The following is a 57,373-nucleotide window of genomic DNA, read 5'->3' on the forward strand; positions in this document are numbered from 1 at the left end:
GACCTGGCCGATGCACGCGGCGATCGGGGTGGTCGCGTTCCTCGTCGGCGCCACCGGCGGCCGTCGCCTGCGCGTCGTGTCGCCCGCCGCGTGCGCCGTCGGGGCGGCGCTCGCGGCGCTCGCCCTCGGCGCGGGATCGGCATCGGGCCCGAGCGCCTGGGTGGGCGCCGCGTCCGCGTCCGACCCGACCGTCCTCCTGGTGCTCGCCGCCGTCGGCGCCGTCGTCGTCTGCGGGGCGCTCGGCGCGGGCCTCGGCGCCGCCGTCCGGGTCGGCCGGCTCGGCCGCGTCCTCGTGGAGGCGGAGGACCGCCTCGCGCAGACCGACCTGGAGCTGCGCCTCGGCCTCGAGCGCGCCCGCATCTCCCGCGACGTGCACGACTCCGTCGCCCACGCCCTCACCATCGTCGTGGCGCAATCCGAGGGCGCGACCGCGCTGTCCGACCGCCAGCCGCAGGTGGTGCGCGGAGCGCTCACCGCGATCTCCGGCGTCGCGCGCGACGCGCTGGCCGACGTGCGCGGCCTCGTCGAGCGCATCACCGAGGCGGGCGACGAGCTGCTCTCCCTGGAGGACGCGCCCCTGCTGGTCGAGCGCATGCGCGAGGTCGGCATGGAGGTGACGCTCGACGAGCTCGGGGCACGGCCGGCGCTGCGACCCGCGCAGCAGCTCGCCGTCTACCGCATCGTGCAGGAGAGCCTGACGAACGCCCTCAAGCACGGCGGGCCCCGGAGCCGGGCGAGCGTCGTCCTCGACTGGCGCGGGCCCGGGCTCGCGCTGCTGATCCGCTCCTCGGGCACCGCGCCCCTCGTCGGCCGGGGCTCGCTCCCGGGCGCCGGGGCCGGGATCGCGGGGATGCGCGAGCGGGCCCGGATCGGCGGCGGCTGGCTGACGGCCGAGCCCGACGACGCGGGCGGGTTCGTCGTCACCGCCTACCTCCCCGCGGACGGGGTCGCCGCCGCGCCCGCCGCCGATCCCGCCGCGGTGCCCCGTGGCTGACCGCGTGCGCGTCGCCGTGGTCGACGACCAGCGGCTGTTCGCCGAGGGGCTCCGCATGCAGATCGACGCCGCCGACGACCTCGAGTGCGTCGGCATCGCGGAGGACGGACGCGCCGGGATCGACCTCGTGCGCCGCGAGGAGCCCGACGTCGTGCTGATGGACCTCCGCATGCCCGTCCTCGACGGCCTCGCCGCGACCGCCTCCCTCCGCGACGGCGCCGCCGACGCCCCGCGCGTGGTCGTGCTCACGACGATGCGCGACGACCGCGCCGTGCAGGCGGCCGCCCGGGCCGGCGCCTCCGCCTTCCTCACCAAGGACGCGCGACCCGAGGTGCTGCTCGCCACGGTGCGCGCGGCCGCGGCGGGCGACGTCACGGGCGACGCGGAGGAGCTGCTGCGCGACTTCGGCGCCCCGCCGCCCCGCGCCGACGTCGCCGCGCTCGACGCGCTGACGCCGCGCGAGCGCGAGACCTTCCTGCTCGTCGCGCGCGGGCTCACCAACAGCCAGATCGCCGAGGCGTCGTTCGTCTCGGAGTCGACCGTGAAGACGCACGTGCAGGGGGTGCTCGCGAAGCTCGGCCTCCGGAGCCGCCTGCAGGTCGTCGTCTTCGCCCATGAGAGAGGACTGGTGCGCTCGTGAACGCATCCCCCATCCGCGCGTCCGCCGGGCGCCTGGCCCGCCGCATCCGCACCCCGCGCGGCGTCGTCGCCATCGTGGTCGCCGCGGGCCTCGTCGGCGTCGCCGTCGCGAACGCGCCGGCGCCCCGCACCGAGCCGGTCGCGGATCCGACTGCGCGCGACGCGGCCGCGTGGACCATGCCGCTCGACGCGACCGTGGGCGTCCCGATGGACGCGATCGACGTCGCGGAGGACATCCGCCTGCGTCCGTGCCTCGCCGCGCAGGGCATCGCGGACGAGGCGCCCGCGCTCGACCCGGCGGTGCTCCTCGCCCCGGCGTCGCACGCGGACGGCCGCCTCGTCGCCCCGCCGCTCGACGAGGGGCGCGCCGCCCGGTACGGCCACGGGCCGGTGGTGGATCCGGCGCGCGCCGAGCTGCGGGAGCGGCGGACGGCGCGCAACGGCGACCCCGCCCGGGGGCGCGCGCTCGACGCGTGCCTCCCCGGCGTGCGCGAGGGCATCTGGGCGAGCGCCTCGACGAACCAGGGCATCCAGATGCGCGCGCTCGAGCTGCGTGCCGACGCCCGGGAGCGCGCCCTCCGCGACCCCGCGGTCGGCGCGGCGGCCGACGCCTGGCGCGGCTGCCTGGCCGGGTCCTCCGCCGACGAGCTCCGTGACCGGGGACGCCCGCTGCCCGAGGATCCGATGACCCTGCTCGAGCCCGAGCACGCCGACGCACCCTCCGAGGACATCGCGCTCGCCCGCGCCGACGCCTCCTGCCAGGCGTCGACGGGCTACCGCGCCGCCCTGTACGACGCGCAGTGGCGCGAGGAGTCGCTCGTGACCGAGGCCGACGCGGCCCTGTTCTCCTCGGGGCGCGCCCGGCAGGTCGCGGCGACCACCGCCGCCGTGCGGGAGGTGCTGCTCGCCGACCGCGGCTGAGGACCGGGCCTCCCACTCCGCCTCCGCAGGAGCAGGTCGCCCCGCGCGACGGGGCGGCCCGCGCCGTCGGATACCGTGGACGGGCCCGTCCGCCCGATCCCGTCGGGCCCCGCCTGCCCCGAGGAGCCCCCATGCGCGCCGTCGTCTACGAGCGGTTCGGCGAGACGCCCGTCGTCCGCGAGCTGCCGGATCCCGTCCCCTCCCCCCGCGGCGTCGTCGTCCGCGTCGAGGCCACGGGCGTCTGCCGCAGCGACGCGCACGGCTGGCTCGGGCACGACGACGGGATCGCCCTCCCGCAGGTGCCGGGCCACGAGCTCGTCGGGCGGATCCACGCCGCGGGCCCCGAGGTCACGCGCTTCCGGGTGGGCGACCGCGTCACCGTGCCGTTCGTCTGCGCGTGCGGCCGCTGCGAGGAGTGCCGCGCCGGCAACGGGCAGGTGTGCCGGAACCAGACGCAGCCCGGCTTCACGCACTGGGGGTCCTTCGCCGAGCTGGTCGCGCTGCACGACGCCGACGTGAACCTCATCCCCGTCCCCGAGGACCTCGACGCGGGCGCCGCCGCGCTCCTCGGCTGCCGCTTCGCCACCGCCTTCCGCGGCCTCGTGCACCGCGCCCGGCTCGAGCGCGGCGAGCGCCTCGTCGTCGTCGGCTGCGGCGGGGTCGGGCTCAGCGCCGTGATGATCGGCGTCGCCGTCGGCGCGGAGGTCATCGCGGTCGACATCGACCCGGCCGCCCTCGCGCGCGCCGCCGAGGTGGGCGCGGCCCGCACGATCGACTCGTCCGGGCTGTCCGAGGCGGAGGTGCTCGCCGCGATCCGCGCCGTCGCGCCCGACGGCGCGCAGGTGTCGGTGGAGGCGCTCGGCCGCGAGTCCACGCTGCGGCTGAGCCTGCTCGCGCTCGCGCCGCTGGGACGGCAGGTGCAGATCGGCCTGTTCGCGAGCGAGCCGACGGTGCCCGTGCCGACCATCATCGGCCAGGAGCTGAGCCTGCACGGCAGCCACGGCATGCCCGCCCACGACTACGCGGAGCTGATGGCGCTCGTGGCGTCCGGCGCCCTCCGCCCGGAGCTGCTCATCGAGCACCGGATCCCGCTCGACGACGCCCCGGCCGCGCTCGAGGCGCTCGCGTCGGGCGACCGCTCGGCGGGGATCACGCTGGTCGAGGTGGGCTGAGGGCGCCGCACGGCGCCTCCCCGCTCATCGGCCTGCGATGCTGGCGGGGTGACCCCGTCCCCCGCGCGCCGCTCCCCCGGGACGACGGCCGGGGGCGCGCTCCCCCGTCCGGTGCGCGTGGGCTACGGCGGCGCCCTCGCCGGGCTGGTGCTCCTCGACGCGGCGCTGTCCGGATCCGTCGGGCAGGCCGCGTACCTCCTCGCGGTGGTCGCGCTGGCCGTGCTCATCGCGCGTCGGACCGTCCCCGCGTGGACCGTCGGCGCCCTCTCCGCGGCCGCGACGCTGGCCACGCTCGCCACCGCGGCCCTCGCGCCCGCCGGGATCCGCGCGCCCTTCGCCCTGAGCGAGGGCCTCGTGCTGCTCGTCGCGGTGATCACGACCACGCGCCGGGCCGCCGGCGCACGCGGCGCGGCCGCGGTCGCGCTCGTGGCGCTCGCGACCGTGGCCCTCCCGGTGCGGCTGCTGTCGGCGGACGCCCCCACCTTCGGGATCCTGCTGGTCGCCGTGGTCGCGTGCGCGCTCGCCGTCGGCGTCACGCTGCGGAACGCCGACGCGGAGCGCCGCCTCGCCCTCGCCGTGGCGACGCAGCGCGAGCGCGACGGGCTCGCGCGCGACCTGCACGACGACTTCACGAACCGGGTGACCGGGATGATCCTGCTGGCCCAGGCCGCCCGCCGCCGCGCGGACGCCCCCGGCAGCGCGCTCGACGCGGAGCTCGCGGGCATGGAGGAGGCCGGCGGCCAGGCGCTCGCGAGCATGCGGCGCTGGGTGCGGACGTTGCGCGACACCGGCGTGGAGCGCGATCCCGAGCTCACCGACGACCCCGACGACGGGATCCGCGCGCTCCTCGACCGCTGGGAGTCCGCCGCCCCCGGTCGCCGCGCGGAGCTGGACGACACGACGCGCGCGCCCGTGCCGGCGGAGGTGCGGGCGACGGCGGCGCGGATCGTGCAGGAGTCCGTGACGAACGCGACGCGGCACGCGCCTGGCGCCGACCGGATCCGGGTGGCGCTCGCGGAGGATCCCGACCGGGACGCCGTCGTCGTCACCGTCGTGAGCCCCCTCGACCCGGCGGGCGCGGGCGCCGACCCGGTGCCCGGCTCCCCGGGCCTCGGCCTCGTCGGCATGCGCGAGCGCGCCGCCATCCTCGGCGGGACCCTCGAGGCCGGCGTCGTCGACCGCACCTGGACCGTGCGCGCGACGCTCCCCCGGGACGCCGGCGCATGACGATCCGCGTGCTGCTCGCCGACGACCACCCCTCGGTGCTCCGCGGCCTCGAGGGGATCCTCGCGCCCGAGCCTGACATCGAGGTGGTCGCGTCCTGCGCCGATGGCCTCGAGGCCCTCGAGGCGGCCCAGCGGCTGCGGCCCGACGTCGCCGTCGTCGACATCCGCATGCCGCGCATGGACGGGCTCGAGCTCACGCGGCTGCTCGCCGGATCCCGGGCGCGCGTCCCCGTGAAGGTGGTGGTCGCGACGACCTTCGACCTCGACGAGTACGTCTACGGCGCGCTCCGCGCGGGCGCCTCCGGCTTCCTCCTCAAGGACGCGGGCGCCGGCCTCCTCGTCGAGGCCGTGCGGGCCGCGCACTCCGGTGACCAGCTGATCAGCCCGTCGGTGACCGTGCGCCTGCTGCGGCACCTCGCGCCGCGGTCGGCGACGACGCTGCACCCCGACCTCACCGCGCGCGAGATCGAGGTGGCCGAGCTCGTCGGCCGCGGGCTCACCAACGCGGAGGTCGGGGCGGAGCTCGTCATCTCGCTCGGCACGGTGAAGTCGCACCTCGGATCCCTCCAGGCGAAGCTCGACGCCCGGAACCGCGTGGAGATCGCCGCCTGGGCGTGGAGCTCGGGGCTGCTGCGGCCCTGAGGCGAGGGCGCTGCGGCGAGGGCACTGCGGTAAGGGCGCGACCGCGAGGCGACGCCGTGCTGCGATGCCGCGGTCGCCGCAGACCGGCCGAACGGCCGATGCCGCCCCGCGCGCGCCGCCCGAGCATGGATCACGGCGGTCGGCCCGAGACGCGGACCCCGCCGACGAGAGGCCCGCATGACCACCACGCCACCCCGCCCGCCCGCGACGCGGCCCGCCGCCGACGCCGGCCCCGACGCCGCCCCGGCCTCCCGCGTCACCGGCCGCGTCGCCGCCCTCGACGTGATCCGCGGGGTCGCGCTCTGCGGCATCATGCTCGTGAACATCGGCCCGCAGACGCGCTTCGGCACCGCGGCCGGCTTCTACGAGATGGCCGCGCTCGGATCCACCAGCGGCTGGCTCCAGCTCCTCGTGCAGCAGCGCTTCTTCCCCGTGTTCGCGCTGCTGTTCGGCATCGGCTTCGCGCTCATCGTCGAGTCCGCCGAGCGCCGGTCGGCCCGCCCGCGGGTCGTGCTGCTCCGGCGCCTGCTGATCCTGCTCGCGATCGCCATCCCGTTCGAGTTCCTGCAGCACGGATCGGCGCTCCTGCCGTACGCGCTCGCCGGCCTCGTGGTGCTGCTGCCGAGCACGTGGCTGCCGCGCTCCCTGACGGCCGTGGCCGCGGTCGCGCTCGTCGTGGTCAGCGTGGTCGTGGCCGGCGGCGGGCTGACGCTCGTGCCGGGCATGCTCCTCGCCGGTTCCGCCCTGACGCGCTACGGCGTGGTGGCGGCGATCGGGCGGTCGCGGCGCGGATCCGCCGTGGTGCTCGTCGTCGCGCTCCTGGCCGCCGCGCCACTCCTCGCCTGGCAGGTCACGACCATCGCCGACTCCGGCTTCAGCACGGAGTCGGCAGCTGCCGGTCTCGCCCTCGCCGCCGCGTACGTCGCGCTCCTGTCGCTGCTCATGACGACCCGCGCGGCCCGCGCCCTCGAGGCCGTGTTCGCGCCGCTCGGCCGGATGGCGCTCACCAACTACGTGGCGGGCGCGCCGCTCATGCTCGCGGCGGGGGCCCTGCTCGACCTGCCGCACGCCACGTCGTGGACGCCCATGCTGCTCGCGGTCGTCGTGATCCTCGCGGTGCAGGCCGCTGCGAGCGCGCTGTGGCTCCGCGCCTTCACGCAGGGGCCGCTGGAGTGGCTGTGGCGCTGGGGCACCTGGGGCACGCGGGCGCCGTTCCGCCGGGCGGGCTGACGGGGATCGGCGGACGCGGCGGGCCGGCGGATGCCCACCCCCGCCTCCGCCGGTCGCTCGCGGTCGCGGACTAGAGCGCGCCCTGCAGCTCCGACCCGGCCGGGATGGGCGCCAGCCGCGTGACGACGGCCGGCCCCGTGATGAGGCCCGCGAGCGACGCGCCCATGCGCGCGACCGCCTCGCCCGCGCCGTGCGCGTCGAGGGCCTCCCCCGACGACCACTTCTCGAGCATCACGATGGTGCCGTCGGGGGCGTCGTGGATCGCGTAGACCTCGCAGCCGTCCTCCTCGTGGACCTCGGCGATGCCGCGGGACAGGGCGGCGACCGCCTCGTCGTGCTTGCCCTCGACGGGCGTGAAGACGGCGGTGACGACGACGGGCTGGGACATGGGATCTCCTGTGTTCGGGGTGGGACGGACGACGTGGGCGGGTTCGCTCACGGACGCGGGATGTTGCGCAGGTTCGAGCGGGCGAGCTTCACGGCCTCGCCGACGCCGCCGTTCATCACGATCTTCGACATGGAGAGCGCGAAGCCCTTCACCTGCGCGGCGGTGATCTCGGGCGGGATCGACAGCGCCATCGGGTCGGTCACGAGGTCGACGAGCGCGGGGCCGTCGTGCGCGAACGCGGCCTCGAGGGCGCCGCGGATGTCGGTCGGGTCCTCGACGCGCTGGGAGTGGATCCCGAGCGCCGCCGCGACCGCCGCGTAGTCGACCATGGGCACGTCGACCCCGAAGTCGGGGATCCCGTCGACGAGCATCTCGACCTTCACGAGCCCGAGCGTCGAGTTGTTGAACACGACGACCTTCACCGGCAGCCCGTACGCGGCGACCGTCACGAGCTCGCCCATCAGCATGGACAGCCCGCCGTCGCCCGAGATGGAGACGACCTGGCGCCCGGGGTGCGCGATCTGCGCGCCGATCGCCATCGGGAGCGCGTTCGCCATCGAGCCGTGCACGAGCGAGCCGAGCATCCGCCGCCGGCCGTTCGGGGTGAGGTAGCGCGCGCTCCAGACGTTGCACATGCCGGTGTCGCTGAGGAACACGGCGTCGTCGGCCGCGACCTCGTCGAGGACGCTGGCCGCGTACTCGGGGTGGATCGGCTTCAGCTTCTCGGCCTTCGAGGTGTACGCGCCGACGACCTGGTCCACCTTCTTCTCCTGCTCCTCGAGCAGCTCCTCCAGGAAGCGCCGGTCGGTCTTCCGCTCGACGAGCGGCAGGACCGCGCGGATCGTGGAGAGCGCGTCGCCGTGGATCGCGATGTCGACGTCGGTGCGGCGGCCGAGGCGCTCGGGCGCGATGTCGATCTGCGCCGTGCGCACCTCCTTGCCGGGCAGGAACTGGTCGTAGGGGAAGTCGGTGCCGATGAGGATCAGCAGGTCGGCGCCCGAGATGCCGGCGGCCGCCGCGCCGTAGCCGATGAGGCCCGTCATGCCGACGTCGAACGGGTTGTCCTGCTGGATCACGTCCTTGCCGCGCAGCGAGTGGCCGACGGGCGCGGCGATCCTGTCGGCCAGCTCCATGAGCTCGGCGTGCGCGGACCCCGCGCCCCGCCCCGCGAAGATCGCGACGCGCTCCGCCTCGTCGATGGCGGCGGCGAGCGCGCGCACGTCCTCCTCGGCCGGCACGATCGCGGGACGGCGCGGCAGCGAGAACGCGGGCGCCTCGCCCTCCGCCTCGAACTCGGCCACGTCGCCCGGCAGCGTGATGACGCTGACGCCGCCGAGCGCGAGGGAGTGCCGCATGGCCTGGTCGACGACGCGGGGCGCCTGGACGGCGGTCGAGATCATCTCCGTGTAGTGCGAGCACTCGACGAAGAGGCGGTCGGGGTGGGTCTCCTGGAAGTAGCCGGAGCCGATCTGGTTCGTGGTGATGTGGCTGGCGATGGCGAGCACGGGCGCGCCCGAGCGGTGCGCGTCGTAGAGGCCGTTGATGAGGTGGAGGTGGCCGGGTCCGCAGGATCCCGCGCATACGGCGAGCTTGCCGGTGAGCTGCGCCTCGGCGGAGGCGGCGAACGCGCCCGCCTCCTCGTGCCGCACGTGGATCCAGTCGATGCCGCCCTTGCGGCTCCCGCCCGTGCGCCGCACGGCGTCCACGACGGGGTTGAGGCTGTCGCCGACGACCCCGTAGATGCGGCTCACCCCCGCCTCGATGAGCTGGGCGATGAGCTGGTCGGCGACCGTGCGTGCCATGGGGTGTCCTTCCGTCGGTGGATCCAGTCAATACCCGCCGCCTCCGCGCGACCTCCGGGTGCGGGCGCTCCGCGACGCGCGCTCCGGGAATGCGGCCGGACCGGGCGCGTTGACCCTCAGGTGACCGACACGACGACCGATGCCGCCCGCTCCGACGCCACCGACCCCGACGACCTCGCCCGCTACGAGGCCTGGCACCGCGCGCGCCTCGCCGCGGTGACGAGCCCGTTCGGCAGCCTCGCGCTCATCCAGACGACGTGGCTCGCCCCCGGCCAGGAGGTCAGCGACCTCGAGGCGCTCGACGGGCAGCCCGACACCGTGCAGCTCACCCGCATCGAGCGCACGTCGCTCGAGACCGGCGAGCCCGAGCACGGCTACCGGCTGTGGGACGCGGCGAGCCCCCGGAACCGCGCGTTCGAGGACATCGAGGTCTACCCGTACGCGCCCGAGTGGATCCTCGAGGGCCGCTTCGAGCGCGTCGACGACGACCGCGTGATCCCGTTCGAGCACATCGCCGACCAGGGCCGCACGCGCGAGCTGCCCGTGCCGGGCGACATCGTGGTGGAGATCGAGGGCCAGGAGGTGCGCCTCAGCGCCTTCGCCGACGGCGACCGCCTCCAGCTCGTCTTCGCCGACGCGACCACCGGCCACGAGAGCTACGCGCCCAGCCGCTTCCTCTTCCTCCCCCGCCCGGACGGCGACGGACCCGTGACCCTCGACTTCACGCGCGCCGTCGTCCCGCCCTGCGGCTTCTCCGACTGGATGAACTGCCCGCTCCCGCCCGCCGGCAACCGCCTGACCGCGGCCGTCCGCGCCGGCGAGCGCCGCGTGGTCTACCGCGACGAGGCCTGAGCCGCCGGGGCGTCCGCGCCGTCACGGGCGCGAGGAGCCGACGGCGGGGCGCTTCCTCGCCGTGGTCGATCCCGCACCGGCAGCTCGCGCCGTCGGCGGCTCAGGCCGTCGGCAGCTCGACGCCCGCCGCCCACGCTCGGGAGACCGCGAGGTCGGGCGTGAGCGCGACGACGTCGCCTGTGGAGCCCGCGCGCAGCAGCCCCAGTCGGTCGCCGAGGCCGAGCGCCCGGGCCGGCACGGCGGTGAGCGCCGCGACCGCCGCGGGCAGGCCGAGGCCGACCTCGCGCACGGCGATGCGCAGCGCCGCGTCCTGCGTGAGGGTCGACCCGGCGATCGTGTGGGAGCCCGCGAGACGGGCGATGCCGGCGGCGACCACGACCTCGAGCGCGCCGAGGCGGTAGCGCCCGTCCGCGGATCCGGCCGCCGCCATCGCGTCGGTGACGAGCGCGACGCGGCCCGGCGCCTCCCGGAGGAGCAGCCCGGCGACCGCGGGCGCGACGTGCACGCCGTCGAGGATCAGCTCCAGCGTCACCCGCTCGTCGGCGAGCGCCGCCATGATCGGCCCGGGCTCGCGGTGGTGGATCCCCGGCATGGCGTTGAACGCGTGCGTCAGCACGGTCGCCCCCGCGTCGAACGCGGCCCGCGCGAGGTCGCCCGAGCACGTCGTGTGCCCGACGGCCGCGACCACGCCGGCCTCGACGAGCCGCCGGATCGCGTCGAGCGCGCCGTCGAGCTCCGGCGCGATGGTGACCTGCCGGAGCGCGCCCTCCCCCGCCTCCAGCAGGGCCTCGACGCGCGCTGGCGTCGGATCCACGAGGTGCTCGTGCGCGTGGGCCCCCGCCGCGTGCGGCGACAGGAACGGCCCCTCGAGGTGCGCGCCGAGCACGAGCGGGTCGTCGGCCATGACGGCGCGGATGCCCGTGAGCGAGCGCGCGAGGTCGGGCACCGGGTTGGCGACGAGGCTCAGCACCGACCGCGTCGTGCCGTGCCGCCGGTGCAGGGCGACGGCCGCGGGGATGCCGTCGGGCCCGTCGTCGTGGGATCCGCCCGCGCCGCCGTGCACGTGCAGGTCGACGAAGCCGGGGACGAGGGTGGCGTCGCCGAGGTCGACGATGCGGTCGGCGGGCGGCGCCTCGCGTCCGCTCCCGACGGCGACGATCGCACCGCCGTCGAGGAGGATCCACGCGTCGTCGGTCGTGCCGCGCTCGTCGACCGCGTGCGCCGCGCGGAGGAGCGTCGAGCCCGTCACGAGACCCGCTGCCAGGCGGGCTTGCCCGCGTGCGTGTGCCGGTAGTAGTCGGCGAGCGCGAGCCGCGACGCGGCGGCCTCGTCGACCACGACCACCGCGTGCTCGTGCAGCTGCAGCGCGCTGCCGGGCACGAACGCGGTGAGCGGCCCCTCGACGGCGGCGGCGACCGCGGCCGCCTTGCCCTCGCCCTGCGCGACCAGCACGAGCCGCCGCGCCTCGAGGATCGTGCCGAGCCCCTGCGTCATGCAGTGCGTGGGCACGTCGTCGAGCGCGTCGAAGAAGCGCGCGTTGGCCTCCCGGGTGGCGGGGGCGAGCGTCTTGATGCGGGTGCGCGACGCGAGCGACGACGTCGGCTCGTTGAAGCCGATGTGCCCGTTCGCGCCGATCCCGAGGATCTGCACGTCGACGCCGCCGGCGTCGCGGATGGCCCGGTCGTACTCCTCGGCGGCGTCGCCGAGGTCGGCGGCGCGGCCGTCGGGCACTCGCACCCGCGCCGGGTCGAAGCCGAGCGGGCCGACGACGTCGCGGGCGATGACGCTCGCGTACGACTCGGGGTGCTCGAGCGGGATGCCCACGTACTCGTCGAGCGCGAAGCCGCGCGCCCGGGCGAACGAGACCTCGCCCGCCTCGACGCGACGGCGCAGGTCGGCGTAGAGCCCGGAGGGGCTGGATCCGGTGGCGAGCCCGATGACCGCCTCGGGGTCGCGCACCACGGCGGCGGCGACGTGCGCGGCGGCCGCGCGGCCGACCGCCTCCGCCGTGGGCAGGATGATCACCTCCACGCGCGCACCCCCTCGGGCCGGACGACGGACGGACGGACGGGAGCGCCGTCGGGCGCCACGAGCGGGCTCACGAGGCGATGCTCGCGACGATGCCGTCGATGTACGCCTGGCGCTCCTCGCGCGTCGCCGGTCGCCCCACGATCCCGGGCCGCGTCTGCCACGGCATCGGCCCGGATGCGCGCCGGTACTCCACCCCGACGGCGTCGAGCCGCTCGAGGTGCACGGCGAGCCGCGCGTGGAAGTCCGCCACGTCGCGCACGCCGCCCGCGGGCCGCGGCGACCACACCGCCTCGGCGAGCGCCGCCAGCCGCGGGAAGACGAGGTAGTCGACGGTGCGCGGCGAGTCCATGTGCTCGGTCCAGATGTTCGCCTGGCCGCCGAGCACGTGCTCCGCCTCCTCCGGGGTGAGCGCGTCGGGCACGGGCTCGAACGCGAGCACGTCCTCGAGGGTCAGCGGGATGGAGACGGGGATCGGCTCGTCGGGCCCGTCGGACTGCCGGTAGTCGAGGTAGACCTGGTCGTCGGGGCAGGCGACCACGTCGTGGCCGCGGCGCGCGGCGGTGACCGCGCCGGTCATCCCCCGCCACGACGCGACGACCGCGGAGGAGGAGACCTCGCCCTCGAGGATCTCGTCCCAGCCGTACATGGTGCGGCCGGCCGCCGCGATGTGCGCGTCGAGCCCGCCGATGAACCAGCTCTGCAGCTCCAGCTCGTCGGTGAAGCCGCGCTCGCGCATGATCTCCTGCGTGCGCGGGTCCTCCGCCCACTGGTCGCGCGGGCACTCGTCGCCGCCGATGCCGACGTAGCGCGACGGGAACAGCTCCATCACCTCGTCGAGCACGCCCCGGTAGAAGTCCAGCGTCGACTCCTCCATGTTGAGGACGTCGTGGATGATGCCCCAGCGCGTGTGCACGGCCCGCGGCTGGTCCGCGCTCCCGACGCCGAGCTCCGGGTACGCCGCGATGGCCGCGAGCGAGTGGCCGGGCACGTCGATCTCCGGCACCACGTCGATGTGGCGCGCGGCCGCGTAGGCCACGACCTCGCGGATGTCGTCCTGCGTGTACCAGCCGCCGTGCGGGCGGCCGTCGCCGGGCGACCCCTCGGCGGCGCCGACCTGGGTCTCGGCGCGCCATGAGCCCACCTCCGTGAGCCGCGGGTAGCGGCGGATCTCGATCCGCCACCCCTGGTCGTCCGTCAGGTGCCAGTGCAGCGTGCTCAGCTTGTGCATCGCCATGAGGTCGATGAAGCGCAGCACCTCGCGCTTGGGCAGGAAGTGGCGGGCCACGTCGAGCATGGCGCCGCGCCAGCCGAACCTCGGGGCGTCCTGGATCGCGACGGCGGGCACGGTCCACGCGACGCCCGCGACGGGCGCGCGGCGGAACACCTGCGGCGGCAGCAGCTGCAGGAGCGTCTGGCAGGCCGCGAAGACGGCCGCCTCGTCACCGCCGCGGATCCGCACGCCGTCGGCCGTCGCGTCGAGCGTGTGGCCGCCCACCGCGAGGTCGGGGTCGAGCGCGAGGGAGATGGCGCCGGATGCCTCCTCGGTGGTCGAGGCGAACGGGAACCCGGTCGCGGGCCGGAGCGCAAACTGCAGCCAGGCGACGGTGGCGGCGAGCTCGTCGGGCGCCTGGATGCGGGTGCGGACGTCGAGGAGGAGGGAGCCCGACCCCGGCACGAGCGAGACGGGCGCGGGGATCACGGCGAGGGGGGTGGTCATGCGGGTCAGCCCTTCACGGCGCCGGCGGACATGCCGGACACCAGGTTGCGTTGGATGATCATGAAGAAGACCACGACCGGCAGCGAGAACAGCACGGATGCGGCCATCTGGGCACCGAAGTCGGTGCCGGTGGTCTGTGTGGTGAACGACGCCAGCCACACGGGCAGCGTGTAGTGCGACTGGTCCTGCATGAACGTGTTGGCGACGATGTAGTCGTTCCACGCCGCGATGAACGCGAACACGCTCGACGCGATGATGCCGGGCATCACGAGCGGGAACAGGATCCGCGTGAGCACCTGCCAGGTCGAGCACCCGTCGATGCGGGCGGCCTCCTCCAGCTCCACGGGGATCGCGAGGAAGAAGCCGCGCATCACCCAGATGGTGAAGGGCAGCACCGCCCCCACGTAGGCGAGCACGAGGCCGGCGTAGGTGCCGATGAGCCCGATCTGCGTGAAGATCAGGAACTGCGGGATGAGCAGCGCGGTCGCGGGCAGCATCTGCACCACGAGGATCGCCACCATGATCGGCCGGCGCCCGCGGAACGAGAAGCGGGAGAGCGCGGCGGCCGCCAGCAGCCCCAGCACGATGGAGAGCACGACCGCGCCCGCCACCACGACGGTCGAGTTCCGCAGGTAGAGCAGGAAGTCGCCGTTGGTGAACGCGGCCACGAAGTTCGCGAGCGTCGGATCCTCGGGGACGAACCCCGGCGTCCGGCTCATCGACTCGGAGCGCGGCTTGAAGGCGGTGTTCACCATCCAGTAGACGGGGAAGATCCACACGACGCAGAAGACCGCGGCGATGGAGTTCCCGAGCCACGGGCGGCGGCGGCGCCTCCGGGAGGAGCGGGCGGCGCTCCGGCGCTCCCGGCCCCCGCCCGCGACGACGGCCCGGGCCTCCTCCTCGGTCTCGGGCGCCACGGCGCCGGTGCCCGCGGGTGCTGTCGTGGTCACAGGTCTTCTCCCGATCGGATGAGGTTGCGGATGTAGAACGCCGTGAGCACCAGCAGGAGCAGCGTGGTGACGACCGAGATCGCCGCGCCCTGCCCGAGCTCGAAGCCGACGAACGCGGTCGTGTAGGTGAAGACGCCGAGCGTCGAGGTCGCGTCGTCGGGACCGCCCTGCGAGACGAGCCAGATCTGGTTGAAGACGTTGTAGTCCCAGATCACCGAGAGGATCGTCACGAGCAGCAGCGTGGGCTTGAGGAACGGCAGCGTGATGGTGCGGTACACCGCGAGCTCCGAGGCGCCGTCGAGGCGCACGGCCTCCTTCAGCTCCGGCGGGATCTGCGTCTCCGCGGCGTAGAGCGTCAGCGCGATGAACGGCACGGCCTGCCAGACGATGAGCATCCAGATGGACGTGTAGGCGAGGAACGCGTCGTTCGACCAGTCGACGTCGGTCATGTCGCCGAAGACCCCGAGCTGCGTGAGCATCCAGTTGACGACGCCGTAGCCCGGCTGGAACAGCCACTTCCACACGAGCGAGGAGGCGACGTTCGGCATGGCCCACGCGAAGATGAGCACGATGGTGACGGCGTAGCGGAACGGCGTGCTGATCCGGGTCATGAGGTGCGAGACGCCCGTGCCGATGACCACGCTGCCGATCACCATGGCGGCCGTGAAGAGGATCGTGCGCACGAGCGCCGCCCAGAACGCCGGCTCCTGCACGAGCTCGACGTAGTTGCCGAGCCCCACGCTCTCGTACGCGCCCGTGTAGAGGGTGCGCTGGTCGGAGTCGGTCGTCGAGGTGATGACGAGGTAGACGATGGGCGCGACGAGCACGACCAGCAGCACGAGGCCGGCCGGCGAGAGGAGCCAGGCGGGGGCGGAGCTGCCGCGTCGCGGGGACGGGCGGCCCGGGGATCCGACGGATCCGCGGGGCTTCGGCGGGCGCGTGCCGGTGAGGGCCACGGTGCCTCCTTCGGGTGGTGGTGCGGGTGTCGCGGACGGCGGGCGCGCGGGGCGCCGGACGGGTGCGGGGCGGGGCGCCGGTCGTCGGACCGGCGCCCCGCCGCGCGTCACTTGGAGTTGAGCTTCTCGTCGGCGGCGGAGTCGAAGTCCGCGGCCGCGGCCTCGGGGGTCTTCGTGCCGGAGGCGATGGAGGCGAACAGCTGGTTGATGCTCTTGTCGCCCTCGAGGTCGGCCCAGGCCCCGCTCGCGGGGGTGGCGTTCGAACGGAGCGCGGCGTCGAAGAAGCCCTTGTCGAGCGGCGACAGCGAGCTCGACGCGGCCTCGACGGCCTCGGTGCTGTTCGGGATCCACGTGTCGTTGCCGAAGACCCACTCCGACTGGATGTCGGGGCTGGCGGCGATCTTCGCCCACTGGAGCGCGAGCTCCGCGTTCTTCGACTTGGCGGCGATGCCCCAGTCGGATCCGCCCAGCATCACCGGCTGCGTCTCACCCGACTTGCCCGGCAGCGGGAAGCTGCCCAGGTCGTCGTCGGTCAGCTCCGGGTTGGCCTTCTTGATCATGTCGATGTAGCCGTTCGACGCGAGGATCGCGCTGGTGGTGCCGTCCGCGAAGACCTGCGTCTGGTCGGGCGCCGTGGTGTCGAGCGTGCGCGACGCCGCCGTGGAGTACGCGTTCTGGAACTCCTGGAAGTCGGCGAGGCCCTGCTGCGCCTTCGCGTCGCCGAAGGCCGGCGTCCACGTGCCGTCGTCCTCGGTGGCGATCTCGCCGCCCGCGTCCCACACGAACTGCATGCCCGCGAACCAGTACTGGCCCGGCATGTAGAAGGGCGAGAAGCCGTCGGTGGAGGAGTTGGCGGCGGCCACCTTCTCGAGCGCCGCCGTGAGCTCCTCGTAGGTGGTCGGCGCCTCGGTGACGCCGGCGTCCGCCCACATGGTCTTGTTGTAGATCACGGCGCGGGCGCCCGCGAAGCCGGGCACGGCGTACAGCTTGCCGTCGACGGTGGCCGGGGCCTCGAGGCCCTCGAGCCACGTCTGGCCCTGCGCGAGGTCGTCGCGGTACGACGTGAGGTCGAGCAGCCCGCCGTTCGCGGCGTAGCTCGCGACCTGCGTGTTGCCGATGTCGAGCACGTCCGGCGGGGTCGAGGTCGACAGCGCGGTGGCGACCTTGGTGGTGATGCCGTCCCACTGCTGGGTCTGCACCTTCACCTCCGCGCCGGTCTGCGCCGTGAACTCGTCGTTGATCGCCTTCATCGTCTCGTCGGTGTAGTCGCCGGTCATGACCCAGACGTTCAGGGTCTTGCCGTCGCCCTTCGTGGCGGCGATCTCCTGGGCGGATCCGTCGCCGGCCGCGGTCGTGCCGCCGCTCGAGCAGGCGGTGAGGGCGAGGACGGCGGCGAGGCCGAGGCCGGCCGTCAGTCTCATGTGTCGCATGGTGGTTCTCCTGGGGTTCGGTGCGGTGCGGTGCGGTGCGGTGCGTGTCGGGATGGTCGGGGAGGTCAGTAGACGCCGAGCTCGGCCTGGAGCATGAGCGAGGCGCCGCCGAGGAGCACGAGGTCGGCGTCGTCGTCGCTCATCCGGAGGGAGAGCGCGTCGCCGACGCTGGCGAGCGTGCGGGCGCGGATGGTGGCGAGGGTCGCGTCGCGGAGGGGCCCCTCGATGAGCTCGCGGGGGCCGGTGACGACGACGTGGTTGAGGTTGAGGGCGCTGATCACGGGCGCGATGACGACGCCGAGCGCGGATCCGGCGTCGCGGAGGGCCGCGTCGCGCGCGTCGTCCGCGAGGCCCTCGATGCGCCGGGCGAGGTAGCGGGCGCCGATCACCGTCTCGAGGCAGCCGGAGCGGCCGCAGGTGCAGGCCTCGCCGGCGTCGGGATCCCCGACCGTGACGTGGCCGATCTCCCCCGCCGCGAACTGCTCGCCCTGCACGAGCGCGCCGCCGATCACGAGGCCGACGCCCACGCCGTCCTCGATGGTGACGACCATGACGCTCTGCCCGGGCACCTCGCTGAACATGTGCATCCCGACGGCGGACAGGTTCGCGTCGTTGGCGATGCGCACGGGCACGCGGAAGTGGTCGGCGAGGCGCGCCCGGAGCGGCACGTCGGACCACTCGAGGTCGAGGGCCGCGCGCACGACGCCCTGGTCGTCGACGATGCCGGGCACCCCGACCGCGATGCCGAGGAGGCGGCGGGGCGTCTGCGCCACGAGGCGCTCGCTGAGGCGCACGACCTTGGCGACGGCCGCGTCGCCGGTGGCGCCGTCGACCTCGAGGGACGACTCGGCGAGCACCTCGCCGCGGAGGTTCATCACCGCCCCGACGAAGCGGCGGCCGTTGGAGAGGTCGAGGGCGACGATGTGGAAGGAGTCGGCGTCGATCTCGACGAGCTGAGCCGGCTTGCCGACGCGGGCGTCCTCGCGCTGCCCGACCTCGGCGACGATCCCGTCGGCCGCGAGCTCGCTGACGAGCACCGAGACGGTGGGGCGCGTCAGGCCGGACTCGCGGGCGAGGTCGGCGCGGCTCATGGCGCCGCGGTGGAACAGCGCCTGCAGCATCATCGAGCGGTTGTGCACCCGGTTGTGCTGCGGCAGCGACTTCGAGACGGCGCGGCGGGTGCGGGTGCCGGCGGGGCCGGAGGCGGCCGGGGCCAGTTCGGTGGGCATGCGCGCCATCTCCTCTCCATGCGGTCGACGTCGACCGCTTGGAGCGTTAGTAAATCCTCCTTACAAACGCGGTGTCAAGCGTTCGGCCGAGATCCGAACGCGAAATCTCCCGGAAACACGGCCCTGTGCGGCAGGATCCGTCGACGAACCCCTTGTGGCCGTCGGGTTTGTAATGTTTACTAACGAACGCGGCGCCGGAGCTGCGGCCGCATCGCGGTCCTCCGGAGGCGCAGGAGGAGTCACGGTGCGCATCGGGCTGGACATCGGCGGCACGAAGATCGAGGCGGTCGCCGTCGACGGCGACGACCTCGTGGTCTCCGCCCTCCGCCGCCCCGCCGGCCACGGCGGCGTCGAGGTCCTCGACAACGCCGTGCGCGCGGTCGAGGAGCTGGTCGCGCGCCTCGGCGAGCCCGTCGTCGCGTCCGTCGGCGTCGGCATCCCCGGCATGGTGGATCCCGCGACCGGCACCGTGCAGCACGCCGTCAACCTCGGCATCGACGGCTTCCCGTTCGGACCCGGCCTCGAGACGCGCCTCGGCGTCCCCGTCGCCCTCGAGAACGACGTGAACGCCGCGGCCGTCGGCGTCTCCCAGCTGCTCGGCCTGCGTGGATCCCTCGCCTACCTCAACGTCGGCACCGGCCTCGCGGCCGGCCTCGTCACCGACGGGGTCCTCCTCCGCGGGGCGCGCGGCGGCGCGGGCGAGATCGGGCACGTGCCCGTGGATCCCGCCGGCCTCCCCTGCCCCTGCGGCCAGCGCGGCTGCCTCGAGACGACGGCGTCCGGCGCGGGCGTCGCCCGGCAGTGGAGCGGCACCGGCGCGCACGCGGCGGTCGAGGTCTTCCGCGCGGCCGAGCGGGGCGACCCGCTGGCCCGGGACATCCGGCTGCGGCTCGCGGAGGGCATCGCCGCGGCGGTCCGGATCCTCGTGCTCACCAACGACGTCGACGCCGTGGTCGTCGGCGGCGGCGTCAGCCGGCTCGGCGCGCCCCTGCTCGACGACGTGCTCGGCGTGCTCGCCCGGCAGGCCGCGACCTCCCCGTTCCTCGCGAGCCTCGGCATCCCCGACCGCGTCCGCCTCCTCCCGCCCGAGCTGCCCGCGGCCTCCGTGGGCGCCGCGCTCCTGCGTCCCGCCCACGAGCTGGACCGCCCGCTGCCCCGCTGACCCGTCCCCGCACGACCCGCACGACCCGCACGACCCGGCATCCCCGATCGATGAAGATGGAGAGACGACATGACCGACCCCCGCCCCGCCGGCGACCACCCGCTCGGCGCCCGCCCCCTCAGCCGCCGGGCCCTGCTCGGCGGATCCGCGGCCGCCGTGGGCACCGCGCTCCTCGCGGCCCCGCAGGCCGCCTCCGCCTCCGGCCCGCTCCTCGGCGCCCCCGACCTCGGCTCCCCGACCGCGTCCCGCGCGCTCATGCGCAGCGCGAAGGGCGCGTACGAGTTCCTCGACGGCCGCGTCGACGAGTACGCGACCGGCAGCCAGCTCCGCCTCCCTCGCAGCTACCAGGGCGGCTTCTTCACCACGCCGACCTTCGACTTCGTGTCGTCGTTCGCGTACGACGACGCGCTCGTGATCCTCGCCTACCTCGGCCGCGGATCCCGCGCCGACGTCCGCCGCGCCACGGTCCTCGGCGACGCGCTCCTGTTCGTGCAGGCGAACGACCCGATCGGCGACGGCCGCACCCGCGCGTCGTACCAGCCGGACACGTTCCCGGCCACGGGAGCGCCGTCGGGGAACCTCGACATCGGCTCCCCCGCCGCGTACACCGGCAACCAGAGCTGGGTCGGCATGGCGTTCGCGCGGCTCTTCGTCGTGACGGGCCAGCGCCGGTTCCTCGACGGCGCCGTGCGGCTCGGGCGGTGGATCCGCGCCAACGCGACGGACACGACCCGCGCGCCGTACGGCTTCACGGGCGGACGGAACGCCGACGACCAGCCCATCACGTTCAAGTCGACCGAGCACAACATCGACGTCACGGGGTTCTTCACGCAGCTCGCCGAGCTCACGCGCGACGCGTCGTGGGCCGCGGACGCCGCGATCGCCCGGTCCTTCGTCGAGGCGATGCAGGATCCGGCCGACGGCCACCTCTGGACCGGCACCGACCCCGACGGCGTCACGGTCAACCGCACGGTCGTCCCCGAGGACGTGCACACGTGGGCCTACCTCGCGACCCTCGACCCGCGGTACTCCCGCGCGCTCGACTGGGTGGTGGCGAACCTGTCCGCGGTCGACGGCCCCTACACGGGCCCCTCCTACAGCGACACCGACACGAGCAAGGTGTGGTTCGAGGGCTCCGGGCACCTCGCCCTCTGCTTCCGCATCCGCCGCGCCCCCGGCGACAGGGCCCGCGCGATCGAGCTGTTCCGCAGCATCGAGGTCGCGCAGGTCGAGCAGCCGAACGGCGACGGGAAGGGCGTGGTCTCCGCCTCGAGCGACGGCCTCGACACGGGCTTCGGCGACATCTACTACGCGAGCCTGCACACGGGCGCGACCGCGTGGTTCCTCCTCGCCGCCACGCTCACCAACCCGTTCCGCCTCGGCGGACCGCGGTCGCGATGAGCGCCGCGCACGACGGCCGCGGGACGATCTCCCGCCGCGCCGCCCTCCTGGGGGTGGCGGGCCTCGGCGTCGCCGGGCTCGCCGCGACCGCTCCGCTCCCGTCCGGCGTGCCGGCGGCCCGGGCGGCGGCCGCCGTCGTCCCGTCCGCCGCCTCCGTCACGAGCGCCTTCGGGTTCCTCGCCGCGAAGCTCGACCAGCGGGCGACCGGATCCACCCTCCGCGTCCCGCAGAGCTACACGGGCGGCAGGCAGGGCGCCGCGGGCTTCGTGTCGAGCTTCGCCTACGACGACGCCATCATGATCCTCGCCTGGGTCGCCCGCGGCACCGCGGACGATCTGCAGCGCGCGACCGTCCTCGGCGACGCCCTGCTGTACGCGCAGGCGCACGACCCCATCGGCGACGGCCGCACGCGCGCGTCGTACCAGCCGGATCCGTTCATCACCGCGAGCGGGGCGCCGTACATCGGCTCCCCCGCGGCGAACACGGGCAACCAGGCGTGGGTGGGCATGGCCCTCGCGCGGCTCAGCCGCGCCACCGGGCAGAGCCGCTTCCTCGCGGGGGCGGTGCGGCTCGGCGACTGGATCCGCACGAGGACGCTCGACACGACCCGCGCCCCGTACGGCTACACGGGCGGGCGCGACGGATCCGACGTGCCGTACGCGTTCAAGTCGACGGAGCACGCCATCGACGTCCTCGCGTTCTTCACCATGCTCGCGACCCTCACCGGCGACGCCGCGTGGACCGGCCGCGCGGCGACGGCGTCGTCGTTCCTGGCGGCGATGCGGGACGCGTCCGACGGCCACCTGTGGACGGGCACCGACGTCGACGGCACGACGATCAACCGCACGCCCATCCCGGGCGACGTCCAGAACTGGGCGTACCTCGCCACCGGCAGCAGCGCGTACTCGCCCGCGGTCACGTGGGTCATCGGCCAGCTGGCCGCGACCGACGGCGGCTTCACCGGGTCGTCCTACAGCTCGGCCGACCGGTCGAAGGTGTGGTTCGAGGGCACGGCGCACCTGGCGCTGGCGGTGCGGGCGCGCGGCGCCACCGGGGATCCGGCGCGCTACGCCGACCTCATGGCCACGCTCGAGCGCGCGCAGTCCGCAGCTCCGATCGCGGACGGACGCGGCATCGTCGCGGCGTCGAGCGACGGCCTGGTCACGGGCTTCGGCGACACCTACGACGCGAGCCTGCACACCGGCGCCACGGCCTGGTACCTGCTCGCGGCGCTCGGGGCGAACCCCTTCCGCCTCTGACGCGCGTGCGGCCGACGGGTCCGGGCGCTCGGCGGAGCGCCCGGACCCGTCGCGGCTAGCCGAGCGCCTCGGGCCGCACCCAGTCCTTCCCGTGCACGTGCTGGTCGAGGAACGCGAGCACCGTGCGGTACCAGACCACCGACTGCTGCGGCTTCAGGATCCAGTGGTTCTCGTCCGGGAAGACGAGGAACCGGTGCGGCGTCGTGCCGTCGTCGGCGGCGTGGTGCTCGGCCAGCTCCGACCAGAGGCGCAGGCTCTCGCCGATCGGCACGCGGTAGTCGCGGTCGCCGTGGATCACGAGCATGGGCGTCACGATGTCGCGCACGGAGTGGTGCGGCGAGTTCCGGTCGAGCCCCTCGGCGGAGAAGATGCTCTGCCAGTACTGCGAGGAGTCGGTCGTCGGCCCGAACTGGTCGAGCGCCCACAGGCTCGCGTGGCTGACGATCGCGCGGAACCGGTCGGTGTGGCCGGCGACCCAGTTGGCCATGTAGCCGCCGAACGAGCCGCCCATCGCTGCGGTGCGCGACGCGTCGACGTCCTCGCGCGCCTCGACGGCGTCGGTGATCGACATGAGGTCGGTGTAGGGCGCCTCGCCCCACGCGTCCCAGCCGCGCGCGATGAAGTCGAGGCCGTAGCCGGTGCTGAGCGCGGGATCCGGCAGCAGCACCGCGTAGCCGCGGGCCACCATCACCTGCGGCGTCCAGCGCCAGCTCCAGGCGTTCCAGCTGTTGAGCGGGCCGCCGTGGATCCACAGCAGCAGCGGCGCGGGCGCCTCCGCCGACGCGCCGTCGGGCAGCACGAGCCAGCCGCGCACGCGGGCGCCGTCGGCGGCGGTCGTCTCGACCTCGGTCATGGTGCCGGTCGTCGGCGGGATGGGCGCGGGCGTCGCGAGCTCGGTGACGGATCCGTCGGCCGCCGACACGCGCACGGGGTGCGCGGGGGCCATCCACGAGGAGCGGAGGGCGAGCACGTCGCCCGACTCCCGGTCGACGCGCACGTCGGTGTACGAGTGGTCGTCGGTCGTGAGCTGCGTGACGGCGCCGTCGAGGCCGATGCGGAAGACAGGCCCGCGGCCGTCCTGGTCGGCCGTGACCACGAGCGCCTGCGAGTCGACGTCGAACTGCAGCGACGTCGGCCAGCGGTCCCAGTCGGCGGCGACGCGGCGGGCGTCGGATCCGTCGAGCGCCGACACCCAGATCTCCTGCTGCGTCGGCGCGGCGGGCGTCGCGCGGTCGGTGCGCACGTAGGCGAGGAGGGCGCCGTCGGGGCTGACGACGGGCGACTCGAGGTCGACGCCGGGCACGTCGAGGAGCGTCGTGCGCTCCCCCGTGGCGACGTCGATGGACACGAGCGCCTGGCGGGAGCCGCGGCGCTCCTTCACGCCGAGGGCGACGACGAGCGTGCGGCCGTCGGGGCTGATCGCGGCGGTGGCGTGCTCGAGCGTGCGCCCGGGACGCGGCGTGAGGTCGTGCGGGCGCGGGAGCGACGCGGGGTACGGCTGCGCGGTCGCGCCGGGCGCCGACGCCGCGGATCCGCCGTCCTCCCCCTCGGCCTCGGCGGCGAGCGCGGCGGCCGCGTCCGTGGCGGTGGGCCGGGCGGGCTCCTCCGCGAACGCGTCGCGGAGGTCGAGCGCGAGCAGGTGCGGCTCGTCGGGGCCGAGGTCGTGGTCCCAGTAGCGGACCGGGTAGCTCTCGTGCAGGATCGCGTTCACCTTGAGGTCGGCGCGGGCCTTCCTGGCCACGGCGTCGGCCTCGAGCGAGGCGGATCCGGGGAGCAGCGGCGCCTGCAGCACCACCGTCGCGGCGTCGCGCGCCACGGCCGCGATGCCGTCCACGCCGCCGACCAGCCGGGTGAGGGCGCGGGCCTCGCCGCCCGCGGCCGGCAGGATCCAGAGCTGGGCCGCGTCCTTCGCCTCCGCGTCGTCCGCGTCGGGGCGGGAGGAGACGAAGAGGAGGTCGCCGGTGGCGGTGAAGGCCGCGCCCGCCTCGCTCTTCGCGGAGCGGGTGAGGCGCTGCGGCACGCCGCCGCCCGCCGCGGGCACCACCCAGAGGGCGTGCCGGTAGCCGGTCCGGGCGGCGTCGAGGGTGGTGACGGTGAGCACCGCGCGGCGTCCGTCGGGCGAGAGCACGAGGCCGCCGAGGCGCGGGACGGCGATGAGGTCGTCGAGGTCGGAGAAGGGGCTGCGGGTGTCGGGCATGCCCCCACGCTAGCCGCGGCGACGGGCGCGGGGCTCCGTGGCGGCGCGCGCCGTCCGGGTCGCGCGTCCCGCCGCGCCCCGCCCCCCGCGCGGCGCGACCCCCGTCCGCGGGCCGGGAGGATCGCCCGCTCCCCGCTAGGATCGGTGCCATGGAGCGGCGAGCCGGTCGGGTCGGGAGGCCTGCGCGGGTGTCACGGAGGCTCATCGCGGAGGCCGCCCTCGAGGTCGGCCTCAGCACCCTCACCCTCACCTCCCTCGCGCATCGCCTCGGCGTCGACCACTCGACGCTGTACCGGCACGTCGCCAGCCGCGAGGACATCGTGCTGCTCGCCTGCGACACCGCGATCGCCCGCATGGACTGGCCCCGGGTGCCCGACCTCACCGCCGACGAGCTCGTCGCGCCGGACGGGCTCGCGTGGCGCCGCTACCTGGAGCAGGCCGTCGAGCGCGTCTGGGACATGTACGACCGGCACCCCGGCCTCGCGAGCGCCATCCACCACCTCGACACCGCGCCCGACCAGGCCATCCTCCGCTTCACCGGCGCGATCCGCGACCTCACCCGCATGGGCTTCCCCGAGGCGGAGGCCGTCCTGGTGCTCGACGTCGTGCTCGACATCGCGGTGGAGTCGTACGTCGGCTGGGAGCGCGTCCTCGCCCTCGGCCCCGCGGACGTCGTGCGCCCCGCGTCCTCCGCGCCCCTCGACGACGCGGCGATGCCCGCCGCCGTGGGTCGCGGGCTGCTCGCCATCGCCGCCGACGAGCGCGCCGTCGACGCGGACGCCGCCGCTGCGGTGGCCGCCACGCACGCCGCGCGCCGCAGCGCCCCCGCGCACTCGTCCGGCACGCCCGACCCCCTGCACGCCCGCGAGGAGGAGGCGCAGCGCGCCGCGCTCCGCTCCGTGGACCGCGTGACCGCGCGCTTCGCGGGCGAGGTGTCGACGGGATCCGCCGCGACGCCGCGCGACTGGTGGCGCCGCAAGCTCGGCGTGGTGCTCGACGGCGTGGGCCGGCTGCGCGTGCCGGCGTCGCCCCGCGACGAGCGCTAGGAGCCGGCCGGATCCTCGGCGCCGGCCGCGTGCGCCGCGAGCACGGGCGCCAGCACGGCGCGGACGGCGGCCGCCCCGTCGTCGTTGAGGTGCAGCCGGTCGTCGGTGAGGGTCGGGTCGAGCTCGCCGTCGCCGAAGCCGAGGGCGGGCCAGAGGTCCACGTACTCCGCCCGGACGACGGGCGCGAACTGGCGCAGGTGCACGTTCACGACGCGGATCCGCTCGGCGTGCTCCCGCCCGCGCGGCGGCACCGAGAGCAGGACGATGCGCGCGGTCGGCAGGTCGCGACGCAGGTGCGCGAGGACGGTCTCGAGCGTGCGGACCGTCTGCTCGGGCCCGCGGCGGGCGGCCCCGAGGTCGTGGGTGCCGCAGGAGAGGACGACCGTCGACGGATCCGCGGCCACCGCCTCCGGCAGGAGGGCGAGCACGTCGTCGGCGGTCTGGCCGGCACGGCCGAGGTCGAGGACGCCGGCGGTCGCGCCCTCCTCCGCGTCCGGGCCGGGGACGAGCCGATCCCAGCCGCCGTCCCCCGTGAGGCTGTCGCCCAGGAGGGCGATCGTGCGGATGCGCGGAGCCATGGATCCACCTCTCGTCGTGCCCATCATGGTCCCCGCCCCCGGGGATGTCACGGGTCCGCCGCGGCCGTCAGCCGGGCCGGCGGCGGGTGACCCGGCGCCACCACCGACGCGGGCGGGGCGCCGCGACGAGCACGGCGACGGCGATCACGAGCGGAAGGGAGAGGATCACCGCGACGACCGCACCGGCCTGGCCGGGGCTGACCGCCATCCCGAGCACGTCGACCGTGACGCGGGACGCGGCGCCGTCCGTGAGGTCGGTGGTGCTGCGCGCCCGCCCGTCGTCCACGGGCATGGGCTTCCACGCCTCCGAGGCGGCCGGATCCGGATCCGCGGCGTCGGGGGCGCCCGCGCCCGTGGGGGTGCGGGCGGTCTGCGCCGGGTCCTCCCCCGCGAGGATCGCGAGGTCCGCCCGCGCCTGCACGGGCGCGGAGACGCTCATGGTGACCGCCGTCGCCAGCCCGGCCGACGCGAGGGCGATGCCCACGAGCGTCAGGACGATGAGGCCGATGCGCGGCGCCCCCATCCGCCGCCTCACCGGGCGGCCTCCTCGAGCGGCCGCTCCGTCGCGCGACGCCGGGAGGCGGCGAGCGCCTTCCCGGTGATGCGCGTCGCCATCGACGTGAAGATCACGCCGTGGAACGGGAGGATCGAGAACCAGTACAGCCGGCCGGCGAGGCCGGACGGGAAGAAGATGGCGCGCTGGCGGTAGTCGCTGCCGCCGCCCTCGCGCGGCGTCGCGCTGAGCTCCAGCCAGGCCTCGCCGGGCAGCTTCATCTCAGCGCGCAGGCGGAGCGACGATCCGCGCTCGATGTGCTCGACGCGCCAGAAGTCGAGCGCGTCCCCGGTCTGCAGCGTGGTCGCGCTGCGACGGCCGCGGCGGAGGCCCACGCCCCCCACGAGCTTGTCCATCCAGCCGCGGGCGGCCCAGGCGACGGGCAGCGAGTACCAGCCGTTGTCGCCGCCGATCGACTCGATCACGGCCCAGAGGTCCTCGGGCGCGGCGTCGGTCGAGCGCTCCTTGAGGTCGAGGTAGACGGTGTGGCCCGACCACTCGGGGTCGCTCGGCAGCAGGTCGCTGGGCGCGCCGACCACGGCCGAGTCCTTCCAGCTGGTCTCGACCACGCCGTCGCGCATCCGCCCGAGCGCGAGGCGCACGGCCCGGCGGTAGCCGGTGAGCCCGCCCTCGGGGTCGGGGATGTACGTGGAGATGTCGTGCTCCCCCATCACGCAGTCGTACTGCAGCGACTCGATGATCGGCACCGCGAGCGTGCGCGGGATCGGCGTGACGACGTTGACCCAGTGCGCGGCGAGCCGCGGCGCGAAGATCGGGATGGACGCGATGGGCCGCTGCGGCAGGCCCGCCTCGACCGCGTAGCCGTTCATCATCTGGCCGTAACGGAGAACGTCGGGCCCGCCGATGTCGAAGGTGCGGTTGAGGTCGTCGGGCAGGTCGGCCGCGGCGACGAGGTAGTAGAGCACGTCGCGGATCGCGATGGGCTGGATGAAGTTGCGCACCCAGCCGGGCGCGGGCATGAAGGGGAGCACCTCGGTGAGGTGGCGGATCATCTCGAACGAGGTGGAGCCGGATCCGATGACCACGCCCGCCTGCAGCGCGATGGTCGGCACGCCGCTCGCGAGGAGCACGTCGCCGACGGCCTTGCGGCTCGCCAGGTGCTTCGAGAGCTGGTCGGCGTCGGGGTGCAGACCGCCGAGGTAGACGATGCGGCCGACGCCCGCGGCCTCCGCGGCCTCGGCGACGTGCTCGGCGGAGGCGCGCTCGGAGGAGGCGAAGTCGCCCTTCGCGCCCATGCCGTGCACGAGGTAGTAGAGGACGTCGACGTCCTGCACGGCGGGGCCGAGCGTCGAGGCGTCGGAGAGGTCGCCGCGGACCACCTCCACGTCGTCCCGCCACGGCACGTCGGTGAGACGGCGGGGGTCGCGGACGAGCACGCGCACCCGGAAGCCCGCCTCGAGGAGGCGGGGCACGAGCCGACCGCCGATGTATCCCGTCGCTCCGGTCACGAGGGCGAGACGGGAGGCGGAGCTCGGCGAAGTCATTCCCTCACGCTAGGCAATCAGCCTGGCAAGCGGCTCCCAGGAGCCGGGACGGGAGGTGGGCAGGACCCGGATCAGCCCTCGGCGGACTCCAGCTCGGCGAGGTACCGGCGCCAGATGGCGCCGTGCTCCGCCTCGCACGTGGACCAGTCGACGGGACGGCCGTGGACCAGGTCCTCCAGCAGGTCGAGGTGCAGGCGCCAGCTGGCCTTGAGCACGTTCGCGATGCCGGCCGGCAGGACCCCGGAGACCGTGACGACGAGGTCCGTCTGCCGATCGCGCGGACCGCCGGGCACCTCCTCCAGGCTGAGGTGGAAGCGCGCGGTGACCTCGCCCTCGTGCACGAACGTGTACTCGATGCAGCGGCCCTCGTCGAAGCGCGTGATGATGCCGCCGGACGCGGTGGCGAGGCTCAGGTCGGGGGCGCTCATCCACTCGAACCAGAACTCGCCGCCCTCCTCGGGCTCGATGGAGGCCTCGGCGAGCCAGCCGGAGACCATGTCGGCGTCGGAGACCGCGTCCCACACGATGAGGGCGGGGAGGTCGATGAGACGACGGAAGACGAAGCGGTAGGGCAGGAAGACGGTCGACGCCCGGGCCTCCGACAGCACGGCGCCGGGCAGCGAGGGGAACCGCTCGCGCATCTCGCGCAGCACGCGGGCGTCGTCGTCGAGGCCGTGCGAGGGGGGCATGCCCTCGTCGAGCTCGCGGGAGGCGAGGCGCGCCTCGGTGGCGTCGGCGTAGTCGAGGGCGGGTGCTCCTCCGCGGCGGCGGGCGGGCGCGGCGTGCTCGGCGCGCGGGTCGGACGGCTCGCTGGCCTGTCCGGGGGTGTGATCGGGATCCACGTCCTGAGCCTAGGCGGGTCGCGCCGTCCGCCGCCGTCGGATTCCACACATGCCGCAGACGCGACGCCGAGCGGACGTCGACCGCGCGTCGCCGGGCGCGCGCGGGGCCGCCCGTATCCTGGACGCCGGCGCACGGGCGGGTCCGGCGCCGGGACAGGGACGAAGATGCCTCGTACGCTCGCGCTCGCCGTCGACTTCGGCGGCACCAAGGTGGAGTCCGCGCTCGTGGACGACGCGGGCCGCGTGCTCGAGGGCAGTCGCTCCCGCCGGCCCACCGGATCCGGGCGATCCGCCGACGAGCTGCTCGACGCCGTCGCCGTCGTCGCGCGCCGGGCCGTCGCCGCCCTCCCCGCGGGCGCCGAGCTGGTCGGCGTCGGCGTCGCCGCCGCGGGTCCGGTGGACGTGGGGCGCGGCCTGGTCTCGCCGCTCAACGTGCCGGCCTGGCGCGGCTTCCCGCTGCGCGACCGCGTCGCCGAGCTCGTGCCCGACGTGCCGGTGACGCTGCAGATGGACGGCCTCGCCATCACCCTCGCCGAGCACTGGGTCGGCGCCGGCCGTGGCCACGACCACGTGATGGGCATGATCGTCTCCACGGGCATCGGCGGCGGGCTCGTGCTCGGCGGCCGGACCGCCGCGGGATCCACGGGCAACGCGGGCCATGTCGGGCACATCGAGGTCGCCGGCTTCGACGACCCGTGCGCGTGCGGCGGCAGCGGCTGCGTGGAGGCCGTCGCCTCGGGCCCCCGGAGCGTCGCGTGGGCGCGCGCGCAGGGCTGGACGGGATCCACCGGCGAGGACCTCGCGGCCGGGTACCGCGCGGGCGACGAGCTCGCGGTCGCGGCCGTGCGACGCGCCGGCCTCGCGATCGGCCGGGCCATCGCGTCGGCCGCCTCGCTCGTGGACCTCGACGTCGTGGCCGTCGGCGGCGGCTTCAGCCGGGTGACGCCGGACCTCCTCGACATGATCCGCGAGCCGATCGCGCTCCGCGAGCGGTTCGGCTTCGTGACCAAGACGCGCGTGGTGCCGTCCGGGCTCTCCGAGGACGGCCCCCTCGTGGGCGCCGGCGCGCTCGTGCACCGCCGGGAGATGGTCCCGAGCTTCTGACGGCGATCGCCGGGCGGGTCCCCCGGACCCTCCCGGCGATCGCCGCGTCGCGCCTCCCGGCCTAGGAGAGCTCGGCGTAGAGCGGGCTCGTGTAGAACCAGAGGTCCTCCCACGGGTCCGCGTCGCCCAGCACGTCGATGGCGGGGCCGGCCGGGTCGATCGCCGCGCCGAGGAAGCCGGGCTGCTGGCGCTTCCCGTCGGTGCCGCGGAGGCGCACGTAGAAGCGGTCGCCGGGCGGCGTGATCTCGAGCGAGAGGCGGTACCCGCCGGGGATCGCCGTGAGGCGCGACACCGGGAGCTGCGCGACGACGCGCGTGGCGGGCGCCGTCATGGCGTCGCGGTCGGCGGCGGGGCCGTCGATGCGGCCGACGATGACGTCCACGCGCGCGAGCTCGGGCACGAAGCCGGCGCGGTTCGGTCGCGCGGCCGTCGTGATGTCGGCCGTCACGGTCACCTTGCGGTCGCGCTTGCCCGTGAGCGTGCCGCCCAGCGGGATCGTGCGGCCGCGCTCGAGGACGAGGCGCGCGTCGATGGCGTCGATGAGCCCGCCGTGGTCGACCCACACGCGGCCGGCGCGGATCGCGTCGAGCACGGACGTGTGGTCCTGGCGGACCGCGCCCACGTGGGTGCGGCTGTAGTGGCCGGGCCAGAAGTCGTTCTCGTCGGTGTCGACGCCGCCGCGGTAGACGGGATCCACCATGCGGCCGTCGCGGTCGTAGTCGCTGCCGGGGCCGACCTCGGTGGTGTCGAGGTAGACGTTGTGGCTGTCGCTCGTGGCCGTGACGATGAAGTGCCGCCCCTCGGCGAGCATCGAGTCCCAGACGCCGCCGACCGTGGCGGTGACCCAGTCGAAGCCGCCCCAGGTGCGGTACGACTCGGCCGGGTAGCCGGGGAAGGAGTACGTGCCGGGCGCGTTGCCGTAGAGGCCGCGCCCGCCGGCCGTGCTGTGCGGGGACGGCAGGCCGCCCGCCTGGTGGCCGGGCGCGCCCTCCATGCCGAGGACCACGCGCGGGCCGGCGTCCTGCCACGCGCGCAGCTCGTGCGGCGAGTCGATGCCCTGGCGCGAGGGGTGGTTGGGGAGCATCACGGCGTCCTTGACGCGGCGCGAGGCGACGGCCTGGTCGAGGAAGCGGATCCCCTCGATCGCGAGCGCCTCGTTGGCCGGGGTGCCGTCGCGCGTGCCCTTGACGCGGGCGTCCCAGCGCTCCTCGATCTCCTTGAGGACGCCGATCGCGTCGCCCTGCGGGTGCACGAAGACGGTCGCGTGCTCGGCGCCGGGGATGTTCCACTCGAGGCCGTGGAAGATCACGATCTCGGAGCCGAACTCCTTGCGCGCCTCCTCGATGAAGGGGACGATCTGGTCGACGCTGCCCTTCGTGGCGTGCGCGGTGTTGCCGTGGTCGGTGAGCACGATCCACTGCACGCCGTTCGCGACGGCCTGGCGGATGTGGTCGCGGACGCGGTACTTGCCGTCGTTGCTGAAGAGGGTGTGGACGTGATGGTCGCCCTCGAGCCAGAGGTAGCCGCCGACCTTGGCGGGGGCGCCGGCCGCGCGGGCGGCGGGGGCGGATCCGAGCGCGGCGACGGCCGCTCCGGCGCCCACCGCCGCGCCTGTCTGGAGCAGGTGCCTGCGGCTCACCGTCGTGCGGGCGTCGTTCGTCATGCGTGTCCTCCGTGTCGCTGTGCGGGTGCATTCCGCACCCTGCCGAATCGACGCGACGGGAGGTGGATCCCGGGTGGACGACGGGAGGTCGGGAGGTGAACGGAGCGGACGCGCGGCGCGGGCGCGGCGGGTCGGCGTCAGCGACCGGTCGCGGCCTCGCGCGGCGTGCGGTCCCAGGTGTCCTCGAGCAGGCGCGGCTTCGCGAGGTAGAAGCCCGACGCGGACGCGACGGCGACCATGACGAAGAGCATGAGCAGCGGCGCGGTCCATCCGCCGGTCGCCTCGTGCAGCACGCCGAACAGCAGCGGCCCGACGGCGCCGATCGAGTAGCCGATCCCCTGCACGAAGCCGCTGAGCGCGACCACTCCCCCGTGCGTGCGGGTGCGCAGGTTGATGAGCACGAACACCAGCGGGAAGAGCAGCGGCCCGAGGCCGGCGGAGGCCACCCAGAGCAGCGGCGCGGCGGCCGGCGCGACCAGGAGGCCCACGTAGCCGACGACGAAGAAGAGGACGCCGAGCTGGATCAGGATGCCGACGTTCCGCATGCGCGCGGCCAGCAGCGGCATGATGATCGCGGTCGGCAGGCCCATGAAGCCGAACACCGCGAGGAGCACGCCGGACTCCACGGGCGTCTGCCCGGCGGTCTCCTGCAGGAGCGCGGGCAGCCACGCGAACATCGCGTAGGCGTTGAAGGACGACGCGGCCTGGATCCCCACGAGCGCCCACGCCACCGGCGAGCGGAACACGCGGCCGGTGACGGCGGCGGGCGCCTCCTCGACCTGGTCGAGCGCCGCGGCGGCCTCGCGCTCGCGGCGCGTGTCGCGGCGGTGCTGCACGAGCAGGGCGATCCACGGCACGAGCGCCACGACGGCGACCGCGGCCCACGTGCCGATCGCGACCCGCCAGCCGGCGCCGTCCGCCAGCGGCGCGGCGACGAGCGAGGGCACGCCCGTGCTGATCGACATCATCACGGTGGTGAGCGAGGTGAGCGGCCCGATCCGGCCGGGGAAGTACTTCTTCACGAGCGGCGGCAGGAGCACGTTGCCGAGCCCCATGCCGGCGAGCGCGAGCACCGTGCCCACGCCGAACACGACGACGTGGTCGGACGCCGCCCGCACGAGGTGCCCGACGACCATGGCGACGAGGCCCACCACCACGGTGAGCTCGAGGCCGAGTCGGCGGGAGATGGCGGGCGCGAGCAGGCCGAAGAGCGCGAAGCACACGGGCGGGAGCGCGCCGAGCACGCCGATGGAGACGCTGTCGAGCGGGACGTCGCGGCCGATCTCGTCCACGATCGGCGAGAACACGGCCACGGCGGTGCGGAGGTTCAGGGCCACCAGCACGATGCCGACCAGGGCGAGGAGCGCGCCCGCACGGGGAGCTGCGGGGGTCGTCGTCACCACCAGATTCTACGGCGGCCGGAATAGGCTGCGGGCCATGAGCGAGATCTCCCGGCACCTGCCCCTCAGCCAGCGCGCGCCCGAACCCGAGGCGAAGGTCACGGGGGTGTGGAGCGAGGAGATCGCCGACGTCCTCGACCGGACCGCCGACCTCCTCGCGTCGCTCGACGCCGACGGCTGGGAGGCCGCGAGCATGTGCGACGGCTGGACCGTGCGCGACGTGGCCGGCCACATCGTGTGGCGCGTCGGCGCGAGCAACGCCGCCATGGTGCGCACCGCGGTCGGGTCGATGCGCCGACGCCCGCACCTCAACCCCATGCGCGTGATGGACGACCTCAGCGCCGACGAGGCCGCCCGCTCCCCCGAGGAGCTCGTCGCCCGGATCCGCGCCATCGCCGCGGGGAAGCGCGCCGGGAAGGGCCGCAAGCGCCTCCCGGAGCTGCTCGAGGTGGTCGTCCACGCGTACGACATCGCGCACGCGCTGACGGCGGACCTCGAGCTCGACCACCGCTCGACGGGCGCCGTGGCCGTGGCACGCGCCGCCATCGCCCCGGCGCAGGTCCGCGGGGTGCTCCGGGCGCGCACGCTCCGCGCCTCCGACGCCGGCTGGAGCGTCGGCCACGGGCCCGTGATCGAGGCGACCGCCTCGACGCTGATCATGTACCTCTTCGGCCGCACGCCCCGACCCGAGGGCGACGCGGCGCCCGCGCCGGCGGAGCCCGCCGGCGGCGACGCCTAGATCCCGAGCACCCCGCGCGTGCGCACCACGTCGTCCGTCATCTGGGCGATGAGCGGGTCGCGCCCCTCGTAGGCGACCATGCCGCGGATCCGGGCGACGAACACGACCTCGACCTCGTGGTCGTACAGGTCGAGCGTCTCGTCGAGCACGAAGGCCTCGACGACGCGCGGCCGGACGCCCGCGAAGGTCGGGTTGGTGCCGACCGAGATCGCGGAGGGGTACGTGCGGTCGCCGTCGCGCAGCCAGCCGGCGTAGACGCCGTCGGCGGGGATGAGGCCCTCGGCCTCGGGCGACAGGTTCGCGGTCGGGAAGCCGAGCTCGCGGCCGCGCTTCTCGCCGTGCACGACGAGGCCGCGGACGGCGGGCGCGCGGCCGAGGAGCTCGGCGGCGGCCTCGACGTCGCCGCGGTCCATGAGGTCGCGGATCCACGTGGACGAGACCTTGCGGCTCCCGTCGGGCATGACGTCGCCGACGACGACCGTGCGGAAGCCGTGCGCCTCGCCGAGGCGCGTGAGCGTGGCGGCGTCGCCCGCGCCCTGCGCGCCGAAGCGGAAGTCCTCGCCCACCAGCACGACGCGGGCGCGGAGGGCGTCGACCAGCACCCGCCGCACGAACTCCTCCGGGCTCAGCCGCTGGAGGTGCTCGTCGAACGGGAGCATGAGGGTCGCGCCGACGCCGAGCTCGGCGAGCAGCTCGATCTTCTGCCGGTTGCTCACGAGGCTCTGCGGGCGCGCGGCCGGTGCGAGGAGCGCCGCCGGGTGCCGGTCGAACGTGACGACGGCCGACGACAGCGACTCCTCGGCGGCGATGCCCAGCAGGCGGCGGATGACCGCGCGGTGCCCCGCGTGCACGCCGTCGAACTTGCCGATGGTGACGGCGCTCGGCCCGAAGCCCTCCGGCACCTCCGCCGGGTCGTGGACGACGAGCACGGTCAGCGGTCCCCGCGCACGGGGCGCTCGTCCACGGCGCTCACCCGCGAGCGGCCGCCGCGGCGCAGCCACAGGAGGCCGAGCACGGGCAGCACCAGCGGGATGAACACGTAGCCGTAGCCGTAGACCGACCAGACGCTGTCGTGCGGGAAGAGCTGGGAGTCGACGAGGCTCAGCGTGCCGACCACCAGCACGCCGACGAGCTCGAACGCGATGGTGGCGAAGGCGATGCGGTACCAGCGACGCGCGGCCTCGGGCGTGCGGGCCGGCGCGACCAGCGCGATCGTCGCGACGATGTAGACGACGGCCGCGAGCGCCGAGAGCGCGTACGCGACGGGTGCCTCGTCGTACTTGGTGAGGATCTGCGTGACCGACCGGCCCGTCGCGGCGAGGGCCAGCAGCCCGTAGAAGAAGACCAGGACCCGTCCGAGGCCGGTCATGCGCGAGGTGCGGGAGTCAGTCATGGCACCTGCGATTATCCCCTACCCGCGGGAAGCGGCGGTCACGCGGACTGGACGTTCCAGATGACGTCCATCCGGTAGACCATGATCGCGATCGCCAGGCACGAGGCGCCCAGGATCACGGTGCTCCAGCGGGTGCGCTCCACGAGCGCCCAGAAGACCGCGAGCGGCGGGATCAGCAGCCCGCTCAGCAGGTACGCGTAGTACTCCACGAGGTTGCCGGTCGGCGGGTTGCCGACGGCCGGCGCCACGATCGCGACCACGAGCTGCACCACGAGGAGCACCTCCACGAGCGCGGTCGGCACCATGGTGATGTCGCTCGGCTTCCGCCCCACCGCGCCGAGCACGAGGCACAGGACCCCGGCGACCACGGCGACGGCGATCTGCGCGACCGTGAACCAGCCGATCACGAGTCGCCCCGGTCGTCCGCCGGGAAGTTGACGATGGACGTGCCGGTGCGGCCGCGGAAGCCGACCAGGCCCACGAGCCGGCCGTCGGGCGCGACCGCGGCGAGCGGATCCTCCGTGGGCGCCTCGTCCGGCGTCGTCAGCTTCTTGCCGTGGCCGAGGTCGACGGCCTCTTGCGCGGTGAGGTGCAGCACGTCGAACAGGCGCGCGGCGGCGTCGGCCGGCGGGATGAGCCGGTCGGCGACGACCATGTCGTCGATCGCGACGGCGTCGTCCACGTGGAAGGGGCCGACGCGCGTGCGGCGGAGGGCGGTGAGGTGGCCGCCGACGCCGAGCGCGCGGCCGAGGTCGCGCGCGAGGGCGCGCACGTAGGTGCCGGAGGAGCAGGTGATGCGGACGTCGAGGTCGAGCTGCGCGCCGTCCTCCTCGCCCTCCTCGGGCTCCACCGCGTCGAAGCGCAGCACGTCGAAGGCGGCGACGGTGACCTCGCGCGCGGCGAGCTCCACGTCCTCCCCCGCGCGGACGCGGGCGTAGGCGCGCTTGCCGTCGACCTTGATGGCGCTGACGGCGCTCGGCACCTGCCAGATGGTGCCGCGGAGGTCGGCGATGGCGCGCTCCACGTCGGCGACGGCGAGGTCGCGGATCCGGCCCGGCTCGGCGCGCGAGACGACCTCGCCCTCGCGGTCGTCCGTCGTGGTCGCGCGGCCGAGGCGGATGGTGGCGAGGTACTCCTTGTCGAGGCCGACGAGGTAGGTGAGCAGGCGCGTGGAGCTGTTGACGCCGAGGATCATGAGGCCGGTCGCCATCGGGTCGAGCGTGCCCGCGTGGCCGACCTTGCGGGTGCCGGCGAGGCGGCGGGTGCGGGCGACGAGGTCGTGGCTCGTCCACTCCCCGCGCTTGTCGATGAGGAGGAGGCCGCTCGCGGTGGAGGGCGCGGCGCGGGGGGTCGGGGTTTCCATGGCCTGACCATCATGCCGTGCCCGGACCGCCGCCCGGCTCGCCTCGGGTCGCCCGGCCTAGGATCGGGATGGTCGGAGGAGGGCGCGTGCGCATCGGTGTCTTGGGAGCGGGCGCGGTCGGGGGGACCCTCGCGGCGCTGCTGGAGCGCGCCGGGCACGAGGTCGACGTCACGGCCCGCGGTCCGCATCTGCGCGCGATCCAGGACGGCGGGCTCCGCCTGGCCGGCGGCTGGGGCGACCACGTCGCGCGCGTCGCGGCGGCCGAGCGCCTGGGCCGCCCGCCCGAGCTCGCGATCGTCGCGACCAAGATCGCCGACGCCCGCGACGCCATGACGGAGAACGCCGGCTGGCTCCGCGGGATCCCCGTGCTCGTGGTGCAGAACGGCCTCTCGGCGCTGACCATGGGCGCCGAGTCCCTGCCCCGCTCCGAGGTCGTGGGCGGGCTCGCGCTCGTCGCGGCGTCACTCACCGAGCCGGGGCTCGTCACCGTCACCGCGCCGGCGGGCATGCACGTCGGCAGCGCCGACGGCCCGGACGGCCCGGGTGTCGCGCTCGTGCGCACGGTGCTGGATCCCGTCATGCCGGTCACCGTCGCCGCCGACTTCCGCGGCGCGCAGTGGACGAAGCTCGTCGTCAACGGGATCAACGCGGTGCCCGCCATCACCGGCCTCAGCGTGCAGGCGGTCATCGCGGATCCGATCCTGCGGCGCATCGTCACCCGCGCCATGCAGGAGACCGTGCGGACGGGCCTGGCCCGCGGCGTCGTCTTCGGGCCGCTCGGCGGGCTCACCCACCGGCGCCTCCGCCTCTTCGCGTCGCTCCCGCCCGGCCTCGCCGACCGCCTGCCCGCGTCGCTCGCGCGCGGCATGGGCCAGGTGCCGAACCCGGGGTCGACCCTGCAGAGCATCCGCCGCGACCGCCCCACCGAGGTGGACCACCTCAACGGCGCCGTCGCGGCCCTCGCCCCGGGGGCCGGGGAGGACGCGCGGGTCAACGCCGCGCTCGTCCAGCTGGTGCACGGCGTCGAGGCGAGCGGACGGCACATCTCGCCCGCGGAGCTCGTGCGGCTCATCCCGCGCTGACCGTCGAGGTGCGCCCGGTCGTCCGGTCCCGATCCCGTCCGGTCGGCGGCGCTCAGCAGCTGTCGGCGAAGACGCGGCGCGGCAGCTCGGGGTCGGTGACGTCGACGATCATGGTCGCCGCCCGGCGCGGGTTGACCTGGCGGATGTAGCGCGCGTGCGCCTCCTGCGCGGCGGATCCGGCGTCACCGCCCGAGGTCGCGAGCGGCTCGTCGGGCAGCAGCAGGTAGACCACGGCGTTCCAGAGGCCGCGCAGCTCGGGCGCCTGGAGGGCGTCGCCCGCCACGAGGAGCACGGCGTCGGCGGGGGCGTCCACGACGGGATCCGCGTCCGGGCGGAGGGCGAAGCCGCCGCCGGCCTTCCGGAAGGGCCGGACCAGCGCGTCGCGGAGGGCGTCAGCGTCCACGTCCCCGCCGTCGGGCGCCGCGAAGTCGGCCGCCGCGGCGACGTACGCGCCGCGGCCCTCGGTGCGCAGGACGTCGGCGAGGTCGTGCGCGAACGCGACCGGGTCGGCGAGCGGTCCGCCGTCGACCGCGAGGAAGGCGCGTCCTCGGCCGTAGTTGTGCAGGAACTCGTCGGCGAGCGAGGACAGGACCTCGGCGCGGGAGGCGCGGTACAGGGGCATGGATCCGAGCCTAGGCTCCCGTCTCGTACGCTGGCCGGATGCCGCAGACGCCCCTGGCCCCGCTCGTCACCGGCTGGTTCCGGGAGAACGCGCGCGACCTGCCGTGGCGGCGCGAGGGGTTCGGCTCGTGGGGCATCCTCGTCAGCGAGTTCATGCTGCAGCAGACCCCCGTGGTGCGGGTGATCCCGCGGCTCGAGGAGTGGCTCGCCCGCTGGCCCGTGCCCGCCGCCCTCGCCTCCACGCCCGCGAGCGAGGCCGTCCGCGCCTGGGGTCGCCTCGGCTACCCCAGGCGCGCGCTCAACCTGCACGCGTGCGCCGTCGAGATCGTCGAGCGGCACGGCGGCGAGGTGCCCGAGGACGTCGACGCCCTGCTCGACCTCCCGGGCGTCGGCCCGTACACGGCCCGCGCGGTCGCCGCGTTCGCCTTCGGGCACCGGCACCCGGTCGTCGACGTCAACGTGCGCCGCGTGCTCGCCCGAGCGGTCGCCGGCCAGGGCGATCCCGGCCCCGCGCGCACGGCGGCCGACCTCGCGGCGATGGCGGCGCAGCTGCCCGACGACGTGGCCGAGGCGCGCGTCTTCAACGCGGGCGCGATGGAGCTGGGCGCCGTGGTCTGCACGGCCCGCGCGCCGCGCTGCGACGACTGCCCCGTCCGCGACCTGTGCGCGTGGCGCGCGGCCGGCTACCCGGCCTACGACGGGCCGGCGCGCGTCGTGCAGAAGCGCTACGAGGGATCCGACCGGCAGGTCCGCGGGCTCCTGCTGGCGGAGCTGCGGTCGAGCCACTCCCCCGTGTCCGCGGCCGACCTCGCGACGGCCTGGCCGGAGCCGGTGCAGCGGGGGCGCGCGCTCGACGGGCTCCTCGCCGACGGGCTCGCCGTGCGGCAGCCGGACGGCACCTACTCCCTGCCGGGCTGACCCGGGCCGGGACGGCCGGAGGGGACCCGCGTCGCTCGACGCGGGTCCCCTCGTGCGCCCGGCGCGGACGCGTCAGTGCGCGGGTGCGTACCCCGGCGCCGTCGGGTCGCCGAGGTCTTCGTCGTCGTCCTCGTCCTCGTCCTCGTCGTCCTCGTCCGCGATCACGCGCGGCTTGACGTACGGGTCCTCGTCGCCCGCGTACACGCCGGCCTTCGCCTGCGTGTGCACGTCGGCGTCGCGACGGCGCGCCTCCTCGAGGAGGGCGTCGATCGCGGCTGCGTTCTCGGGCACGCCGTCGAGGATGAACTCGAGCGACGGCGTGAGGCGCGCGGTGATGTTCTTGCCCACCTCGCTGCGCAGCATGCCGGTGGCGGACTTGAGGGCGGCGGCCGTGTCGGCGCGCTCCTCGTCGGTGCCGTAGACCGTGTAGAAGATGCTGGCGTGCTGCAGGTCGCCCGTGACGCGCACGTCGGTGACGGTCACGAAGCCGAGGCGCGGGTCCTTGATCCCCCGGTCGAGCTTGCGCGCGACGATCTCCTTGATGCGGTCGGCCATCTTCCGGGCCCTCGCGTGATCGACCATGGTCGACGTCCTTCCGTGACGGATGCGGCCGGGCGAGCCCCGGCGTCGTGCTGGTGTCCCGCACAGGGCGGGACGGGGAGGGCCCCGCTCCCCTGGTGGGGAGCGGGGCCCGGATCGGCCGGGGTCAGACCCGCGGCTTCTCCTTCATCTCGATCGTCTCGATCTCGTCGCCGATCTGGATGTCGTTGAACTTGCCGAGGCCGATGCCCGCCTCGAAGTCCGTGCGGACCTCGGAGACGTCGTCCTTGAACCGTCGCAGCGACTCGATGGCGAGGTTGTCGCCCACCACCACGCCGTCGCGGATGACCCGCGCCTTGGCGTTCCTGGTGATGGTGCCGGAGCGCACGATGACACCCGCGATGTTGCCGAACTTGGAGGAGCGGAACACCTCGCGGATCTCGGCGACGCCGGACTGCACCTCCTCGAACTCGGGCTTGAGCATGCCCGTGAGGCTCGACTCGATCTCCTCGAGCGCCGAGTAGATGACGCTGTAGAAGCGGATGTCGACACCCTCGCGAGCCGCGCGGGCGCGGGCCTTCGGGTCGGGGCGGACGTTGAACCCGATGATGATCGCGTTGTCGATCGTCGCCAGGTTGACGTCGCTCTCGGTGACCGCTCCGACGCCGCGGTGGATGATCCGCAGCTGCACGGAGTCGTCCACCTCGATCTTCATGAGCGACTCCTCCAGCGCCTCGACGGCACCGGACACGTCGCCCTTGATGATGAGGTTGAGCGACTCGACCTTGCCCTCCTCCAGCGCACGCGTGAAGTCCTCGAGGCTGATCCGCTTGCGGGCCTTGGCCAGCTGGGCGTTGCGCTCGACGGCCTCGCGCTTCTCGGCGATCTGACGGGCGGTGCGGTCCTCCTCGGTGACGAGGAAGGTGTCGCCCGCGCCGGGGACCGACGAGAGGCCCTGGACCTGGACGGGACGCGACGGGTAGGCCTCGTGGACCGGGTCGCCGTTCTCGTCCATCATCGCCCGGACGCGGCCGTAGGCCGTGCCCGCCACGATGGCGTCGCCCACGCGGAGCGTGCCCGACTGGATGAGCACGGTCGCGACCGCACCGCGGCCCTTGTCGAGGCGGGCCTCGATGGCCACGCCGCGCGCGTCCTTGTTCGGGTTGCTGCGCAGGTCGAGCCCGGCGTCGGCGGTGAGCAGGACGGCCTCGAGGAGGTCGTTCACGCCCTTGCCGGTGAGCGCCGAGACGTCGACGAACATGACGTCTCCGCCGTACTCCTCGGCGACCAGTCCGTACTCGGTGAGCTGCTGGCGGACCTTGGCGGGGTTGGCCCCCTCCTTGTCGACCTTGTTGACCGCGACCACGATCGGCACGTTCGCCGCCTGGGCGTGGTTCAGGGCCTCCACCGTCTGCGGCATGATGCCGTCGTCGGCCGCGACCACGAGGATCGCGATGTCGGTGACCTGGGCACCGCGGGCGCGCATGGCGGTGAACGCCTCGTGGCCCGGGGTGTCGATGAAGGTGATGGCGCGCTCGTAGCCCTCGTGCGGCGCCCAGACCTGGTACGCGCCGATGTGCTGCGTGATGCCGCCCGCTTCGCCCTCGATGACGTTGGCGTTGCGGATGGCGTCGAGCAAGCGCGTCTTGCCGTGGTCGACGTGGCCCATGACGGTGACGACGGGCGGCCGGATCTCCAGCACGTCGTCGTCCTCGTCCTCGAGCTCCTGGTCGAGGTCGATGTCGAAGCCCTCGAGCAGCTCGCGGTCCTCGTCCTCGGGGGAGACGACCTGGATCTTGTAGCCGAGCTCCGTGCCGAGCACCTCGAAGGTGGCCTCGTCGAGCGACTCGGTCGCCGTGGCCATCTCACCGAGGTGGAACAGCACGGTCACCAGGTTGCCGGGGCTCGCGTCGATCTTGTCGGCGAAGTCCGAGATGGACGCGCCGCGACGCAGGCGGACGACCGTGTTGCCGTCGCCGCGGGGGACGCTGACGCCACCCAGCGACGGGGCCTCGCGCAGCTCGAACTCGGCCCTCTTCGTCCGCTTCGACTTGCGCGACTTGCTCTTGCCGCCGCCGCGCCCGAAGGCACCCGCGGTGCCGCCGCCGGGGCCGCGACCACGGCCGCCGCCGCCGGGACGACCGGCGAAGCCGCCGGCCGGACGCTGGAAGCCGCCGGCTGCGGGGGCGCCGGGGCGACCCGCTCCGCCGGGGGCTCCGCCGGGACGACCCGCACCCGCGGGACGCTGGCCGAAGCCGGCCGGGCGAGCACCCTGGCCGACGCCGCCGGGACGCGGGGCGCCGGGGCGGGGGGAACCGGGACGGGGAGCGGCCGGACGGGGGCCTGCGGCTCCCGCGGCGGGGCGCTGGCCCATGCCCTGGTTGCTCGCAAACGGGTTGTTCCCGGGGCGGGGCTTGGTGCCCATGCCCTGGTTGCTCGCGAAGGGGTTGTTGCCGGGACGCGGGGCCGCGGGACGCGGGATCCCGGGACGCGGGATGCTGCTCGCGGGCGTCGGCGCGCTGCCGGCATCCGGGCGCGGGGCGCTCGGGGCCTCGGCGGCGGGAGCCTCGGGGGCGGCCGACGGGGCCGACCTCTCGGCCTGCGCCTTCTCGTCCGCGGCGGCCTTGCGGTTCGCCTCGGCCTGGGCCTGGCGCTCCGCGACGGTCAGCGGTGCAGCGGGGGCGGGCACGTCGGACGCCTCGGGGGCGTCGGCGACGGGGGCCGTGGGCTGCGGGCCGGGGGTGGGACGGCCGCCGGGCTTCGGGGCCGACGAGCGGGCGCCGGGCCGCGGGGCGGACGACGGCGTCGCGGCGGGTGCCGCGGCCTGTCCGGTGAGGCCGGCTGCCTCGAGCGCCGCCTTGAGCTTGCGGGCCACGGGGGGCTCGATGCTCGACGACGGTCCCTTGACGAACTCGCCCATCTCCTTGAGCTTGGCGAGTGCGGTCTTGCTGTCGACGCCGATCTCGGCGGCGATCTCGTGTACGCGTGGTTTTGCCACTGTTCTCCTGTCTGGGGGTCCTCTCCCAGGCAGGAGGGGACCGCTAGTGCTGGACGGATCTCATTTCGAGCCGCTCATTAGTTGTCCATGTGCCGTTCAGCCTGTTCTCTCGGATGCTCGCGCGCTCGGCTGGGCCGCGAGCCGCTCTCGTAGTCCCCCAAGAGCTGCGGGGTCGAGCGTCGCCTCGCTCCGCAGGGCCCGCCCGAAGGCGCGCCGTGCGATCGCTCGATCGATGCACTCGATGGTCGGATGGATCCACGCGCCCCTGCCGGCCATCACCGCGCGCTCGTCGAGGACGAGGGATCGGGTGGGGGGATCGGCGACGATCCGCTGGAGAGCGGACCTCGGGGCACGCCGACGACAGCCGACGCACGTTCTTACCGGCTCCATACTACCCCCTCCCTCCGGCGGCGGCGAGGACGGGTCCCGACGGGCGGCGCTCAGTCGTCGCCCTCGAGGATGCTGTCGGGCTGGATGTCGATCTTCGCGCCCGTGAGCTTCGCGGCGAGTCGGGCGTTCTGGCCCTCCTTGCCGATGGCGAGCGACAGCTGGTAGTCCGGCACGAGCGCGCGGACGGCCTTGGTGGCCTGGTCGATGACGAACGAGCTCGTGACCCGGGCGGGCGAGAGCGCGTTGCCGACGAAGACGGGGAGCGACTCGGAGTAGTCGACGATGTCGATCTTCTCGTCGTTCAGCTCGGCCGTGACCGCGCGGACGCGCTGCCCCAGCTCGCCGATGCAGGCGCCCTTGGCGTTGATGCCGGGCTCGGTCGCGCGCACGGCGATCTTGGTGCGGTGGCCGGCCTCGCGGGCGAGCGAGACGATCTCCACCAGGCCCTGCGCGATCTCCGGCACCTCGAGCGCGAACAGCTTGCGGACGAGCGACGGGTGCGTGCGCGAGACCGTGATCTGCGGGCCCTTCGCGCCGCGCGAGACGCTCGTGACGTAGACGCGCAGGCGCGAGCCGTGCACGTACTTCTCGCCCGGCACCTGCTCCTCGGGCGGGAGGATCGCCTCGATGGTGCCGAGGTCGACGTGGATCATGCGGGGGTTCGGGCCCTGCTGCACGATGCCCGCGACGATGTCGCCCTCGCGGCCCTTGAACTCGCCGAGGATGCGGTCGTCGCCGATGTCGCGGAGACGCTGGTTGATGACCTGCTTGGCGGCGAAGGCGGCGATGCGGCCGAAGTCGCTCGGGCTGTCCTCCGACTCGCCGATGACGAGGCCGTCCTCGTCGAGCTCGGGGACGTGCACGGAGACGTGGCCGGACTTCCGGTCGAGGTGCACGCGGGCGGGGGGCACGCCGTCGGCGACCGGCTTGGCGTCGGCCTGGTCGGTGTGCTTGAGGTAGGCGGTGAGGATGGCCTGCTCGATGATCGAGACGAGCTCCTCGAACGGGATCTCGCGCTCGCGCTCCATCATGCGCAAGACGCTCAGGTCGATGTCCATGGGCCACTCCTCTATTCGGTTGGAAGGATACGAGGCTACCCGACCGGGAGGGGTCGGGCAGCCCCGAGGGGTGCTGCGGGCGGGGTCAGCGGTCGGCGGTGAGCGCGCCCACGACGTCCGCGAGCGCCACCGGGGTGCGCTCGTCCGTGCGGCGATCCCAGAGCTCGGCCATTCCGTCGGCGGCGCCGCGGCCGACGATGACGATGGTCGGCACGCCGATGAGCTCGGCGTCGCCGAACTTGACGCCGGGCGACACCTTGGGGCGGTCGTCGAAGAGCACGTCGAGACCCGCGGCGTCGAGCGCGTCGACGAGCTCCTCGCTGGCCGTCCTGACGCCCTCGTCCTTGCCCGTCATCACCACGTGCACGTCGAACGGGCTGATGGACGCGGGCCACAGGAGTCCGCGGCCGTCCTGCGTGGCCTCGGCGACGAGCGCCAGGTTCCGCGTGATGCCGATGCCGTACGAGCCCATGGTGACCGTGACGAGCTTGCCGTTCTCGTCGAGCACCTTGAGGCCGAGCGCCTCCGCGTACTTGCGGCCGAGCTCGAAGACGTGGCCGATCTCGGTGCCGCGGCCCGCGCTGATGGGGCCGGATCCGTCGGGCGCGGGGTCGCCGTCGCGCACGTCGGCGGCCTCGACGGCGCCGTCGTAGGTGAAGTCGCGGCCCGCGACGAGCGAGAGCACGTGCTTCCCGGCGACGTTGGCGCCGGTGATCCACGCGGTGCCGTCGACCACGCGGGGGTCGACCACGTAGCGCACCCCCGTGCTCGACGTGGATCCGAGCACGGGGCCCTCGGCCGACCACGGGCCGATGTAGCCGGTGACGAGGCCGGGGTGCTTCGCGAGGTCCGCGGCGGTGGCGGGCTCGACCTCGGCGGGGAAGAAGGCCACCTCGGCGCGCTTGAGGTCGATGTCGCGGTCGCCGGGGATCCCGACGACGACGAGCTCGCGCGTGCCGTCGAGGTGGGTGAGCGCGAGGACGATGTTCTTCAGCGTGTCCGCCGCCGTCCAGGCGCGGCCGTCCTCGCGGGGCTCCCGCGCGTTCGCGAGGTCGACGAGGGTGGCGATGGTGGGGGTGTCCGGCGAGTCGAAGACGCGTGCCGCGGGCTGGCCCTCGATGGGGATCGACTCCGGCACGAGCGTCGTGAACGCCTCGACGTTGGCCGCGTACCCGCCGGCCGACCGCACGAAGGTGTCCTCGCCGATGGGCGTGGGGTGCAGGAACTCCTCGCTCTTGGAGCCGCCCATCGCGCCCGCGTCGGCGGCGACGATGACGTACTCGAGGCCGAGGCGCTGGAAGATCCGCTCGTAGGCGTCGCGCTGGGCCTGGTAGCTGACGGACAGGGCCTCGTCGGTGACGTCGAAGGAGTAGGCGTCCTTCATCGTGAACTCGCGGCCGCGCAGGATGCCGGCGCGGGGGCGGGCCTCGTCGCGGTACTTGTCCTGGATCTGGTAGATCGACAGGGGCAGGTCCTTGTAGCTCGAGTAGAGGTCCTTCACCAGCAGCGCGAAGAACTCCTCGTGCGTGGGCGCCAGCACCATGGGCGCGCGCTTGCGGTCCTCGAGGCGGAACATCCCGGGGCCGTACTCGTCGTAGCGGCCGGTGGCCTGGTACGGCTCGGCGGGGAGCAGCGCGGGGAAGTGCACCTCCTGGGCGCCGATGCGCTCCATCTCCTCGCGGACGATGGCCTCGACCTTGTTCTTGACCCGGAGGCCGAGCGGCAGCCAGGCGAAGATGCCGGGGGCCTGGCGGCGGATGTAGCCGGCGCGCACGAGGAGGCGGTGGCTGGCCACCTCGGCGTCGACGGGGTCTTCCCGGAGGGTGCGGACGAAGAGCTTGGAGAGGCGTGTGGACACCCGACACAGCCTAGCGATCCGGGCGCGGCGGTCCGGCCCGCGCGGGGGCGGTCAGCGCGCGGCGGATGCGCCCGCGGCGTAGGAGAGACGCAGGCGCTCGAAGCCCTCGTCGAGCGTCACCGCGGGGGTCCAGGCGAGGGCGCGGCGGGTCTCGCGCTGGTCGAACCAGTGCGCGGTGGAGAGCTGCTCGGCGAGGAAGCGGGTCATGGGCGGCTCGTCGGATCCGGGGCGCACGGCCCAGACGCGCTCCACCGCTCCCCCGGCGGCGCGGGCGAGGGCGGCGGGGACGCGGAGGCGGGGCGCGGGGACGCCGGCGGCCCGGCACATCCCGGCGAGCAGCTCGGCGACCGGCCGCGGCTCGCCGTTGGTGACGACGTAGGCGCGGCCGTGCGCGGTGTCGGCGGCGTCGAGCGCGGCGACGATCGCGTCGGCGGCGTTGTCGCGGTACACCGTGTCGATGAGGGCGGCGCCGTGGCCGAGGAGCGGGAGGCGGCCGCGGGCGGCGCGGTCGACGATGCGGGCGACGAGCTGCGTGTCGCCCGGGCCCCAGACGAGGTGCGGGCGGACGGCGAGCACGCGCATCGCCGGGCCGTCCGCGGCCAGGGCGACGAGCTCGCCCTCGGCCTTGGTGCGGGCGTAGTCCCCGCGCGCGCGGACGGGATCCGCGGGTCCGGCGCCGTCGCCCGTGATCGAGAGGCCGGTGTGCGCGACCGAGGGCGAGGAGACGTGGACGAACCGCGTCGCGCCGGCCGCGCGTGCGGCGTCGAGGAGCGAGCGCGTCCCCTCCACGTTCACGGCGCGGAAGTCGGCCGGGTCGCCCGCGAGCGAGACCTTGGCGGCGAGGTGCACGACGGCGTCGACGCCGGCGACCGCGCGGGCGACGGCCGCCGGATCCGCGATGCTGCCGCGGAGGTCGACGACGACGCCGGGGACGGGCTCGGCGCCGCTCGACGCGAGGCCGGACGGCTGGCGCTGGAAGGTGCGGACGGCGTGGCCCGCGGCGGACAGGCGCTCGGCGACCGCGCGCCCGAGCATGCCGCTCGCGCCCGTGACGAGGACGATCACGGCGCGGTCATCCGGCCGCCCGAGAGGATCCCGGCGGCCCAGCGGCCGAGGCGCGCGCGGTCGACCTTGGAGTTGTGGCGGACGTCGGTCGGCAGGACGGGGACGACGATCACCGCGGCGACCGGGACGCCGACCGCGGCGCGCACGGCGGCTGCGAGGTCCGGGGCCGCGAGCCCGACGCGACGGGCGGCGGGCGTCGTCTCGACCACGAGGACGAGCTGCTGCACGCCCGCGGGCCCGACGCCCACGGCCGCGGCGCGGGACACGCCCGGGGCGGACTCGGCGCGCTGCTCGGGGCCGACGGGCGTGAGCACGCCGTCGGCCGTGGTGATCACGTGCGGCATCCGGCCCTCGACCCAGAGGGCACCGGTCGCGTCGAGGTGGCCGACGTCGCCCGTGCGGTGGCGGCGGATCCCGTCGGCGGAGTCGCGGCGCGCGGCCCGGTCGGTGACGTGCAGGCGGTCGTAGCGCTCGTGGACGTGCGGCGCCGCGGCGACGATCTCGCCCGTGACGCCCGGCTCGGACGTGAGCGCGCCGGTCGCGGCGCCGTCGGCGTCGAGCGGGCTGATGCGGATGTCCACGGGGTCGACGGGGGCGCCGACGCAGACGCCGGCGTCGCCGCGGCGGGCGGCGTCGCGGATCCCCCCGAGCGTCACGTCGGTGAGCAGCAGGCCCTCGGTCATGCCGTACGGCGTGTGCACCTCGGCGGCGGGCACGAGCGCGGCGGCGCGCGTGAGCAGCGCCTCGGACAGGGGCGCGCCGGCGGAGAGCAGGGAGCGGACGCGGCCGAGCGCGGCGCGGTCGTCGGCCGTCAGCACGTCCGCGGTGGCGACGACGTTGGCGAGGGCGGCGGGCGACGCGAAGACGACCGTGGCGTCCGCGGCACGCGCCGCGGCGGCCAGCGCGGAGGCGGTGAGGTCGCGCGGCCGGGTCACGTCCATGTCGGGCGTGACGCTCGTGGCGCCGAGCGCGGGCCCGAGCAGCGCGAACGGCGCGAAGCCGGCGACGAGGCCCGTGCCGACGCCCACGTCGAAGCGGGAGCCGAGGGTGTCGCGGAGGGCGGCCAGCTGCCGGTGCGTGTAGACGACGCCCTTGGCGGGGCCGGTGGATCCCGAGGTGAAGAGGATCGCGGCGTCATCGTCGGCCGCGGGCTCGGGCGGCAGCACCTGCGCGCGGCCGTCGCGCGCGACCTCCGGGAGGCTCGCGGCGACGCCGAGCGCGCGGGCGACGGGCGGCGCGAGGGTGGTGACGGAGATCCGCTCCCCCGGCCAGCCGAGGGTGCGCGCGAGCGCGAGGCCGGCGGGGATGGCGACGACCATGTCGGGCCGGGATCCGGCGACCGCGCGCCCGAGGCCCTTCGCGCCGAGCCCCGCGTCGGCGACCACGACGATCGCGCCGATGCGCAGGCACGCGTAGAGGAGGGCCGTGAGGTCGGCGCCGGGCGGCACGAGGAGCGAGACGCGGTCGCCTGCCCGCAGGCCGCGGGCGTGGAGGCCGGCGGCGACCTCGCGGACGCGGCGGGAGAGCAGGCGCCAGGAGACGGTGCGCGGACCGCCGCCGCCGCGCGGGGCCATCTCGACGAGCACGGCGGCGTCGCTGTCGCGGAGCTCCTCGAGCAGGGCGCCGAGCGGGCGGACGGGCGCGGCGGCGGCAGCGACCGCGGGCGCGGGCGCGCGCACGGCGGCGCGGGCGGATCCGGGCACCATGCGGTCCGCGAGCCAGTCGAGCGCGGCGGATGCGTAGTCGTGGTCCTCGGCGACGAGGTGGCCGGCGCCCTCGACGCGGTGCACGTCGGCGTGCGGCAGGCGCTCGAGGAGGTCGGAGAGGTAGACGTCGGAGAAGATCGGGTCGCGCGGGCCCCAGACGAACAGGGCCGGCAGGTCGAGCTCGCGGAGGCCATCCGCGATGGAGGTGAGCGTCGCGTGGCTGGGGTGCGCGGGGCCGACCGGGATGTCGGCGACGAAGCCGCGGATCCCGGCGCGGCGGTCGGCGCCCCGGTACGGCGCGGCGAACGCGCGGCGGACGGCCGGGTCGAGCGGCGGGTGCGCGAGGGCGAGCGTCGTGGCGAGGAACCCGGGCGTGCCGCGCGTGGCGGCGTCGTGGATCCCCGTGGCGAGCGCGAGCCGCAGCGGCCACGGGATGGGCACGCCCTCCTCCTGGTGCACGGCCGTGTTGAGCGCCATGACCCCGGCGAGCACGTCGCGGTTGCGGAGCGCCCAGCCGAGGCTGACGACGCCGCCCCAGTCGTGGCCGAGCGTGAGGACGGGACCGGTGGCGCCGGATCCGGAGAGCCCGAGCTCGTCCGTGAGGGCCTGCAGGTCGTCGAGCCGCGTCGGCAGCGTGCGCGCCTCGCCCGTGCGCTCCGAGAAGCCCATGTCGAGCTGGTCGACGGCGACCACGCGCCAGGCCGGTGCAGACGGATCCCGCTCGGCGCGCGCGAGCGACTCCGCCGCGATGCGCCGCCAGAGGTAGGACCACGTCGGGTTGCCGTGCACGCAGAGGATCGTGCCGGCGACGGGCGCGCCCGTGGCAGCCAGCCGTTCCCCCGTGTCGAGCAGGTGCCAGCCGTGGCCCCCGGCCCGCACGATGCGCGACCAGGCGGGGTCGAGGCCGGGCAGCGGGCACCCGTCGGGGCCGGGCACGGGGACGGTCGCCGCGCTGGTGCGGCCCTCGCGCGTCACGGCGCCGCTACCAGAGGATCTCGGTCATGGCCGTGTTGAGGCCGGAGCCCACGCCCATGCAGAGCACGCGGTCGCCGCGGCTGAGGCTGTCGGCCTGGTCGGCGAGCGTGATCGGGATGCTCGCGGGGCCGACGTTGCCGTAGCGCGGGTAGGTCAGCGGCACGCGCGACTTGTCGAGCTTCGCGGCCTTGACGATGGCGTTGGTGTGCACGTCGGAGACCTGGTGGAGGATGTAGCGGTCCATGTCCGACCACTCCCAGTCGTCCTGGGCGGCCTCCTTCCACGCGGCGACGACGAGCTCCATGCCACCGCGGAGGAGCTCCTTCGTGTCGGTGAACATGCCGTCGACGTCGCCGATGCAGAGCTCGTGGTGCTGCGTGGCCGCGCGCGTGACGCCGCCGAGGATCCGGTGCCCCTCGGGGTGGTCGCTCGTGCGCCCGAGGACGGCCGCCGCGGCGCCCGCGCCCAGCGTGAGGCTCGGGAACTCGCTGAGGAAGTCGGCGCGCGTGGTCTCGGGGCGGAGCAGGCGCGCGACCGTGTTGTGGCGGATCTCGCCGGCGTCCTCGCCGTCGACGATCATCGCGTAGTCGATCTGGCCCGAGTCGATGAGGTGGCCCGCGAGCGTCATGGCGTTGACGAAGCCGAGGCACGCGTTGGCGATGTCGAAGTTGAGCGCGGACGACGGCAGGCCGAGCCCGTTGTGGATGCTGACCGCGACGCTCGGCTCCAGGTGCGCCCGCGTGACCGACGTGTTGATGAGCAGGCCGATCTGCGACGCGTCGACGCCCGCCTCGGCCAGCGCCTTCTTCCCCGCCTGCGTCGCGGCGGCGTCGAACGACATCCCGGCGTCCCAGTTGCGGCGCTCGAGCACGCCCGCGACGCGCTGCAGCAGGCCCGTGGGGAGGCGCAGGCGCGCGAGGACGGGCTTCAGCCGGTCGTCGATCTCCGCCGAGGTCACGGTGTGCGGGGCGAGGACGCTGGCGAGACCCAGCAGCGAGGTGTTCCGATGCCGGAAAGTGGCGTTACCGTTCAACAGCATCCTCAGTTCGTGGGGCGATCCGCCGGGCGGACGACTAGCAGAGCCTACGCGCGGACGGCGCGCGCGGACGCACGCCGCCGGTGCGGGCGGGTGGGGAGAAGGGGGTCTAGACGAGGATCTCGGGGCTGCCGATGGATCCGGCGGGCATCTCCGCGGCGAGGCGGTTGGCCTCCTCGATGAGCGTCTGGACGATCTCGGCCTCGGGCACGGTCTTGATGACCTCGCCCTTCACGAAGATCTGCCCGCGGCCGTTGCCGGACGCGACGCCGAGCTCGGCCTCGCGGGCCTCGCCGGGACCGTTGACGACGCAGCCCATGACGGCGACGCGCAGCGGCACGTTGACGTGCTTGAGCCCCTCGGTGACCTGCTCGGCCAGCGAGTAGACGTCGACCTGGGCGCGGCCGCAGCTCGGGCAGGAGACGATCTCGAGCTTGCGCTCGCGGAGGTTGAGCGACTGCAGGATCTGCAGGCCCACCTTCACCTCCTCCGCGGGAGGCGCGGAGAGGGAGACGCGGATGGTGTCGCCGATGCCCTCGGAGAGCAGGATGCCGAACGCCGTGGCGCTCTTGATCGTGCCCTGGAACGCGGGGCCGGCCTCGGTGACGCCGAGGTGGAGGGGCCAGTCGCCGCGCTCGGCGAGCAGGCGGTAGGCCTTGACCATGATGACGGGGTCGTTGTGCTTGACCGAGATCTTGAAGTCGTGGAAGTCGTGCTCCTCGAAGAGGCTCGCCTCCCAGACGGCGGACTCGACGAGCGCCTCGGGCGTGGCCTTGCCGTACTTCTGCAGCAGGCTCGGGTGCAGGGATCCGGCGTTGACGCCGATGCGGATGGAGGTGCCGGCGGCCTTGGCGGCCTTCGCGATGGCGCCGACCTGGTCGTCGAACTTGCGGATGTTGCCCGGGTTCACGCGCACCGCGCCGACGCCGGCGTCGATGGCCGTGAAGACGTAGCGGGGCTGGAAGTGGATGTCCGCGATGATCGGGATCTGGCTCTTCTTCGCCAGGATGTGCAGCACGTCCGCGTCGTCCTGGTGCGGCACCGCGACGCGCACGATGTCGCAGCCGGTGGCCGTGAGCTCGGCGATCTGCTGGAGCGTGGCGTTGATGTTGGTCGTCTGCGTGGTCGTCATCGACTGGACGCTGACCTGGGCGTCGCCGCCCACCTTCACCTTGCCGACGCTGATCTGACGGGTCTTGCGACGGGGCGCGAGGACCTCAGGGACCTTCGGCATTCCGAGATTGACTGCTGGCACGGGTACGAGCCTACGTCCGATTCCTGCGCGCCCGGTGCGTCGGGGGCGCGAGCGGCGCGACGGGCGGTCAGGTGAGGCGGACGGGGTTCACCAGGTCGGCGAAGATCAGCAGCGCGCTCATGGCGCCGAAGAGGATCACGACCACGAACGTCAGGGGCATGAGCTTCGCGACGTCGACGGGCCCGGGATCGCGGCGGCCGAGCACCTTGGCGAGGAAGCGGCGGACGCCCTCCACGACGGCGCCGAGCACGTGCCCGCCGTCGAGCGGCAGGAGCGGCAGGAGGTTGATCATGCCGAGCGCCACGTTGAGCGAGGCGACGAGGCCGATCATCGCGGAGGCGCGGGAGGCGACGGGCGTCTCGTCGAGGCTCGCGATCTCGCCGGCGACGCGGCCGACGCCGACCACGCTCATCGGGCCGTTGGGGTCGCGCTCCCCGCCGCCGAAGGCCGCGCGGCCGACGTCGACGAGCCGCTGCGGGAGGTTCAGGATGAGGTTGCCGACGGCCGCCATGTTCTCGCCCGTGGTGGTGAACGCGGCCGAGAGCGGCTGCCGCTGCACCGCCTGCGTGGGGCTGAAGCCGATGAGCCCGACCTCGCGCGTGACCGGCCGGCCCTGCTCGTCGACCTCGGGCGCGCCGCGCTGGCCGATGACCGCCTGCTCCGTGAGGACGGGCGTGATGGCGAGCGTCTGACGTGCGCCGTCGCGCTCCACGACCACGTCGAGCTCCCGGCCCGCGGACACCTGCACGGTGCCCGTGACCTGGTCCCACGCGGTGATCGGGGTGCCGTCGATGCTCACGATCGTGTCGCCGGGCTCGAGGCCGGCCGCGGCGCCCGGGGCGGCGGGGGCGCCGGCGGGGCAGGTGGCGGGATCGGCGGACGCGGTGGATCCTGCGGGCACGATGCACGCGTTCACCTGGCCGACCGTGGTGGTGGGCGTCGTGACGCCGAAGCCGCAGAGGACCACGGCGAACAGCAGGATCGCGAGGAGGAAGTTCATCGCGGGCCCGCCCAGCATGATGACCATGCGCTTCGGCACGGACAGCTTGTAGAAGGCGCGGTCCTCGTCGTCGCCGATGCTCTCGGCGCTGGCCTGGCGGGCGTCCTGCACGAGGAGGTCGAAGAAGCCGCGGCCGGCGCGGTCGTCGGCGTCGGGGGCGGCCGGGCCCGCGGCGTCGGCGGCGCCGCGGCGGGTGTCGGGCCCGACGAGCTGCGCGATGCCGGTGCTGCTCGTGCCGGCGCGCGAGCTCTGCGGCGGGAACATGCCGATCATGGAGATGTAGCCGCCGAGCGGGATGGCCTTCACGCCGTACTCGGTCTCGCCCCTGCGGCGGCTGAAGATCGTCGGGCCGAAGCCGATCATGTACTGCGTGACGCGGACGCCGAACAGCTTGGCGGGCACGAGGTGCCCGACCTCGTGGAGGCCGATGGACACGGCGACGCCGACCACGATGATGAGCACCCCGAGGATGTAGAGGAAGACGCCGTCCATGGTCGGAGAGGCTACCGCCCGCACCCTGGCAGGACGCCGTCGTGGTGCGGATCGGCGGGCGTCCCCGGACGGCGCCCGGCGCCCCCCGGCTAGGCTGGGGGTCCCGTGACGAGAGGTGCCCCCATGCCCGGAGAACGGACCGACGGCCTCGCCGGCACGCTGCTGGCCGGCCGGTACCGCATCAGCGGCCTGCTCGGCCGCGGCGGGATGGCCACCGTCTACCGCGCCGCCGACGAGACGCTCGGCCGCGAGGTCGCCGTGAAGGTCTTCGCGACCGACTCCGCCGATCCCGGCGAGGTCGAGCGCCAGGAGGGCGAGGTGCGGATGCTCGCGGGGCTCAGCCACCCCGGCCTCGTGACGCTCTTCGACGTGGGCGACGACGTGGTCGCCGACCGCGCGCTCGCCTTCATCGTGATGGAGATCGTCGACGGCACCACCCTCGCCGACCGCATGAAGGAGGGGCCGCTGCCCGGGCCCGAGGTCGCGCGCATCGGCGGGATCCTCGCGGACGCGCTCGGCTACATCCACCGCCGCGGCGTCGTGCACCGCGACGTGAAGCCCGCCAACGTGCTCCTCGCCCACCCGGAGGACGACGAGCCGGCCGCCGCGAAGCTCACCGACTTCGGGATCGCGCGGCTCGTAGACGGCACGCGCCTCACCTCCACCGGATCCATCATCGGGACCGTCAGCTACCTCAGCCCCGAGCAGGCGCTCGGCGAGCAGGTGGGCGCGCCGACCGACGTGTACGCGCTCGGCCTCGTGCTCCTCGAGTGCCTCACCGGCCGCCGCACCTTCCCGGGCACCGCCGCCGAGTCGACCATGGCGCGCGTCGTGCGCGACCCCGAGATCCCGGCCCGCCTCGGCAGCGCCTGGGTCGACCTCCTCTCCCGCATGACGCGGCGCGATCCGAGATCCCGGCCGACCGCGCGCGAGGTCGCCGCGGAGCTGCGGACCGGACGGGCGCCCACCTCGACCGTGGACGAGCCGACCGCCGCGTCGACGCGCGTGATGCCGGCCGCAGCCGCTTCCACCGCCGCCGCGCCCGCCGCCGCAGCTGCCGCGGCGCCCTTCGCCGACCGGGACGCCCGGACCGAGCGCTTCGCTCCCCCGCCGGGCGCGCCCCTCGACGACCCGACGGGCACGTCGGCGACCGCCGAACCGACCGTCGCGGGCCGCGAGCCCGCGCGACGCCGCGGCGCCCGCGCCCTCAGCATCGCCGTCGTCTCCGTGCTCATCGCCGCGGCCGCCGTGGTCGGCGTCGTGACCTTCCAGTCCTTCTCGGACCGCGACACCAACTACCCGTCCGTCCCCGGACCCCTCGGCGCCAGCCTCGAGGAGCTGCAGAAGAGCGTGGAGGACGCCCCGTGATCCGCACATCGACCCACTCCGCCGGCGCACCCGGCCGTCGCTCCCTCCGCGGCCGCGCCGCCGTGGGCCTCGCGACCGCCACCACCGCCCTGCTCCTGCTGGCCGGCTGCGCCGGTCCGTCGACCCCCGCCGACCGCGCGCTCGACGACCTGCAGCAGCGCACGCTCGCGGTCACCGAGTCATCGAAGGACGGCGACTACGCCAAGGCGCTCGCGCAGCTCGAGGAGCTGCGCGGCGCGGTCGAGGCGGACCTCGCCGCCGGGACCGTCGACCAGGCCCGGCACGACGAGGTCATCGCGCGGATCGACGCGGTGAAGGCGCAGCTCGAGGCGGCCCGCGACGCGGCCGGCTCCACGCCGACGCCCACGCCCACCCCGACGCCGACCCCGAGCAGCTCCCCCACGCCCTCGCGCACGCCGGCGCCGTCCCCCACGCCCACGCCCAGCCCGACCCCCACGCCGACGAAGTCGCCCGCGCCGACGCCGAGCCCGGCGCCGACGCCCGGCCAGGGCGGCGGGAACGGCAACGGGAACGGGAACGGCGGATCCGGCAACGGCGGCGGGAACGGGAACGGCGGGTCCGGGAGCAACGGGTCGGGGAACGGATCCGGCAACGGGAACGGGAACGCCGACGGCTGAGCCGGAGCGCGCTCCCGCTCGGCCCGTGCCCGGGTGAGCGGATGCGCGTCCGTGGCGATCGGCGGCTCCGCCAGCGGAGATCCGGATGCCGACTACCGGCTACCCGCTAGCGGCTTCTCCGCCCCGTGCGCGACGGCTCCGACGCGACGGTTCCGGTGCGGAACCCCTCGGTCGGGTCAGGCGCCGAGCACGCGGTCGGCTTCGGCGCGCGCCCAGCGCTCCGCCTCCGCGAGCGACTCGCGCGTGAGCGCCCCCGAGGCGGGCGCGTGGGCGTCGACGACGCGGCGGATGGTGTCGACGATGTCGAGGAAGCCGGCGCGACCCGCGTGGAAGGCCTGCACGGCCTGCTCGTTCGCGGCGTTGTAGACGGCCGGGTAGGTGGATCCGGCCGCGCCGACCTGCTTGGCCAGGAGGACGGCGGGGAACGCCTCGTCGTCGAGCGGCTCGAAGGTCCAGGTGGCCGCCTTCGTCCAGTCGATGGGGACGCCGACGTCGTGCATGCGGTGCGGCCAGTTCAGGCCCAGCGCGATGGGGAGCCGCATGTCCGGCGGCGAGGCCTGCGCGAGGGTGGACCCGTCGATGAACTCGACCATGGAGTGCACGAGCGACTGCGGGTGCACGACCACGTCGATGCGGTCGTACGGCACGTCGAAGAGCAGGTGCGCCTCGATGACCTCGAGGCCCTTGTTGACGAGCGTCGAGGAGTTCGTCGTGATGACGAGGCCCATGTCCCACGTGGGGTGGGCGAGCGCCTCGCGCGGCGTGACGTGCTCGAGCTCCGCGCGGGTGCGGCCGCGGAACGGCCCGCCCGACGCGGTGACCACGAGGCGGCGCACCTCCTCGGCCGTGCCGCCGCGGAGGGCCTGCGCGATGGCCGAGTGCTCGGAGTCGACGGGGACGAGCTGGCCGGGCGCCGCGAGGGACCGCACCAGCTCGCCGCCGACGATGAGCGACTCCTTGTTGGCGAGGGCGAGCGTGCGGCCCTCCTCCAGCGCGGCGAGCGTGGGGCCGAGCCCCACGGATCCGGTGATGCCGTTGAGCACCACGTCCGCGTCGACCGAGCGGATGAGCTGCTCGGCCTCGTCGGCGCCGAGCGCCGTGTGCTCCACGCCGGCGACGCGCGCCTGCTCGGCGAGCGCCTCGCGCTTGCTGCCGGCGCCGAGCCCGACCACCTCGAAGAGCTCCGGGTGGCGCGCGATGACCTCGAGGGCCTGCACGCCGATGGACCCGGTGGATCCGAGGACGATGACGCGGCGCACGGCTGCTCCTACTGGGCCGGGGCGGACTGGGTGCCGAGGATGTCGACGACGAACACGATCGTGTCGGTGCCGCCGATGTCGTCGCCCTGGCCCTTGTCGCCGTAGCCGTCGGCGGGCGGGATGACCGCGATGACCTGCGAGCCGACCTTCTGGCCCACGAGCGCCTTCGAGAAGCCCGGGATGACGCCGCTCGTCGGGAATGAGACGGGCTTGCCGCCCTTCTCCCAGCTCGAGTCGAAGACCTTCTTGGTGTTCCAGTTGATGCCCGTGTACTGCACGGTGACGTTCGCGCCGTCGGTGACCGTCTCGCCGTCGCCGACCTTGAGGTCGGCGATCTTGGTCTCGGTCGGCGGCGCCGCGTCGGGGATCGTGATGGTGGGGGCGCCGTCGTCGCCGAGCGACACCGCGGGGAAGCCCTCGGGCGCGGGCTGGTCGGCGCCGTCGGCGCGCGTGGGCACCTGGCTCAGCACGTCGACCACGATGACGATGGGGTCGTCGGCGCCGAGGCCGAGCTGCGAGGACTGCTCGGCGGCGAAGCCGTCGGCGGCCGGGACGACGGCGACGATGCGCGAGCCGACCGTGGTGCACTCGACGGCGCGGACGACGCCAGGGACGAGCGCGCTGTCGTCGAGGCTCGCGGGCAGCGGGGCGTCCGCGTTGTAGGCGAGCTGCGAGATGGCCTCGCCGGACGTGCCGTTGTAGGCGGCGAGCGCGATGTTGGCGGTGGCGC

Annotated in this window: 51 protein-coding genes (2 of these 51 running past the window's edge); 18 read left to right on the forward strand and 33 right to left on the reverse strand. The window is 74.9% G+C overall.

Translation table 11 applies throughout. The features are described 5' to 3' along the window. From H9X71_RS10700 to H9X71_RS10730, 7 genes are all read left to right on the forward strand, one after another. Window positions 1-994, forward strand: the 3' portion of a protein-coding gene (locus tag H9X71_RS10700) for a sensor histidine kinase (protein WP_191147079.1). It extends 236 nt beyond the left edge of the window; only the last 994 of its 1,230 coding nucleotides appear in the window; its start codon lies beyond the left edge, outside the window; it ends in the stop codon at window positions 992-994. After that, window positions 987-1,634 (forward strand): response regulator, encoded by a 648-nt coding sequence (locus H9X71_RS10705; protein ID WP_191147080.1) that lies wholly within the window; start codon window positions 987-989, stop codon window positions 1,632-1,634. The genes H9X71_RS10700 and H9X71_RS10705 overlap by 8 nt, the downstream gene beginning before the upstream one ends. Then, on the forward strand, window positions 1,631-2,554 hold the full coding sequence (locus H9X71_RS10710) for a hypothetical protein (RefSeq protein ID WP_191147081.1): 924 nt from the start codon (window positions 1,631-1,633) through the stop codon (window positions 2,552-2,554). The genes H9X71_RS10705 and H9X71_RS10710 overlap by 4 nt, the downstream gene beginning before the upstream one ends. A gap of 131 nt (window positions 2,555-2,685) precedes the next feature. Beyond that, window positions 2,686-3,726, forward strand: a complete 1,041-nt coding sequence (locus H9X71_RS10715) for a zinc-dependent alcohol dehydrogenase family protein (protein WP_191147082.1) — start codon at window positions 2,686-2,688, stop codon at window positions 3,724-3,726. A gap of 48 nt (window positions 3,727-3,774) precedes the next feature. After that, complete coding sequence (locus tag H9X71_RS10720) at window positions 3,775-4,953, forward strand: sensor histidine kinase (protein WP_191147083.1); 1,179 nt, start codon at window positions 3,775-3,777, stop codon at window positions 4,951-4,953. Continuing rightward, complete coding sequence (locus tag H9X71_RS10725) at window positions 4,950-5,594, forward strand: response regulator (RefSeq protein WP_191147084.1); 645 nt, start codon at window positions 4,950-4,952, stop codon at window positions 5,592-5,594. Before H9X71_RS10720 ends, H9X71_RS10725 begins: the two co-directional genes overlap by 4 nt. Before the next feature lie 177 nt (window positions 5,595-5,771). Beyond that, a complete protein-coding gene (locus tag H9X71_RS10730; RefSeq protein WP_191147085.1) occupies window positions 5,772-6,824 on the forward strand; it encodes a DUF418 domain-containing protein in 1,053 nt (350 codons plus the stop codon). A gap of 70 nt (window positions 6,825-6,894) precedes the next feature. Here the strand turns inward: H9X71_RS10730 and H9X71_RS10735 are convergent, their stop codons facing one another. Together H9X71_RS10735 and H9X71_RS10740 are read right to left on the reverse strand one after the other, a co-directional pair. Then, the gene (locus H9X71_RS10735) at window positions 6,895-7,212 is read right to left on the reverse strand and encodes a putative quinol monooxygenase (protein WP_191147086.1); all 318 of its coding nucleotides are present in this window, start codon (window positions 7,210-7,212) and stop codon (window positions 6,895-6,897) included. Between the two features lie 47 nt (window positions 7,213-7,259). Next, window positions 7,260-9,014, reverse strand: coding sequence for a pyruvate dehydrogenase (locus H9X71_RS10740; protein WP_191147087.1), 1,755 nt, complete (start codon window positions 9,012-9,014; stop codon window positions 7,260-7,262). Between the two features lie 120 nt (window positions 9,015-9,134). On the opposite strand from H9X71_RS10740, the gene H9X71_RS10745 reads away from it, so the two are divergent. Further along, window positions 9,135-9,866, forward strand: coding sequence for a DUF1684 domain-containing protein (locus tag H9X71_RS10745; protein ID WP_191147088.1), 732 nt, complete (start codon window positions 9,135-9,137; stop codon window positions 9,864-9,866). A 100-nt stretch (window positions 9,867-9,966) separates the two neighbouring features. On the opposite strand, the gene nagA is transcribed toward H9X71_RS10745, so the two are convergent. From nagA to H9X71_RS10780, 7 genes are all read right to left on the reverse strand, one after another. Continuing rightward, entirely contained in the window at window positions 9,967-11,115 is a 1,149-nt protein-coding gene (nagA, locus tag H9X71_RS10750; RefSeq protein ID WP_244961576.1) for an N-acetylglucosamine-6-phosphate deacetylase, read from the reverse strand. Continuing rightward, on the reverse strand, window positions 11,112-11,897 hold the full coding sequence (nagB, locus tag H9X71_RS10755; protein ID WP_191147089.1) for a glucosamine-6-phosphate deaminase: 786 nt from the start codon (window positions 11,895-11,897) through the stop codon (window positions 11,112-11,114). The genes nagA and nagB overlap by 4 nt, the downstream gene beginning before the upstream one ends. A gap of 67 nt (window positions 11,898-11,964) precedes the next feature. After that, entirely contained in the window at window positions 11,965-13,614 is a 1,650-nt protein-coding gene (locus H9X71_RS10760; RefSeq protein WP_191147090.1) for a beta-N-acetylhexosaminidase, read from the reverse strand. A gap of 5 nt (window positions 13,615-13,619) precedes the next feature. Beyond that, window positions 13,620-14,564, reverse strand: a complete 945-nt coding sequence (locus H9X71_RS10765) for a carbohydrate ABC transporter permease (RefSeq protein WP_213003946.1) — start codon at window positions 14,562-14,564, stop codon at window positions 13,620-13,622. Then, the gene (locus H9X71_RS10770; RefSeq protein WP_191147091.1) at window positions 14,561-15,520 is read right to left on the reverse strand and encodes a carbohydrate ABC transporter permease; all 960 of its coding nucleotides are present in this window, start codon (window positions 15,518-15,520) and stop codon (window positions 14,561-14,563) included. Before H9X71_RS10770 ends, H9X71_RS10765 begins: the two co-directional genes overlap by 4 nt. Before the next feature lie 107 nt (window positions 15,521-15,627). Continuing rightward, complete coding sequence (locus tag H9X71_RS10775) at window positions 15,628-16,941, reverse strand: extracellular solute-binding protein (protein WP_213003947.1); 1,314 nt, start codon at window positions 16,939-16,941, stop codon at window positions 15,628-15,630. A gap of 74 nt (window positions 16,942-17,015) precedes the next feature. After that, complete coding sequence (locus H9X71_RS10780) at window positions 17,016-18,179, reverse strand: ROK family transcriptional regulator (RefSeq protein WP_191147093.1); 1,164 nt, start codon at window positions 18,177-18,179, stop codon at window positions 17,016-17,018. 244 nt (window positions 18,180-18,423) lie between these two features. Here H9X71_RS10780 and H9X71_RS10785 point away from each other — a divergent pair, with 244 nt between their 5' ends. The 3 genes from H9X71_RS10785 (at window position 18,424) to H9X71_RS10795 (ending at window position 22,001) form a co-directional block, all read left to right on the forward strand. Further along, window positions 18,424-19,341, forward strand: coding sequence for an ROK family protein (locus H9X71_RS10785; protein ID WP_191147094.1), 918 nt, complete (start codon window positions 18,424-18,426; stop codon window positions 19,339-19,341). Window positions 19,342-19,410: 69 nt separating this feature from the next. Continuing rightward, window positions 19,411-20,742 (forward strand): hypothetical protein, encoded by a 1,332-nt coding sequence (locus tag H9X71_RS10790; RefSeq protein ID WP_191147095.1) that lies wholly within the window; start codon window positions 19,411-19,413, stop codon window positions 20,740-20,742. Continuing rightward, entirely contained in the window at window positions 20,739-22,001 is a 1,263-nt protein-coding gene (locus tag H9X71_RS10795; RefSeq protein WP_191147096.1) for a hypothetical protein, read from the forward strand. Before H9X71_RS10790 ends, H9X71_RS10795 begins: the two co-directional genes overlap by 4 nt. A gap of 55 nt (window positions 22,002-22,056) precedes the next feature. On the opposite strand, the gene H9X71_RS10800 is transcribed toward H9X71_RS10795, so the two are convergent. Beyond that, a complete protein-coding gene (locus H9X71_RS10800) occupies window positions 22,057-24,198 on the reverse strand; it encodes a S9 family peptidase (protein ID WP_191147097.1) in 2,142 nt (713 codons plus the stop codon). A gap of 188 nt (window positions 24,199-24,386) precedes the next feature. Here H9X71_RS10800 and H9X71_RS10805 point away from each other — a divergent pair, with 188 nt between their 5' ends. Continuing rightward, a complete protein-coding gene (locus H9X71_RS10805) occupies window positions 24,387-25,244 on the forward strand; it encodes a TetR/AcrR family transcriptional regulator (RefSeq protein ID WP_244961577.1) in 858 nt (285 codons plus the stop codon). Here the strand turns inward: H9X71_RS10805 and H9X71_RS10810 are convergent. The 4 genes from H9X71_RS10810 to H9X71_RS10825 form a co-directional block, all read right to left on the reverse strand. After that, window positions 25,241-25,822 (reverse strand): GDSL-type esterase/lipase family protein, encoded by a 582-nt coding sequence (locus tag H9X71_RS10810; RefSeq protein WP_244961579.1) that lies wholly within the window; start codon window positions 25,820-25,822, stop codon window positions 25,241-25,243. The genes H9X71_RS10805 and H9X71_RS10810 overlap by 4 nt on opposite strands. Window positions 25,823-25,889: 67 nt before the next feature. Next, the gene (locus tag H9X71_RS10815; RefSeq protein ID WP_191147100.1) at window positions 25,890-26,357 is read right to left on the reverse strand and encodes a hypothetical protein; all 468 of its coding nucleotides are present in this window, start codon (window positions 26,355-26,357) and stop codon (window positions 25,890-25,892) included. Next, window positions 26,354-27,880 carry an SDR family oxidoreductase gene (locus H9X71_RS10820; protein WP_191147101.1) on the reverse strand — a complete coding sequence of 509 codons (1,527 nt, stop codon included), beginning with the start codon at window positions 27,878-27,880 and terminating at the stop codon, window positions 26,354-26,356. Before H9X71_RS10820 ends, H9X71_RS10815 begins: the two co-directional genes overlap by 4 nt. A 71-nt stretch (window positions 27,881-27,951) precedes the next feature. After that, window positions 27,952-28,722 (reverse strand): SRPBCC domain-containing protein, encoded by a 771-nt coding sequence (locus tag H9X71_RS10825; protein ID WP_191147102.1) that lies wholly within the window; start codon window positions 28,720-28,722, stop codon window positions 27,952-27,954. A gap of 165 nt (window positions 28,723-28,887) precedes the next feature. On the opposite strand from H9X71_RS10825, the gene H9X71_RS10830 reads away from it, so the two are divergent. After that, a complete protein-coding gene (locus H9X71_RS10830) occupies window positions 28,888-29,826 on the forward strand; it encodes an ROK family protein (protein ID WP_191147103.1) in 939 nt (312 codons plus the stop codon). A 61-nt stretch (window positions 29,827-29,887) separates the two neighbouring features. Here the strand turns inward: H9X71_RS10830 and H9X71_RS10835 are convergent, their stop codons facing one another. After that, the gene (locus H9X71_RS10835) at window positions 29,888-31,489 is read right to left on the reverse strand and encodes a PHP domain-containing protein (protein WP_191147104.1); all 1,602 of its coding nucleotides are present in this window, start codon (window positions 31,487-31,489) and stop codon (window positions 29,888-29,890) included. Window positions 31,490-31,626: 137 nt separating this feature from the next. Beyond that, window positions 31,627-32,889: an MFS transporter gene (locus H9X71_RS10840; protein WP_244961581.1), complete on the reverse strand. Its 1,263-nt coding sequence runs from the start codon at window positions 32,887-32,889 to the stop codon at window positions 31,627-31,629. A 37-nt stretch (window positions 32,890-32,926) separates the two neighbouring features. On the opposite strand from H9X71_RS10840, the gene H9X71_RS10845 reads away from it, so the two are divergent. Beyond that, entirely contained in the window at window positions 32,927-33,628 is a 702-nt protein-coding gene (locus H9X71_RS10845; RefSeq protein WP_191147106.1) for a maleylpyruvate isomerase family mycothiol-dependent enzyme, read from the forward strand. On the opposite strand, the gene H9X71_RS10850 is transcribed toward H9X71_RS10845, so the two are convergent. From H9X71_RS10850 to truB, 4 genes are read right to left on the reverse strand one after another with little or no spacing between them, the layout of a single operon-like run. Continuing rightward, window positions 33,625-34,557 carry a bifunctional riboflavin kinase/FAD synthetase gene (locus H9X71_RS10850; protein ID WP_191147107.1) on the reverse strand — a complete coding sequence of 311 codons (933 nt, stop codon included), beginning with the start codon at window positions 34,555-34,557 and terminating at the stop codon, window positions 33,625-33,627. The two genes, H9X71_RS10845 and H9X71_RS10850, sit on opposite strands and share 4 nt — an antisense overlap. Window positions 34,558-34,559: 2 nt before the next feature. After that, complete coding sequence (locus H9X71_RS10855; RefSeq protein ID WP_191147108.1) at window positions 34,560-35,021, reverse strand: hypothetical protein; 462 nt, start codon at window positions 35,019-35,021, stop codon at window positions 34,560-34,562. A 38-nt stretch (window positions 35,022-35,059) separates the two neighbouring features. Then, on the reverse strand, window positions 35,060-35,428 hold the full coding sequence (locus H9X71_RS10860; protein WP_191147109.1) for a hypothetical protein: 369 nt from the start codon (window positions 35,426-35,428) through the stop codon (window positions 35,060-35,062). Beyond that, window positions 35,425-36,384, reverse strand: a complete 960-nt coding sequence (truB, locus tag H9X71_RS10865; RefSeq protein ID WP_191147110.1) for a tRNA pseudouridine(55) synthase TruB — start codon at window positions 36,382-36,384, stop codon at window positions 35,425-35,427. Before truB ends, H9X71_RS10860 begins: the two co-directional genes overlap by 4 nt. An 86-nt stretch (window positions 36,385-36,470) precedes the next feature. Between truB and H9X71_RS10870 the strand changes: the two genes are divergently transcribed. Next, the gene (locus H9X71_RS10870) at window positions 36,471-37,466 is read left to right on the forward strand and encodes a ketopantoate reductase family protein (protein ID WP_191147111.1); all 996 of its coding nucleotides are present in this window, start codon (window positions 36,471-36,473) and stop codon (window positions 37,464-37,466) included. A 52-nt stretch (window positions 37,467-37,518) separates the two neighbouring features. Here the strand turns inward: H9X71_RS10870 and H9X71_RS10875 are convergent, their stop codons facing one another. Then, entirely contained in the window at window positions 37,519-38,088 is a 570-nt protein-coding gene (locus H9X71_RS10875) for a nucleoside/nucleotide kinase family protein (RefSeq protein WP_191147112.1), read from the reverse strand. A 38-nt stretch (window positions 38,089-38,126) separates the two neighbouring features. On the opposite strand from H9X71_RS10875, the gene H9X71_RS10880 reads away from it, so the two are divergent. After that, window positions 38,127-39,005: an A/G-specific adenine glycosylase gene (locus H9X71_RS10880; protein ID WP_191147113.1), complete on the forward strand. Its 879-nt coding sequence runs from the start codon at window positions 38,127-38,129 to the stop codon at window positions 39,003-39,005. 72 nt (window positions 39,006-39,077) lie between these two features. Here H9X71_RS10880 and rbfA read toward each other — a convergent pair whose 3' ends face one another. The 10 genes from rbfA to H9X71_RS10930 all read right to left on the reverse strand — a co-directional run bounded on the left by rbfA (window position 39,078) and on the right by H9X71_RS10930 (window position 53,378). Then, entirely contained in the window at window positions 39,078-39,587 is a 510-nt protein-coding gene (gene rbfA, locus H9X71_RS10885; protein WP_191147114.1) for a 30S ribosome-binding factor RbfA, read from the reverse strand. Between the two features lie 124 nt (window positions 39,588-39,711). After that, window positions 39,712-42,543 carry a translation initiation factor IF-2 gene (gene infB / locus H9X71_RS10890; RefSeq protein WP_191147115.1) on the reverse strand — a complete coding sequence of 944 codons (2,832 nt, stop codon included), beginning with the start codon at window positions 42,541-42,543 and terminating at the stop codon, window positions 39,712-39,714. 96 nt (window positions 42,544-42,639) lie between these two features. After that, complete coding sequence (locus tag H9X71_RS10895; protein WP_191147116.1) at window positions 42,640-42,933, reverse strand: YlxR family protein; 294 nt, start codon at window positions 42,931-42,933, stop codon at window positions 42,640-42,642. A 50-nt stretch (window positions 42,934-42,983) separates the two neighbouring features. Next, the gene (gene nusA / locus H9X71_RS10900) at window positions 42,984-43,991 is read right to left on the reverse strand and encodes a transcription termination factor NusA (protein WP_191147117.1); all 1,008 of its coding nucleotides are present in this window, start codon (window positions 43,989-43,991) and stop codon (window positions 42,984-42,986) included. Between the two features lie 85 nt (window positions 43,992-44,076). Continuing rightward, complete coding sequence (locus tag H9X71_RS10905) at window positions 44,077-45,849, reverse strand: proline--tRNA ligase (protein ID WP_191147118.1); 1,773 nt, start codon at window positions 45,847-45,849, stop codon at window positions 44,077-44,079. 51 nt (window positions 45,850-45,900) lie between these two features. Further along, complete coding sequence (locus H9X71_RS10910) at window positions 45,901-46,914, reverse strand: NAD-dependent epimerase/dehydratase family protein (RefSeq protein WP_191147119.1); 1,014 nt, start codon at window positions 46,912-46,914, stop codon at window positions 45,901-45,903. After that, window positions 46,911-49,595 (reverse strand): alpha/beta fold hydrolase, encoded by a 2,685-nt coding sequence (locus tag H9X71_RS10915; protein WP_244961583.1) that lies wholly within the window; start codon window positions 49,593-49,595, stop codon window positions 46,911-46,913. The genes H9X71_RS10910 and H9X71_RS10915 overlap by 4 nt, the downstream gene beginning before the upstream one ends. A 7-nt stretch (window positions 49,596-49,602) precedes the next feature. Further along, on the reverse strand, window positions 49,603-50,634 hold the full coding sequence (locus H9X71_RS10920; RefSeq protein ID WP_191147120.1) for a 3-oxoacyl-ACP synthase III: 1,032 nt from the start codon (window positions 50,632-50,634) through the stop codon (window positions 49,603-49,605). A gap of 106 nt (window positions 50,635-50,740) precedes the next feature. After that, a complete protein-coding gene (ispG, locus tag H9X71_RS10925; RefSeq protein WP_172403766.1) occupies window positions 50,741-51,886 on the reverse strand; it encodes a flavodoxin-dependent (E)-4-hydroxy-3-methylbut-2-enyl-diphosphate synthase in 1,146 nt (381 codons plus the stop codon). Between the two features lie 67 nt (window positions 51,887-51,953). Further along, window positions 51,954-53,378: a M50 family metallopeptidase gene (locus H9X71_RS10930; RefSeq protein ID WP_191147121.1), complete on the reverse strand. Its 1,425-nt coding sequence runs from the start codon at window positions 53,376-53,378 to the stop codon at window positions 51,954-51,956. Window positions 53,379-53,501: 123 nt separating this feature from the next. On the opposite strand from H9X71_RS10930, the gene H9X71_RS10935 reads away from it, so the two are divergent. Both H9X71_RS10935 and H9X71_RS10940 read left to right on the forward strand, forming a co-directional pair. Then, window positions 53,502-54,746, forward strand: coding sequence for a serine/threonine-protein kinase (locus H9X71_RS10935; RefSeq protein WP_191147122.1), 1,245 nt, complete (start codon window positions 53,502-53,504; stop codon window positions 54,744-54,746). Then, window positions 54,743-55,384 carry a hypothetical protein gene (locus H9X71_RS10940; RefSeq protein WP_244961585.1) on the forward strand — a complete coding sequence of 214 codons (642 nt, stop codon included), beginning with the start codon at window positions 54,743-54,745 and terminating at the stop codon, window positions 55,382-55,384. Before H9X71_RS10935 ends, H9X71_RS10940 begins: the two co-directional genes overlap by 4 nt. A gap of 176 nt (window positions 55,385-55,560) precedes the next feature. Here the strand turns inward: H9X71_RS10940 and H9X71_RS10945 are convergent, their stop codons facing one another. Further along, window positions 55,561-56,643, reverse strand: coding sequence for a 1-deoxy-D-xylulose-5-phosphate reductoisomerase (locus H9X71_RS10945; protein ID WP_191147123.1), 1,083 nt, complete (start codon window positions 56,641-56,643; stop codon window positions 55,561-55,563). Window positions 56,644-56,651: 8 nt separating this feature from the next. Beyond that, window positions 56,652-57,373, reverse strand: the 3' portion of a protein-coding gene (locus H9X71_RS10950; protein ID WP_244961587.1) for an FKBP-type peptidyl-prolyl cis-trans isomerase. It continues 286 nt past the right edge of the window; 722 of the gene's 1,008 nt are visible here — the last part of the coding sequence; its start codon lies off the right edge, out of view; its stop codon occupies window positions 56,652-56,654.

The sequence above is a fragment of the Clavibacter zhangzhiyongii genome (assembly GCF_014775655.1).
Lineage (GTDB): Bacteria > Actinomycetota > Actinomycetes > Actinomycetales > Microbacteriaceae > Clavibacter > Clavibacter zhangzhiyongii.

Excerpts from the sequence above, each read along its gene's own strand:
- H9X71_RS10800 (WP_191147097.1), bottom strand. The coding sequence starts at position 24,198 with ATGCCCGACACCCGCAGCCCCTTCTCCGACCTCGACGACCTCATCGCC.
- H9X71_RS10810 (WP_244961579.1), bottom strand. The coding sequence starts at position 25,822 with ATGGCTCCGCGCATCCGCACGATCGCCCTCCTGGGCGACAGCCTCACG.
- H9X71_RS10855 (WP_191147108.1), bottom strand. The coding sequence starts at position 35,021 with ATGACTGACTCCCGCACCTCGCGCATGACCGGCCTCGGACGGGTCCTG.
- H9X71_RS10795 (WP_191147096.1), top strand. The coding sequence starts at position 20,739 with ATGAGCGCCGCGCACGACGGCCGCGGGACGATCTCCCGCCGCGCCGCC.
- H9X71_RS10930 (WP_191147121.1), bottom strand. The coding sequence starts at position 53,378 with ATGGACGGCGTCTTCCTCTACATCCTCGGGGTGCTCATCATCGTGGTC.
- H9X71_RS10715 (WP_191147082.1), top strand. The coding sequence starts at position 2,686 with ATGCGCGCCGTCGTCTACGAGCGGTTCGGCGAGACGCCCGTCGTCCGC.
- H9X71_RS10830 (WP_191147103.1), top strand. The coding sequence starts at position 28,888 with ATGCCTCGTACGCTCGCGCTCGCCGTCGACTTCGGCGGCACCAAGGTG.
- truB (WP_191147110.1), bottom strand. The coding sequence starts at position 36,384 with ATGGAAACCCCGACCCCCCGCGCCGCGCCCTCCACCGCGAGCGGCCTC.
- H9X71_RS10735 (WP_191147086.1), bottom strand. The coding sequence starts at position 7,212 with ATGTCCCAGCCCGTCGTCGTCACCGCCGTCTTCACGCCCGTCGAGGGC.
- H9X71_RS10920 (WP_191147120.1), bottom strand. The coding sequence starts at position 50,634 with ATGCTGTTGAACGGTAACGCCACTTTCCGGCATCGGAACACCTCGCTG.
- H9X71_RS10775 (WP_213003947.1), bottom strand. The coding sequence starts at position 16,941 with ATGAGACTGACGGCCGGCCTCGGCCTCGCCGCCGTCCTCGCCCTCACC.
- H9X71_RS10845 (WP_191147106.1), top strand. The coding sequence starts at position 32,927 with ATGAGCGAGATCTCCCGGCACCTGCCCCTCAGCCAGCGCGCGCCCGAA.
- H9X71_RS10760 (WP_191147090.1), bottom strand. The coding sequence starts at position 13,614 with ATGACCACCCCCCTCGCCGTGATCCCCGCGCCCGTCTCGCTCGTGCCG.
- rbfA (WP_191147114.1), bottom strand. The coding sequence starts at position 39,587 with ATGGTCGATCACGCGAGGGCCCGGAAGATGGCCGACCGCATCAAGGAG.
- H9X71_RS10935 (WP_191147122.1), top strand. The coding sequence starts at position 53,502 with ATGCCCGGAGAACGGACCGACGGCCTCGCCGGCACGCTGCTGGCCGGC.
- H9X71_RS10820 (WP_191147101.1), bottom strand. The coding sequence starts at position 27,880 with ATGACTTCGCCGAGCTCCGCCTCCCGTCTCGCCCTCGTGACCGGAGCG.
- H9X71_RS10880 (WP_191147113.1), top strand. The coding sequence starts at position 38,127 with ATGCCGCAGACGCCCCTGGCCCCGCTCGTCACCGGCTGGTTCCGGGAG.
- nusA (WP_191147117.1), bottom strand. The coding sequence starts at position 43,991 with ATGGACATCGACCTGAGCGTCTTGCGCATGATGGAGCGCGAGCGCGAG.
- H9X71_RS10835 (WP_191147104.1), bottom strand. The coding sequence starts at position 31,489 with ATGACGAACGACGCCCGCACGACGGTGAGCCGCAGGCACCTGCTCCAG.
- H9X71_RS10740 (WP_191147087.1), bottom strand. The coding sequence starts at position 9,014 with ATGGCACGCACGGTCGCCGACCAGCTCATCGCCCAGCTCATCGAGGCG.
- H9X71_RS10895 (WP_191147116.1), bottom strand. The coding sequence starts at position 42,933 with ATGGAGCCGGTAAGAACGTGCGTCGGCTGTCGTCGGCGTGCCCCGAGG.
- H9X71_RS10730 (WP_191147085.1), top strand. The coding sequence starts at position 5,772 with ATGACCACCACGCCACCCCGCCCGCCCGCGACGCGGCCCGCCGCCGAC.
- H9X71_RS10790 (WP_191147095.1), top strand. The coding sequence starts at position 19,411 with ATGACCGACCCCCGCCCCGCCGGCGACCACCCGCTCGGCGCCCGCCCC.
- H9X71_RS10780 (WP_191147093.1), bottom strand. The coding sequence starts at position 18,179 with ATGCCCACCGAACTGGCCCCGGCCGCCTCCGGCCCCGCCGGCACCCGC.
- H9X71_RS10725 (WP_191147084.1), top strand. The coding sequence starts at position 4,950 with ATGACGATCCGCGTGCTGCTCGCCGACGACCACCCCTCGGTGCTCCGC.
- H9X71_RS10875 (WP_191147112.1), bottom strand. The coding sequence starts at position 38,088 with ATGCCCCTGTACCGCGCCTCCCGCGCCGAGGTCCTGTCCTCGCTCGCC.